At 51.9% G+C, this 44,779-nt stretch carries 37 protein-coding genes and 2 pseudogenes; 17 read left to right on the forward strand and 22 right to left on the reverse strand.

All coding sequences use genetic code 11. The features are described from left to right. Positions 1 to 148: 148 nt before the first annotated feature. A complete protein-coding gene (locus tag H6G13_RS26440; protein ID WP_190488549.1) occupies positions 149 to 340 on the forward strand; it encodes a DUF2949 domain-containing protein in 192 nt (63 codons plus the stop codon). Between the two features lie 250 nt (positions 341 to 590). Here H6G13_RS26440 and H6G13_RS26445 read toward each other — a convergent pair whose 3' ends face one another. The 3 genes and pseudogenes from H6G13_RS26445 to H6G13_RS26455 form a co-directional block, all read right to left on the reverse strand. Next, positions 591 to 1,070, reverse strand: coding sequence for a hypothetical protein (locus H6G13_RS26445; RefSeq protein WP_190488550.1), 480 nt, complete (start codon positions 1,068 to 1,070; stop codon positions 591 to 593). Next, a pseudogene (locus tag H6G13_RS26450) lies at positions 1,057 to 1,247 on the reverse strand (nuclease-related domain-containing protein); the annotation flags it as partial. The gene H6G13_RS26445 and the pseudogene H6G13_RS26450, both read right to left, overlap by 14 nt. A gap of 119 nt (positions 1,248 to 1,366) precedes the next feature. Then, entirely contained in the window at positions 1,367 to 2,110 is a 744-nt protein-coding gene (locus tag H6G13_RS26455; protein WP_190488552.1) for a helix-turn-helix transcriptional regulator, read from the reverse strand. A gap of 278 nt (positions 2,111 to 2,388) precedes the next feature. Between H6G13_RS26455 and H6G13_RS26460 the strand changes: the two genes are divergently transcribed. Continuing rightward, entirely contained in the window at positions 2,389 to 3,111 is a 723-nt protein-coding gene (locus tag H6G13_RS26460; protein WP_190488553.1) for a ParA family protein, read from the forward strand. Then, a complete protein-coding gene (locus H6G13_RS26465) occupies positions 3,108 to 3,551 on the forward strand; it encodes a hypothetical protein (protein WP_190488554.1) in 444 nt (147 codons plus the stop codon). Before H6G13_RS26460 ends, H6G13_RS26465 begins: the two co-directional genes overlap by 4 nt. Before the next feature lie 134 nt (positions 3,552 to 3,685). Here the strand turns inward: H6G13_RS26465 and H6G13_RS26470 are convergent, their stop codons facing one another. The 3 genes from H6G13_RS26470 to H6G13_RS26480 form a co-directional block, all read right to left on the reverse strand. Then, positions 3,686 to 6,901, reverse strand: a complete 3,216-nt coding sequence (locus tag H6G13_RS26470) for a plasmid replication protein, CyRepA1 family (protein ID WP_190488555.1) — start codon at positions 6,899 to 6,901, stop codon at positions 3,686 to 3,688. Between the two features lie 415 nt (positions 6,902 to 7,316). Continuing rightward, positions 7,317 to 7,661, reverse strand: coding sequence for a hypothetical protein (locus tag H6G13_RS26475; protein ID WP_190488556.1), 345 nt, complete (start codon positions 7,659 to 7,661; stop codon positions 7,317 to 7,319). 12 nt (positions 7,662 to 7,673) lie between these two features. Further along, complete coding sequence (locus tag H6G13_RS26480; RefSeq protein ID WP_190488557.1) at positions 7,674 to 8,156, reverse strand: hypothetical protein; 483 nt, start codon at positions 8,154 to 8,156, stop codon at positions 7,674 to 7,676. 253 nt (positions 8,157 to 8,409) lie between these two features. Between H6G13_RS26480 and H6G13_RS26485 the strand changes: the two genes are divergently transcribed. The 5 genes from H6G13_RS26485 to H6G13_RS26505 all read left to right on the forward strand — a co-directional run bounded on the left by H6G13_RS26485 (position 8,410) and on the right by H6G13_RS26505 (position 11,588). Continuing rightward, complete coding sequence (locus H6G13_RS26485) at positions 8,410 to 8,970, forward strand: hypothetical protein (RefSeq protein ID WP_190488559.1); 561 nt, start codon at positions 8,410 to 8,412, stop codon at positions 8,968 to 8,970. 51 nt (positions 8,971 to 9,021) lie between these two features. After that, positions 9,022 to 9,207, forward strand: coding sequence for a hypothetical protein (locus H6G13_RS26490; RefSeq protein ID WP_190488561.1), 186 nt, complete (start codon positions 9,022 to 9,024; stop codon positions 9,205 to 9,207). 74 nt (positions 9,208 to 9,281) lie between these two features. Beyond that, positions 9,282 to 9,764: a hypothetical protein gene (locus H6G13_RS26495; RefSeq protein WP_190488562.1), complete on the forward strand. Its 483-nt coding sequence runs from the start codon at positions 9,282 to 9,284 to the stop codon at positions 9,762 to 9,764. A gap of 33 nt (positions 9,765 to 9,797) precedes the next feature. Beyond that, positions 9,798 to 10,514 carry a hypothetical protein gene (locus tag H6G13_RS26500; RefSeq protein WP_190488563.1) on the forward strand — a complete coding sequence of 239 codons (717 nt, stop codon included), beginning with the start codon at positions 9,798 to 9,800 and terminating at the stop codon, positions 10,512 to 10,514. Between the two features lie 66 nt (positions 10,515 to 10,580). Next, entirely contained in the window at positions 10,581 to 11,588 is a 1,008-nt protein-coding gene (locus H6G13_RS26505) for a hypothetical protein (RefSeq protein ID WP_190488564.1), read from the forward strand. A gap of 774 nt (positions 11,589 to 12,362) precedes the next feature. Here H6G13_RS26505 and H6G13_RS26510 read toward each other — a convergent pair. The 3 genes from H6G13_RS26510 to H6G13_RS26520 all read right to left on the reverse strand — a co-directional run bounded on the left by H6G13_RS26510 (position 12,363) and on the right by H6G13_RS26520 (position 15,771). Beyond that, positions 12,363 to 13,667 carry a hypothetical protein gene (locus H6G13_RS26510; protein WP_190488565.1) on the reverse strand — a complete coding sequence of 435 codons (1,305 nt, stop codon included), beginning with the start codon at positions 13,665 to 13,667 and terminating at the stop codon, positions 12,363 to 12,365. Positions 13,668 to 13,707: 40 nt separating this feature from the next. Then, positions 13,708 to 15,447, reverse strand: a complete 1,740-nt coding sequence (locus H6G13_RS26515; protein ID WP_190488566.1) for a site-specific integrase — start codon at positions 15,445 to 15,447, stop codon at positions 13,708 to 13,710. Between the two features lie 69 nt (positions 15,448 to 15,516). After that, positions 15,517 to 15,771, reverse strand: a complete 255-nt coding sequence (locus tag H6G13_RS26520; protein WP_190488567.1) for a hypothetical protein — start codon at positions 15,769 to 15,771, stop codon at positions 15,517 to 15,519. Between the two features lie 722 nt (positions 15,772 to 16,493). On the opposite strand from H6G13_RS26520, the gene H6G13_RS26525 reads away from it, so the two are divergent. Next, complete coding sequence (locus tag H6G13_RS26525; RefSeq protein WP_190488569.1) at positions 16,494 to 18,548, forward strand: pentapeptide repeat-containing protein; 2,055 nt, start codon at positions 16,494 to 16,496, stop codon at positions 18,546 to 18,548. 725 nt (positions 18,549 to 19,273) lie between these two features. Here the strand turns inward: H6G13_RS26525 and H6G13_RS26530 are convergent. The 10 genes from H6G13_RS26530 to H6G13_RS26585 form a co-directional block, all read right to left on the reverse strand. Next, a complete protein-coding gene (locus tag H6G13_RS26530; protein ID WP_190488571.1) occupies positions 19,274 to 22,714 on the reverse strand; it encodes a pentapeptide repeat-containing protein in 3,441 nt (1,146 codons plus the stop codon). Positions 22,715 to 23,570: 856 nt separating this feature from the next. Beyond that, complete coding sequence (locus H6G13_RS26545) at positions 23,571 to 24,137, reverse strand: site-specific integrase (protein ID WP_190488578.1); 567 nt, start codon at positions 24,135 to 24,137, stop codon at positions 23,571 to 23,573. Positions 24,138 to 24,155: 18 nt separating this feature from the next. Continuing rightward, complete coding sequence (locus H6G13_RS26550) at positions 24,156 to 24,671, reverse strand: tyrosine-type recombinase/integrase (RefSeq protein ID WP_190488580.1); 516 nt, start codon at positions 24,669 to 24,671, stop codon at positions 24,156 to 24,158. Positions 24,672 to 24,970: 299 nt separating this feature from the next. Further along, a complete protein-coding gene (locus H6G13_RS26555) occupies positions 24,971 to 26,815 on the reverse strand; it encodes a DUF4268 domain-containing protein (RefSeq protein WP_190488582.1) in 1,845 nt (614 codons plus the stop codon). A gap of 58 nt (positions 26,816 to 26,873) precedes the next feature. Further along, a complete protein-coding gene (locus tag H6G13_RS26560; RefSeq protein WP_190488584.1) occupies positions 26,874 to 27,914 on the reverse strand; it encodes a protein kinase in 1,041 nt (346 codons plus the stop codon). Between the two features lie 15 nt (positions 27,915 to 27,929). Next, positions 27,930 to 31,325: a DEAD/DEAH box helicase family protein gene (locus tag H6G13_RS26565; protein ID WP_190488586.1), complete on the reverse strand. Its 3,396-nt coding sequence runs from the start codon at positions 31,323 to 31,325 to the stop codon at positions 27,930 to 27,932. Between the two features lie 147 nt (positions 31,326 to 31,472). Further along, on the reverse strand, positions 31,473 to 32,051 hold the full coding sequence (locus H6G13_RS26570) for a Uma2 family endonuclease (RefSeq protein WP_190488588.1): 579 nt from the start codon (positions 32,049 to 32,051) through the stop codon (positions 31,473 to 31,475). Between the two features lie 43 nt (positions 32,052 to 32,094). Continuing rightward, positions 32,095 to 32,319, reverse strand: coding sequence for a DUF433 domain-containing protein (locus H6G13_RS26575; protein ID WP_190488590.1), 225 nt, complete (start codon positions 32,317 to 32,319; stop codon positions 32,095 to 32,097). 44 nt (positions 32,320 to 32,363) lie between these two features. Beyond that, a complete protein-coding gene (locus H6G13_RS26580) occupies positions 32,364 to 32,747 on the reverse strand; it encodes a DUF4926 domain-containing protein (RefSeq protein WP_190488592.1) in 384 nt (127 codons plus the stop codon). Further along, positions 32,737 to 33,078, reverse strand: coding sequence for a DUF6883 domain-containing protein (locus tag H6G13_RS26585; RefSeq protein WP_190488594.1), 342 nt, complete (start codon positions 33,076 to 33,078; stop codon positions 32,737 to 32,739). Before H6G13_RS26585 ends, H6G13_RS26580 begins: the two co-directional genes overlap by 11 nt. A gap of 153 nt (positions 33,079 to 33,231) precedes the next feature. Here H6G13_RS26585 and H6G13_RS26590 point away from each other — a divergent pair, with 153 nt between their 5' ends. Beyond that, positions 33,232 to 33,936 (forward strand): isochorismatase family cysteine hydrolase, encoded by a 705-nt coding sequence (locus H6G13_RS26590; protein WP_190488596.1) that lies wholly within the window; start codon positions 33,232 to 33,234, stop codon positions 33,934 to 33,936. A gap of 4 nt (positions 33,937 to 33,940) precedes the next feature. Here the strand turns inward: H6G13_RS26590 and H6G13_RS26595 are convergent, their stop codons facing one another. Then, positions 33,941 to 35,107, reverse strand: a complete 1,167-nt coding sequence (locus H6G13_RS26595) for a restriction endonuclease subunit S (protein WP_190488598.1) — start codon at positions 35,105 to 35,107, stop codon at positions 33,941 to 33,943. Next, on the reverse strand, positions 35,104 to 36,606 hold the full coding sequence (locus tag H6G13_RS26600) for a class I SAM-dependent DNA methyltransferase (protein ID WP_190488601.1): 1,503 nt from the start codon (positions 36,604 to 36,606) through the stop codon (positions 35,104 to 35,106). Before H6G13_RS26600 ends, H6G13_RS26595 begins: the two co-directional genes overlap by 4 nt. Positions 36,607 to 36,994: 388 nt before the next feature. On the opposite strand from H6G13_RS26600, the gene H6G13_RS29590 reads away from it, so the two are divergent. From H6G13_RS29590 to H6G13_RS26620, 4 genes are all read left to right on the forward strand, one after another. Then, positions 36,995 to 38,254: a WYL domain-containing protein gene (locus tag H6G13_RS29590; RefSeq protein ID WP_190488603.1), complete on the forward strand. Its 1,260-nt coding sequence runs from the start codon at positions 36,995 to 36,997 to the stop codon at positions 38,252 to 38,254. A 197-nt stretch (positions 38,255 to 38,451) separates the two neighbouring features. After that, positions 38,452 to 39,504 (forward strand): type IV pilin-like G/H family protein, encoded by a 1,053-nt coding sequence (locus H6G13_RS26610; protein ID WP_190488605.1) that lies wholly within the window; start codon positions 38,452 to 38,454, stop codon positions 39,502 to 39,504. A gap of 118 nt (positions 39,505 to 39,622) precedes the next feature. Beyond that, positions 39,623 to 39,778 (forward strand): hypothetical protein, encoded by a 156-nt coding sequence (locus H6G13_RS26615; RefSeq protein WP_190488607.1) that lies wholly within the window; start codon positions 39,623 to 39,625, stop codon positions 39,776 to 39,778. A gap of 163 nt (positions 39,779 to 39,941) precedes the next feature. After that, a complete protein-coding gene (locus H6G13_RS26620) occupies positions 39,942 to 40,604 on the forward strand; it encodes a hypothetical protein (protein WP_190488608.1) in 663 nt (220 codons plus the stop codon). 277 nt (positions 40,605 to 40,881) lie between these two features. Here the strand turns inward: H6G13_RS26620 and H6G13_RS26625 are convergent. Further along, positions 40,882 to 41,974: pseudogene (locus H6G13_RS26625) on the reverse strand (transposase). 242 nt (positions 41,975 to 42,216) lie between these two features. Between H6G13_RS26625 and H6G13_RS26630 the strand changes: the two are divergent. From H6G13_RS26630 to H6G13_RS26640, 3 genes are all read left to right on the forward strand, one after another. Then, complete coding sequence (locus H6G13_RS26630; protein ID WP_190488609.1) at positions 42,217 to 42,777, forward strand: RNA polymerase subunit sigma-24; 561 nt, start codon at positions 42,217 to 42,219, stop codon at positions 42,775 to 42,777. Between the two features lie 213 nt (positions 42,778 to 42,990). Beyond that, entirely contained in the window at positions 42,991 to 43,581 is a 591-nt protein-coding gene (locus tag H6G13_RS26635) for a hypothetical protein (RefSeq protein ID WP_190488611.1), read from the forward strand. A gap of 39 nt (positions 43,582 to 43,620) precedes the next feature. Continuing rightward, the gene (locus tag H6G13_RS26640) at positions 43,621 to 44,250 is read left to right on the forward strand and encodes a hypothetical protein (protein ID WP_190488613.1); all 630 of its coding nucleotides are present in this window, start codon (positions 43,621 to 43,623) and stop codon (positions 44,248 to 44,250) included. Positions 44,251 to 44,779 lie beyond the last annotated feature (529 nt).

Here is a 44,779-nt window from a genome sequence, read left to right on the forward strand (position 1 = left end):
GCCTCAACTCAAAAGGCTAACGTTGTCATTTTCTACTGGCTACTTCTGCTGGAATGCCTGCATAGCCTCACGCCTAGCTTTACAAATTGAATCTCGTTGCGCATCTCGTGGGCTGATGTACTAATTGTCGTCCCCCTGCCATCAGATCATGCCCGCCTCAAAACTCAACCGACTCATTGAATACCTGCGCGAGACGCTGGCAGTGCCGGCGGAGGGGATCTCATTGGGACTACGGCAAGCGGGCCAGACGACTAACTTGCTGCCGATGGTGCTGTGGCAGTACGGGCTGATCAACACGCAGCAGCTTAACCAAGTCTTTGACTGGATGGAAGGAGCGTAAGCTAGCGCACCTCAAAGTCACGAGGCCGCTGCTCGATAAGGAGTCGTTCTACCTTCAGAGGGTGAAATCCTCTTGCTTCAAGAAAAATCGTTCTCGTTTGAGCGGCCACTCGTTGCCCCTACGTCCTACGTCGGTTCTCACCCTTCTTTTCCTTCATCTTCGTTCGTGGCCTTAGAGAACCAGTTCATACCTTCACTGCTGGCCTATGGTTTACCTGCTCCAGGCGTGCGATCTCACTCAGGGGGCTACTTCATGCCTTTTTAATGGTAGCTTTAGTGGTTGGAATATTATTCATTAAGGTATAGCCCATCTTGCCAAATGCGTCTTTCTGCCAAATGCAAACGGGAAGCCAGATGACAGTCGCATAATTGTCGAACTGCTCTCCAAGATCTCTAGGCGCAATCCCCAGTTCTCTAGCCTGTTGAATAAGCGGCCGACCAAACTTGAAACTGAATCTACGCATTTCGGTCTCTTCATCTACATCATCTGAGTTAAAGAGAAGATCGTTGTATATATCAAGTAGGTTTGAGAGAAAAATTTCCAGGGGTTTGTCATACAAGAAGAAATCAGCAGTGTGCCAATATCTCACACCATTTGCTTCACGCTGATAGCGTTCCAGGTTTTCGTCAGTGGGTTCAAGCATATATTGAGAGTCCATAAGCAGAGTTGAGCATAGTAACCACTTGGGCTTGCCATCAGAAATAATCTCAACCTGGTCGGTTGACGTCATTGATCGTTTCTAGCTTCCAGTCTTTGACCTCTAAGATGAACAGGCCCCGCCCTGGATGCAGAAGGAGAAATCGGGGTGGAGGTGCTCGGGTTCCACCGGCATGTCATACCAGAGGAGATAATCGTCTTCTAGCTTCTTCTCTAAGCGCTGGGCGAGTCGTCTTGCGCCTAGAGTCATACAGGAGGCACAGACGCTGTAAGAGGGGATGAGCGTTGCCATTAATACAGAGGATGCTTGATGAACTCAGCATGCCCGTCGAGTAGGAAATAGGTGATGGGAGTGAGCGTCTTTCCGGCTTAACCAGGGATCTGCATCAACTGCTCAGCCACATACTCCTGAAAAGCCTCTAACCCTCCCTTCTTATTCCACGCTTCTTGGAAAGATTCGAAGGAGGAGAATTCGTATGGCATGCTTTTCTGAATAGAGACATCGAACCCAAGGACCTCTTTGCGATGAGGGAGCTCTGCCCAATCGATCTCTGGCTTCCACCAAACGATCTTGACATAGCGGTGAAACCACCCTCCCTCTTCATAAGGCTCGTCGTCTAGAAACTCAACAACATGGGTGACCTTGGCGTGCTGAGTAAGGACCATCAAGTCGTTGGCTGCTGGCAATTCTGCCTTTTTATGTTTGAATCCTAATGGAAGAATGGTTAACCCATTTTTTTGAATTATGGGTTCCTTACAATCAGCAATTTCATTCAGTGAAACTGCCCAGTGGTGCGGCCAGCCCTTCTCTGGAGTGACGACTTTAATCCATTTCAGACGTGACAAGTCCATCTTTAGCTCCTTGTTAAAGTTGAAGTCTGAAGCGTCAGAAAAGTCCACCCTTAAATCCAGTGACAAGATATCCTCAATTCTTTTCAGCAAATCGTAGTTAACTGTACTGGCCTCCCCTTTTTCCAGCTTGTACCAGTAAGTAGGAGTGATATCTAGGCGTCTACATATCTCCAGCAAACTATGCCTAGAGGCTTTACGCGCTGCTAGTAGCCTATCTGAAAGGTCTGGAATATTTAGCTCTTGAACTCTTCTGACTCTCATTTAGCGTTGATTCCTGAAGCACCTTAAACCTCTAACTGAGACAACTATAAACAAATAGTTTATAGTTGTCAACAACTAGTAGTTTATAGTTTGGAGTGTATCCTTGAACTTGGATTTGCGATCGCAACGTCACCTTTCTCCAGAACACCCCAGCCAGTAGTCAGCAGAATTTCTCGATAACTGTTAATTCTATAAAGGTATTAAACCTTTATAGAATTAACAGTTATTTTTAGAAGACCTTAATCGTTGTATGGTTCATCCATTCGTGCGGGGTAGCCATGCTGAAAATTGCGATATGGAATTTGAAGGGTGGAACCGGGAAAAGCTGCACCACTCAAAACTTAGGGGCAGAACTTGCGGCTGCAAAGCTGAAGACAGCGCTGGTAGACCTTGACGGTCAGAGAACCCTTAGCTTCAGCCTCGGTATGGATGGGGCAGAACCGACCGTTTTGGATTGGTTACAGGGCAAAGCTGAACCGTTACCAACAGATCTTAAGAACTTGGCCCTAGTTCCCGGTGACATTGGCATGTTTCAGCTATCAGCTGATAAAGACTTAATAGCATCATCTCTTAAAGGTTTAATAGGTTTTGATGTTTGTTTAATGGACTGCCCACCTAGCCTAGGACTGGCGTCGGTACAAGCAGTTCTGAACGCTGATAGGGTACTCATGCCCACTTTGACTGAGCCAGCCTCACTCAAAGGCATCTCTGAGGCCGTTCAACTCATCCGTAACGAGCGTCCTGATATTCCCATCGAAGTTCTAAGGACACGGTACAAGTCGCGCCTAGTACTGAGCAGGGAGGCCGATGATTTACTCATAGAGGGAGCCGAAGATTTTGGGTACCGGCTGCTGCACACCACCATTCCAGAGAACATCGCGATCGCCGAGTCTGTAGCCCAGCAAGTACCAGTTAAGGAATACGACGGCAAATCTATCGGGGCTAATGCCTATAAATCGTTGGCCAGAGAAGTCAAAAAGATTTGGGGGTTAGGAAAATGAGCACAAAACCGAGACTCGGTGGCATGAAGCTAGGGCAATTTGGGGGAGTGCGATCGCAGTCTGCCCAAGAGGAGGGACAGGAAACCCAGCCAGCAGCAGAGCCAAAGCTAGAGGAGAGGCAGGAGATTCTCCCGCCGCCAATCGAGCCAGTAACACCTGCCGCAGCGGTGGCAACACCAGTGAAGCCAAAGGCAAAGGCTAAGCATAAGCCCCCAGACAAGCTAACCAACGTGAACATCAAGATTAACCGGAATCAGCAACGGTGGCTTCAAGATACGGCTCAGCAGATTAGGGACAACAACAGCAAGCCTGTACCTCCGGATCAGCGTGTCTACCCACAACACTTAATAGGGATTGCGATCGACCTGCTAAAAGCTCAAGACGTTGATTGGTCCGAAGTGCGCAATGCCGATGAGTTGCGAAATAGGTTAAATATTTAAAGGTATTAAACCTTTAAACTATTGTCATTGTTGTTGCCGCAGTTTGTCACGTTCTAGAAAGGCACAACCAGGCAAACTGTTACAGTTACTGCCAGAGGAACCGCCGCCACCGGTGCTTTTCTCAATCCGTTCAACTACATCACCGGAGCGACCTGCACCGTTCTCGCTAGCTCTGGCAAACTCGACCCAGAAGCCTCCCATGCCTTCCGCAGCGGACACAACATGGCACGGGGTTGAGCCACCTTGTTCACCTGCCCTGCTGATTCCACCAACCTTTCGTTGGGGGGCTCTGTTTGAGTCGTGTCCATGATTTGATCAGGGATCTCAGAGTCCTTATTACAAATCGTGGACACCGAGCCGGAAAACTTACGGCGCAATGCTTCTAGCAGTTTGACTCTAGTGGGATTTTGAGCGTCCTCAATACTCCAAAGCCGATTCCTCGATTGGGAGCGCTTACCGGGGCGAGCCGTGGCCACCGCCTTGAGCCCGAGCTTGCGAATCAGCTTGTTGGCAATCTCACAAGGGGTTTGCTCCGGCTTAACCTGCAGCTTCAGCCAGTAGTAGATTTCTTTTGCCCAGTAGAGCGCTGCCTTCTTGACGGCGATCGCTCTCGCATCGACGTTGCTCCATGAGGATCCATCGAGCAACGCCAGAACTCCCGTTTTGGCAATTAGGGTGGCCTTGATAAAGTTCTTCGGCAGCCGGTGGGGAGCCCTGATAGAGGCAGAGAGCACATTCGTGGCTGCCTGCCGGTCTTGCTCCTTAGCTGCATTGAGGTTCTCGGCGCGGGCCTGCATCAAAACGCCGCGTCGCATTGCGCCAAAGTCCTTAGTCAGGGCCTGGTAGACATCCTCGGGATCATCAAAGGTGACACCTGGGAACTCATCACGCCAGAGCACTTTATGGGCCATCATGCGCACGTCGTAGCTCGTGTCGTTGCCACCCAGGGCTTTGAATGCCCACTCGACATCCTGCTGGTCACTAGGCTGAAGCGCCGCGATTTCTTCGGCGTCAGAGCGCCACAGCTGCTCATCGATGGCTTTCCATAAGTCACAGGCCCTCTGGTCCTTGAGCACCTGCACAGTACGCACGGTGTGGCCGTCTGCCTCTAGCCTGGCAGCTAGGGCCTGCTGAGCAATCGACTTCTGCGCGCCGGTGACCGTTTTTGCGGCTGCCAGGTAATCAAGCACCGCGCTCTCAATGGTCAGCAGATGCTCTGATCTCTCACCACCTTGGGTCAGTTCCTGCAGGCCAAATACCCCAGAGATGCCCTCCAGGTTAGCCATCAGCCGCCGCTTAACTGCGCGGGGATTGGCCAGGCCTTCGTCGCCACCAGCCAGGATAAAGGGTGGGCAGAAAATGAACCGGGGCACTGAGGGCCGAAAGCGCCCCAGCATCTGCAGGTGAGTATCGGTACCAAGTGTGGGGAAGTAGGCCCACACCTGGCTGAAATAAGCATCCTCGGTCAATATGCCCCCTTGAATGCTGACCCCTGATTTTGCCGACGGCGAGAGAATCAGCACATCTGGCCTATGAACCTGCAGCCACTCGTCAGGGGCCTCGAAGAAGCTGTTGAACGCGCCCTGCTCATTAGTTTCGGAATCAACCCGCACCACCTTTTTGTGGGCGTGCTCTTTAGAGATCGCCGCCTGCAACCGCCGCCCTTCCCGCTGCGAGCTGGTAACAAACAGGATGAGTTCACCCCGGGCGATGCTGGCCAGCACCTGAGCCCGGAACCCGCTCGCCTGGCCAGAAAACAGAGTGCACTCCCAGGGGATGCCCTGCTTGCGATGCCGGAAGACGCGCACCTGCTGAGCGCCAGAGAGGGCCTGGACAAACTTCACGGCGCGATCAGGAATGCCCGCTTCAGACAACACAATGGCACCGGTGGCGATCGCATGTTGAGCTGCAGCGGATAGACGTTCCAAAATATCGGCGTAGCGCTGGCCGAGCGTATCGCCCTGAGCCGTGTGCTCAACGACCTGATTCGCCTCATCTAGCACTAACAGTACAGGCTTTGACCAGAACCAGTCAGGGATGCGGTGCAGCGAGTCTGGGCACATCACGACGCCACCGTCATGGCTAACGGAGGCCCACAGTGCCTGCTGCTCTTCTGGCTTGGTGCCGAAGTGGTGGATGTGGGGCAGGCCCCAGTCTTTGGCAGTCTGCTGGCCCAGCGAGTTCAAAGGTGAAAGCACCAGCACCCTCCATCCGCGCGAGATCGCAGCTTTGACCCAGTCCTTGCCGATGCGCGTAGTCTTGCCAGAGTTGACTGGGGCATCGAGCACGTGGATTGCACCCTGCTGCAGCTCTGGCAGCGCCGGCATATACTCACCTTCTGTTTCCCGCTCAATGGGAAAGGATAGGCTGTTGTGCCGCCGAATAGTTGCGATCGCAGCGGCTACCTGGCCCTGACGTTTGTAGTCGTTGAGCGTGGGGCAATCCCTGATCAGCTCGTCAAACCAGGATTGGGCTTCATTTCCTTTGGCGTAGAGCACATCATCAACGCCCTTGCCTTGTTCGTAGTCCCACATCGGGGCAAACACCTTACATCCGTGTTGCTCCAGTACAGAGCCCAGCCGCAGCACCTGCCGGCGGATGTCATGGATCACCTGGGGGCGCTCATCCGCATCGAAAACGATGTAGAGCGCTCTGCCCTGACTGGCAAAATGGGCGACGACCTGGTGCAGCTCGTCGCTGCCTTTGAGGTGCCACTGGGTAATGCCTCGCAGTGCGACCGCGGGCACGCCGTGGGCCATCAGGGCCAGCGCCTTTTTGAGGCCCTCAGTAATGGCCACTGGCAAGTCGCACCGCCAGACCACGTCCCAAAAGCCTTCACCTTCCTGCGGTCGCACACCGTAGCGGGCATAGATAGTCTGAGCCGTCTCCTCATCAACAAAGGGCAGCAGCGGCAGTGCTGGCAGCCTGGCTGGGGTTTCATACTTGATGACCCGTAGCTTGCCGTCTCGGGGCTCCTGCCGGGGTTCAATGGGCTTGAAGTAGGGTACCTCCGCTGACTCACCATCTAAAGTGCAACCGTAGGCGATCCAACCGCCAGCAGCTGCAAAGCGGTAATGCTCCAGAATGCGAGCAGCTGGGCGGGTGATGTACTCAGTGACCTTCTGTACGGTCGCGATCTTGTGCTCTGCCAGGGCTTGAACTGCTGCGTCTCCGTCAATCCAAGAGACGTTGGCCTCAGTTAGAGAATCTGGAACTGCGCTTTTGCGGAAGTCTTGAAGCAGCCAGGAAGGCTCGCTTTGGGTCTTGAATGCTTTGGGGATGGAGCTGCTCTTAGTGCCAACAAACTCGTCTCTAAAGCACTTCCTATTAGGGGAAGAAATTAATTTCATTTCCAAGTTAGGGGCTACCGCCCCTGGTTTATTTGTACGGGGGCATCGTTCCCGCAACGAGATTTCAAGGCTTTTCTGCTCAGCTAGCTTGGCTAAGCGACCATAGAACAGCTGTCCCCATTGCAGAAGTGGATCTGCTGGGGTAGGATGTGAGCAGAAAATTTAAAAAACGAATCCCTCCCGCGTTGCGGGTGTGGTTGTCAGCAGGGCGTTAGCTTACTTTCTTGGCGGAGAGGGCTAACGTTTTTGCTTTGTATGGGGGGTATTCGCTTCAGATCTAGCTCTCAGTAACTCATCACCTCCTTGTATTGCGCTAATTGGACAAACTTTAGGTCATATCATCTGGGCGATCAAGACTAGCCTTGCATTAAGTGCCAGCTTGCTCATGGATTAACCCTGAATCTTGCGGCAGCCACTAGGCTCCCACTCCAGTAACCACGGTGCTTTGGCTCAACGCCCCCTCGATCGCTTGCCCTAACTCAGCCAAAGTCCGCTCTTTAGTAAAGTCAGCAGCAGACCTCGCAGCCTCAGCTAGGATGACAGGCGTGGTAGGCAGAAGTTTTGGGGCCGAGATCAGGTAGCCAAGTGATTTGCAGTAGTTGTCTGCCAAGTTGACAGCTGCTAGATACCTGATTGTCTTCTCATCACCATCTTTGAAAGCTTTGAGTGCTTCGGCATGGAGCCCAGATGTTGGATCCCCGAGCACCTTCAGGATTGCGTCAATAGCTTGCTGTACGGATTCTGCAGTTAGCTCTGGCATTAGTCTGAACTCCTAAACTCTGAATCTACAAGCTTTATCTGCCGCAATTTGAGGCAGATAGTTTTTCTCCCAGTAGCCGGAATCTTCAAAGTGGTAGCGAACAATTCTCGACACCACTTGAGTCAGCGGCCCTGTATCCACGATTCGGCAAACCTTGAGCAGGCAATAGTTGTAGCTGCTCAAGCTAATCGTGTTGTATTTTTGCCTAAACTCTGGACCTGTTGGCACTGGCTCTACGGGGTCGAGTGGTGCTGGCCCAAAACCAGGGCGGCCGGCAACATATCTAGCCAAATCATCTTCTGACCCATCCCGGAGAACTTTGTAATAGTCCTCTTCGGGCATTCCCCTGGCAGCGGCATCTTTAAGCGCGGCTTCAATATAGAAATCCTTGTGCTTGGCAAAAAAGCCGTGTATCACCTGCTGGGCTAATGACCGATAGGCCCACCCTAAAGACTCAGAAGCGGCATTGAAGCGCTCCATTGTTATAGGGGTCATGTAGATGAAGTTGATCCTTATCGTCGCTGGCATGTCATGTTTGTGCGCCTTATGCAACCAATTTTGTCATAGCTGAACACTTTTAGATCTAACACCATAAATTTAGCATTCAATCCATTTTTTTGTATACACTGGCATTATGTGAGCAACGCCCCAACGCCAGCCCGTAACTTGGTTCAACGAACTTCAACGGCTGGCAACGGGCAAAAAGGCTTCAAAACCAGTTACCGCAATAGTTGCAAAGGTGTTGCAGATGAATATTTCTCTTGGAGAATTTGAGCGCCGTCACGGCATCAACAAAGGCACTGTGAGCAAAAAAGCCCGCGAGCTAGGCTTTGATACCACAAGTGGTCTATCCCCTGAAGCCTATAAATCGCTAAAGCAAGCCCTAAATGTGCAGGGGCCCGTTACCGTCCCCCAGGTCACGGTCGAGTCGGGTAATCACTGCACCTCTCTAGCTGTACCTGAGTTTGGCGGAATGCAAATTGACCTCACCCAATTTCGCGACAGCAGTTCTTTAGTAATCGACGACCCCCTCGCAGTCGCTCAACAGTTCTTGGCAGTCGCTGACACCGTCATCACCGCCCTCGATCAGGATGCTGCCGCCCGCGAGGCCCGCCTCCAACAAACCCGCCAAGCCCGCGAAGCGGTCACTGCCAAAGCCCAGGAAATGCAGCTGGAGCAGCGCCTATACCGGGAGCGAGCCCGTGCTGCTGATGTGGCTACCACCGCTGAATCGCAGACTCTCGCCAATGCCCTGGCTCAATTGCAGAGCCTGGGAAAGCCAGCTGCCCCTGGTGCTGGGCAGCTGTAGGCGTAGCCGCCGGGGTTGCGATCGCACTACTCACCCTCTATGGAGCCTTCGATGACACAAGCTACCTTAAGCAACCGCACCATGTGCCTGGCGCTGCGGATTCGCGAAGCTAGCGATAAACCCCTGACGCTGCGCCAAAGCATACGCCGAGCCATCTGGTTTCAAGAGCAAAGCCAGGTGCCGGCTGAAGCATACGAGGAGTTACGGCAGGAGGAACCCCAGCAACCCAATGAATAACCCCCGAAACAGTTTCTCAGGCCGATTTCGGGGGCTGCCCTTCAATCTCGCTCGACTAAAGGAACAACCCAATTATGAACCTCAAAACCCCTCACCTACTGTTTGCAGGGCTAGTTGCCCTGACCGCGATCCCCTCCCTTGGCAACCTAAAAAGCTTCTCGGGTGAAGTTGCCCGGGCCCGCGCCGAAGCAGATCGCATCGGCCAAGACATGACCGAGCTGCAGCTGGCCCAGCAGGAAGCAGAGCAAAAAGCTGCGATCGCAGATGAGCGCTACCGCACGGGAGTAGTCCCCGTCGTGGACCTGGCGACGCAGGGTCACTACGTCACCCTCTCCAAGAATCAGCCGGTGCTCGACAGCTTGACCCGCCAGCCACTGCCCGCAGGCACCGTGGTGGCCGATGCCAACGGCAACACCGGGGTCCTGGTGGATGACGACAACGACCCGACGACTCCGGCTGTGGTCCAAAAGATGGCATTCACCGGCAATCGGCAGCTGGTGCAGGATGCCCTTGCCCAATATGGGGGGGCCAGCTACGGCCTGCCTACTGCCTACTAAATCGCTTCAGACAACCCTTTTGAGGACTTCCCTATGAGATACGCACAACGCAATCGCTACACCCGCCACCCGCGCCAGGAGGAGCAGCCCAAGTCTCGCACCCGCTGGGGTAATAGTCCGCGCTCCGGCCTCATGACCGCGCGGCAGCTGCTCTACTGGCTGGCCGTCCTGGTGGCTGTTATCGTTGCCTGCTGGAACGCCACACCTTACGTCAAAGTGAGCTTCTTTGTCCTGACCGAGGTTTTCAGCCTCAACGGTATCGCCGGGTTCTTTGCCAATCGCCTGCTCGGTATGGTCAGCATCTTCACCGGGGTCATTCTCTGGGGCCTGATTCAGACCGCAGAGACCTACCCGATTCTGCTCAAGCACGACCGCAGGCTGATGCGGTTAATCGCTGCCGAGGCCGACGCTGCCGATTACCTGGAGATCCGCGATGAGGACGACCCCGCCCTGGTGCAGCTAAAGCTCTGGTATAACCACTTCCCGCTGCTCTCTATCAGAGCTGCAAACCGCGCCAGCCTGTTTGCCTACATCGTTGACACCGCTATTTGCCTAAGCGTCTTCCCGCCGGTGGAAGGGGGCTTTGGGCGTCTGGTGTTTGTCATCTTCACTGGGCAATGGAATCTCATCAGCTGGGCCAATGTGGCGCTCATTCTGGTAATGCTCTTTGTCTTTGAGCTGATGGTGCGCTTTGTCCTGTTCCTGGGGATGCAGGCCTACTACCTACGCCGCGCTCACGCTACTGCCTAACACCTAACCATCAATGCACATGGGGAGGCTCTAGCAGGCCTCCCTGCTTAGTCAAAGGGGAACTCAATGAACGGACAAATCGTAAGGTCACACCTATGGCTTGATGCTGCAGAGGATAGGGCTGAAGCAGTCCACAATCCCAAGCTCTACATCGGCGCTGGCCTTGGGGCTGCCCTGGTGCTCGGCAGCCTGCTGAACCCGATCACAGCGCTAGCCGCCCTCACCTGGGGGCTTTACTCTGCCTGGCTAGCCAATGAGGCCAACAGCGACCAGATCGAAGCGGTAGAAGATGGCATCATTGCCCACCTGCTCAATGAACGGCAGCTTCGGGAGTACATCGCCGAAGCTGGCCTTGAGCAGGTGAAGTGGGAGCTGCAGATAGCCAAAGCCCGCGAGCTACAGCTGAGTGATGCAGCCCAGGCGCTACTCAGTGGCAAAAGCCGCCTCCCCCTGGCACTGCCCCCACGCCCACAGCCGCAGGCAGAGACCGAGGCAGAGACCCAGCGCGGCAACATCGGTGCCGCTACCAGATTGGGTGCGATCTCAACTGAAGCAGAGCCCGCCACCCCGCAAGATGAGGGGCCGCAATTCGAGCGATCTCCATTTCTGCCCGAGGCATTGCAGCAGCAGATTAGAGCCGAGGCCGAGGCAGCAGCCCGCGAGCAATCGCTCAAGTCAATGATGCAGGGGATGCACTTTGCCCAGCGCATCTACCCCCGCCGGCAGCGCACTGGGGCAGCCGTGAGTGACACGCCTGAAGGCCAGATAGGACCAGCGGTCCAGGCGGTCCAGGGACCAGTCCAAGGGCATTTCTCTGGACCAGTCCAGGGAGCGGTCCAAGGAGCCGCTGAGGTTGACCCTGCCGAGGTGGCGCTGTTTGAGGAGACCGTGCAGGCCTTCACCCCATTACCCCTTGATGCCTCCGAAGGCGTCACCCAGGAGGCCATCAGGGAAGCGCTGCGATTGGGGAAGTCGCAGAACTGGATCGTTGGCAATCTGTTTGGCATTCGCAGCAAAAGCAGCCGCGATTACCAGGAAGCCGTAGAAATCATCAAGGCGATTAGAGGGGCGTAGAACCATGTCTCTGTCTAGCTTATGTCCCCACCTGCACCGGTAGGGGCTTTCTATTGCTCCGCAGTCTACCCTGTACCAGAGCGACCACCCCTAAATCGAGCCGTCCATACTTCGCCCTACGGCTCCCTCTAAGGTGCCTGCCGCTGGCCAGAAGTGCGATCTCTTCTAAATCCGAAACGCGTTTCTCTTTTTGAGCTAAGCAGCAGAAAAAATCCGCTGCCAAGGACGGCTAGCGGGGCTTACCAAAATATCAGTCAGTATCAGGATGCCCGCTCGGGTTGGGCGAAGAGCGATCGCCCCCGTCTCCGAGCTCTGGCATAGCCTTAAGAGCTAATGTCTAGCTCAGTAAAAGTGCTGCCCCTGGCAAGTTGCCAGGGGCTTTTTCTTGCCAACACGCCTCAAAACCCAAACCACCGCCATGGGATTGCCAGCACATCGTTTGTAATTCTGTTGATAGCCGCGCGAGCTGGCACCGTCTAGCCGAGCTTACGTAGGCTCTCCGCCGGGATTCGGCTGAGGCTTTGGAGTCGCTATTTTTGTGAGACACGGCGGGGATGTATGGAAGTGAGGTCCCGCCTCTCGTTTAGAGCTAGCGTTCCTCACCGTTCTGGTACAGGCATTGGGCAATAGGCTTGGCAAAGCATAGTTAGCAGATGTAAACAGAGGTGAGCCCTGCGCCGATCGCAGTTAATTGCCACCTTCTGAGCAAAGGCTGCGTTCTGCTTAGCACTGGCACAAACGACTGTACATGGCTGCCTTCTAGGCCCAGTTGCTCTATGAGTTGTTCCAGTCCTCCCGTACAAACTTCACTCGCCCGGACCGCACAAACACATTTGACTCCACAGCTTCCAAGTCGTTCCGCAAGAGATGCTGAAATAGCTCTCGCATTGCAACGACTTCACTAGGCTTAAGTGACTGAAGCAGGCTCAGAGGCAGCAAGTGTTCCAACTTCGACCGCTTACCCCAGTGATCAGGATCCGCAGCAACCATATGTTCGCCGTTCACTATACGACCGTAATGCAAAAATTTCTCTTGCTGACTTGCTAAACACCACCACTCGTCCTTCTTGGGTGGAGGCGGAGTATTCGGGGTGAAGCCTACTTCGATAGCCTTTTTGAGAAAGTCAGCAGGATACTGGACCCGCCCCTCAGCAATTGCTTCTGCCGTAGCAAAAGCAGCTGATTGCACTTGTCTCTTATCCTGCGGCTTTAGCCCCTTCAAGCACTCGTCTAGCTCTTTAAGCTTAAATGCCCGTAAGCGTGACAGAGCCTCTAGAAGAGTTGGATCAGTAACCTCAAACTGCTGGAGTTGATGTTTAATGTCCTCAAAATGATGAGCCTGCTTGGCTTGCCTGCCGCGGAAAGGTTTCTCCCTGGCAAGGTCCTCTGCTGTTGACAGAGACTGGTTACTTTGGTCATCAACGTAGCCGGGGGACAAAACAGCTGTTGAATCATGCCTGCTAACAGTGTCCCCTGTTGAGGTTTCAGGTACCGATGGAGTTGAAAAATCAAAATCCTCAGAAACAACAACCGGTTCCGATTTTTCTGAGCTACTGTTCTCTGTTGTTTTCTCTAAATTCTTCTCTGAATTCTTCTCTGTATAAGAGGACGGCGGTTCAAGGGTTTGAGGGCTGTTTTCTGGACTTTCTTGTCCTGCAGCGGACTTTTCTGTCCCCTCGGGGACTTTTTTGTCCTTACCTTGAAACTCGGGCCAGGTTCGCCTACCAGGGTGCCAGGCAATGACGCGATAGGCTCTTTTACCTGGATAAGCCCTACAAATCTCGACTAGTTCATACTCGACCAACTGATCAAGAGCTCTCCTCTTCTGGCGAAGGCTGTACGCTTTTTGGTGGTGCTTAAGCTCGATCTTATCGAGCCAGATCTCCTGCTCGCTGCCTGCTGGAAGACGGCGTATTAGCTCCCGCCAGAGCTTCTCAGCAGCTGGCATCAGGTCTAACTCATGCTCCTCAGTAATGGGAGCAAAACTTTTTCGTTTTGGGTGCATTGTTCCAAATCTTGTTTCTAGTGGTTGCTGAGGGTGGAGCCGAGGGGATGGCTCCACCCTTGGGGTCAGCGCCATAACGGTGTTTGGCGCTGACGATTGGATGAGGAAGGGGCTTCTAAGCGCTCTTCGGAAACGGATCATTTCCGGCTGGCTTGTCGGGGTCTAGATGGAGGTGCTTCGCGCGTCCCCACCAGTTCTTGACCTTCTTCGTGATCTGCCTTGACAACAGCTTCTTGTAATAGCGATTGGCTGTTTCTTTGGAATGCCCCATCGCCTCTGCTAAGGGCTCTTCCTGAGCTGGATCGCCATTGGTACGGTGATGGGTCACGGCAATATCACGAAACCGGTGAGGACCTATCCAGAGCCCTTTGCCAAAGACAGCGGAGGTTGCCCTGTACATGGCAGTGGTAACCAGGTTGTAGATACCGCAATCTCTTAGCGGTTGACCAATCGCTTCAGGGTTGGAGTTGGACCCTAAGCAACAAAAAACAAGGTTGGGATTATGAGCTTGGTCTGGGTATCGCTCGGCTGCCATCGCGGCAATCTTAGGCCGCCAAACCTGCAACCACTCATCCAGGTCCTCGGTCAAATGCTCTGGGAGAGGGTATTCCCGATCTCGGCCTGTCTTAGACCCGTGTTTGTGATCATCGGGGCCAAGCACTATCCAGTAGCCATCTTCTCGGCGAAATAAGGTGCGCTCCCACTCCAGTTCCCGAATTTCCCGTTGACGCATAGCGCAGTACAGCAGGAGTGCGCAGATCATGTACCGCTGCCAGGAGCGAGAAATGGCAATGTCTTTACGACGGCGGGTGCCATAGCGGGCACCACGTCTATTCCGATGACGGGGAGCGCAGCTGTCGCGCAACCACTCAACCGCTACTGCGATCGTCCAAAAGTCCGGGGGCATCTCCTCGGGCTTTTCGGGCTCTATCTCAGCCCGTCGCCGCAGTCGCTTCAGGATGCGGTTAATCTGAATAACCTGCTCTACTTCGTCGTAGTCTTCTGCCTTACGGTGCATCTGCTGGGCAATCTTCTTACCCGTCGTCGCCATGCGTATGGCCCAGGAGTAACCGTTAGGAGACTTGCCAGTATCCACCCAGCGCTCATTCAAGCCCCACTCTATAAACCGATTTAGAAGAACCGGTTCAGCCATTAGTTCAAAGGTCAGATCGGCCTCTGTTAGCTGCAGGCTGCTCGGGGGAGTGTGTAAGTCTTCCAGCGTTACCCCAAGAGCTTTTAAATCGCCGCCCTGGACGTTTATCAGCCAGCCAAAGTACATGGCTATGTTCTGAATATGAGCCTTGACTGTGATGGGTCTTAAGGGGGGTGTTAAGCGGTCGGGCACCTCGCGTTTCGACCAATATTCTCCAAGCTGGGCTTCTTGTCCTAAAAGGTATTCTGGCCATAGGCGGATGGGATAGGCGTACTGATTATTTTTCAGGTCCTTACCCTTGCCCCGGCGAACACCATGAAACGATGCGCCGCTGCGAGCAGGGGGAGCGTACTTCCCGCCCCACTTGCCAGCTTCCACCAGGAAGTATTCTTTTGAGGAGATGCAGCTTAGAAAGCGATTGAGGTCCGATTTGACGTTACCTGCCGTTCCGGTAGATAGGCGTCCAGCATCCACTTCCGTCTCTAAATACTGGGCCAAAATGGCTTGGCTCTCCTTGAGATCTGACAGCTTGATGGAGTCAAGGCAATCTTCAAAACAGTCTTTAATCTTGGACCTTGGAATTCCTTTCGCTTTCAAATAGTGTTTGATTGAGCTGTTGAAGTTAGCAATTCGTTTCGCCTTACCTTGGATTGAGGGATCCTCAAGGTAATCGTCATAAGCAAGCTTGAGTGTCAGTGTCATTTGTTTTTCCTTAAATACTGTGTTTTGAGCAAAATGTTCATGCCAACAACTTTGATGAAGCGTCTGTTTTCAGGGGTTTTGGGCTTGGAAAGCCTCGTTTTTGACACAAAATGCAAAAATAAGCCAAATTGCTGAAAAGCTTTGACTGCAACGGTTTTGCAATTTCTGGGATAGCTTCTGGAGCTTTAAATAGGCTCTCAGGATTTCCTTTTCCTGATTCAGGAAGCAAAAATCCTGAAGGTTTTGAGCCATAGCAGCGGCTTTACGACCTGTCCAAACAGGCAAGGTCTTACCAGTAAGGAGTTGCGGGAATAACTTATGCATGGAGCTTGATCTCCTTGAACGTGAGGGTTCAAGAGACAACCACTGCATCACTGAGGAAAAATAGGCACTAAAAAACCAGGCAAGCCCGATCCACAGTTGGATGCGAGAGGCTTTCCTGGTTTAGGTTGAAGACTCTATTAAAGTCGATATTCTCTTGTTGCCAATATTTTAGTTCAAAGGGTCTATGAATGCCAACAGATCTCCAGAGCACACTAAAGATCTCACATTGGCGAAGCTACACCAAGCAACTGCGAGCTCAGCTTTAAAGCGACCTTTTAACAGCGTGACCGGAGCCCGAGACTCTCTCAGGCTTAGTTCTAACAACGGAAAATTTTGGTCGTTAAGGCTGAAAAGCTTAAGAATATAAGCCCTAGCCACCATATCAAACCAGACTGCCTCATTTTCCGACTGTCTCACCTTCAGCAGTAAATGGGACAGTCGGAAAGACAGACAACGAATTTAGACCATTTCAAACTCGCTGTTAGAGGACTATCGACTCTCGTGCATAGGCCAGTTTGTGCTGTCAGGTCACTAGCGACCAAAATTTTCCCTTTGCTATAACTAGGCTCAAAACAACACGGTTACCTAGTGGGGCGGCATCACTGGCAGATAGAAGGCTTTTTCAGCGTTCTGAAGAAGCATAGCTTTTACCTCTAAGTTACTAGGTGCAAGACCTAAGTATAACCACGTAAAGCATAAGGGATATAGAGAATATTTATCCTATGAAGATAAATACAATACTGTTTCTGGTTTTCAATCTATGGGCAACATGTGATGTATGGCTTTCCTATGCTTCTATGGCACTAGACTACTCCAACAGTAATTGTCGAGGCTTTAATTTCCGAGGTCAAGACCTAAGAGATGCAAACTTCAGCGAATCTGATATTCGTGGAGCTAATTTCAGGAATGCCGAGCTGCAGGGAGCAAATTTCACTGGAGCAAAATCAGGACTCCAGAGGAGATGGGCTTTTAGCATAATAGTTGCAATGATGATGATAGCAGCCACTATAAGCACATTCGTGACTTCTGCTGGATTACTTGCCTCATTAAGAATCAGGATCAACCACATAGAGACAATTGTATTTGCAAGTCTAATCATTCTAGGAATGTTAAGTGCCTATATAGCAGTAAGCATGAATCAAAGAAGGACTCAAACTATTTCACAAGCACTATCAAGAACCGCGGTTTTATTATCAGAAGCTTTTGGACTACTGCTTGGAATTGCGGCGGGCACATCAATAGCACTTGGATCTGGGATTATAACCATTGCCATAACAGGTTTTTTAATGGGGGGGCTAATCACTTTCCTCACCTTGACACTACAAATAACAATAATTTCAACAAGAATCATTTCAGGTTTCAAGTTGAGTCTATTACCGCCACTACTTGCTATTGCTGCAGGCATGGCAAGCACAAAAATAATTACAGCCAGTTCAGGTACTTTAATTTATATAGTATTTCTTATTTTAATATCTGTTTCCATAGATGCTCTTTGGGGCGGCCATCGAGCAATGCAAGGGGATCAAATTATTGCTCTCACAAAGAAAATTTCAATTCTGATTTCTTCCATAGGTGGAACAACATTCAAAGATGCTACTTTGACATATGCCAACTTTAGCCATGCTGAATTAAAATGCACAGATTTTCGAGTTAAGGATCTTTCATATGCTTGCTATCGTCATACAAAAAATATTGACAATTCGAGACTAAACGAACATTCTATATTATCGAGCTCTACTGTTCTCGATCTCTTAGTTAATGGTTCTGGCCGTGGAAAATCTTATATGGACAAGAATTTAGAAAGTTCTAATTTAAGCGAATTTGATTTACGCGGAGCGAATTTAACTAGAGCCAATCTGAGTAAAGCATTGCTAAAAAAAGCTGATTTAAGAGGGGCTATCCTGCGTGAGACTTTAGCGACTGGCAGTGATTTTACATCAGCTAAGCTAACTGGAACCTGCTTGCAAAATTGGAATATAGATGCAGCAACAAATTTAAAGAATGTTGAGTGTCAGTACTACTTCGAGCTAGAAAAGGAAGATGATAATGGCACTAGGGAGCGCCGTCCCCATGATCCTGATAAAATTTTTGAACCTGGCGATTTCGAGGCATACCATAGAAGGAGCTTTGATATTCTTCGTCTAATGACTAGGAAAGGTATTCATCCCGAGTCATTTTATGCTGCCTTTGAAAAGCTAATTCATGAGTTTCCAGGTATAGCCGGAGATTCTATCCAAGGAATTTGGAAGACTGGAAACGGCATTGCAATAGATGTGCAGGTTCCAGCTGGAACTGACAAGGGTAAGGCAGAGCATACTTTTGATGAAGCTTATAGAACTTCCCTCAAAGCAAGCGTAGATCCAGTTCTGTTGGATAATCCTGGCAGCATAGTCCTTTATTTAAACGTTAATGCAACTGCTATTAGTGAGAATAAAAGTATGAGTGGTGATCGCATTATCAACATGGGTAATGGTAATTATATTGAGTCTAATCCTGGAACCTATGTACAAGGTAACTATATCAACATGAATCAAGACTTAGCTCAATCAGCATTGCAGATCCAGGATCTGCTTGAGCAGCTACAAAAGCAAGGGATGACTGTTGATGTTGCACAAAATCAGGTAGCCAATGAGATGGCAGACGAAGCTAAAAAAGATCAAAAAATGAAGGATAAACTTGTAAGGTGGGGGCAGGCTCTGGGAGATGCAACAGTGAATGACGTTGTTAAAAGTGTTGTCAAACTTGCTATTCGCTCAGCGGGTATTCCGTTACCATAAAAGGGCATTTGAGAAATATTCAGGTTAGGCCAAGCACTTGAGCATGATCTGGAGTATTACTAGATAAATGAAGGTAGGAGTCTCGGACACAACCTCATAGTTCTTCCTCAACCAACATATCGCAACCGAGAGTAACTCACCCTGAATGAGGTAAATCGGCTGATTGATGCAGCAGAGCTGCGACCTGGTCGTCATCAAGTTAGGGTGTCGAAGCATCTCGGACTACGGCAGAGACCAAGATTTCTCACTTTGCTCGGAATGACATATTTGTCATCCCTCAATAAGGCCCTAAAGTAGCGAAGCTGCATTTTGGGGCAACTTACCGAGTAAGCCCTTACGGGACAGGGGTTTCCGCTAGTACACCTTATGGACTAAAGTCGGCTTAAATTTTCTCAAAATTGAGTAGTACAAAGGCCATCTTTGCTCGTTTTGTCGGCTGAAAAGCCCATTCTCTCGTTGAGTAGTTGCCTGTAACGCAGCTAACCAAGCAATACAACCGAACTAAATTGCCCCAAAATGCAGCTTCGCTACTTTGGGGCCAAAAAACGATGAAACGCCCCTAATCCATAGGTTTCGGTGATTTCTTTTTGAAATGGCTGAAATTCTTTCGTATTAGGAGTTTCAGGCTGTTTATCCCATACGGCGGAACCAGTGCCCCGTTGCCGTCTCGCAGAGAATCGCCCAATCAAACCCTCAAAACCCTCAAAACCCAAACCCCATCCGCTTCATCCGTTCTCCTCTACTGCCTCACCGTTGCCCCATCGTTTCCAAGTCTCGCTTCTTTCCCTCAACGCCTCCAATACCTCTGGTGTAAAGGGACTCTGTCCCAATCGCAGCGCTTCTAACCAAACTTGCCGTTGCTGTTCATCTGCTCCTTGATGCAAAAAGCGATGGTTACTTCCATAGCCGCTCTTGGACAGTTTTTTCGTTACGAACTCAAAATCATCAATTGCCCCTTGTAAATCTCCTGTCAAAGCTCTCACCAGTCCTCGTGTATCACGGTAAATTGGCCAATCAGGAGCTGAATGAGTGGCTTTTTCACTTGCAAATAGAATTTCTGCTGCTTGATTGTGCAGGACACCAACCCAACAGAGCAGATCCCAGATTTCGGCATCAATTTCTAAGCCAGTGTCGATGGTTTGAGCTTCTTGGTAAGCCTGACTTGCCACCAACACGTTGCCCTGCTTGACCCCATCTATCCCCTGGCTCAAAACCACCGCCGCCTTGAACCGGGGAGTTTGAGCCAACGATTCGGGCACGTTGAGCGCTGCATGTAGACCCTGGGCACCTGCCCAATGGATTGCCCCATCCCACCGAATTTCATTCAAGTTGGCGCGGCGGAGGTCGGCGCTGCTGAGGTCGGCGCTGCGGAGGTCGGCGCGACGGAGGTCGGCGCTGCGGAGGTCGGCGCGGCGGAGGTTGGTGCCGATGAGGTCAGCGTGGCTGATGTTGGCGCTGCTGAGGTCGGCGCTGCTGAGGCTGGCGCTGCTGAGGTCGGCGCTGCTGAGGCTGGCGCTGCGGAGGTTGGTGCCGATGAGGTCGGCGCTGCTGAGGTCGGCGCTGCTGAGGTCGGCGCTGCTGAGGTCGGCGTGGCTGAGGTCGGCGCTGCTGAGGCTGGCGCTGCTGAGGTCGGCGCTGCGGAGGTCGGCGCTGCGGAGGTCGGCGCGGCTGAGGTCGGCGCGGCGGAGGTCGGCGCGGCGGAGAAATTTGCCCACGCTTTGGTTAAAAGTGCCCGGTTGCAAACAATCGCTGTAATGGATCATGCGGAGCCAGCGCATATGGTCATGACCGTCCGTATCCGGTTGACCGCAGGGATAGAAATGGATAGCCGCTTTTAGCGCCTCCACCGACTGAGCATACCGATGAATTTCCAGCAGCAAAATCAGCACATTCAACCCCGTAGAAATATCGACCTGGCGCTGTCCAACGGCAACCTGATACTTTTGCAGTTGGCGGGCTTTGCGCTGGGGCAGGGTTTCTTCAGTCGCATCGATAAACCTGCCATCACCCCAGTCCAGATAAAAAACCTCCAGCCGTTGGAACAGTTCCCCCCAATCCAGCTTGGCTTTTTTCAGCAAGCCGATCAGGTATTCCACAATTTCTTGGGTCAAAGCGCCAAAGCCAAACAGATCGTAGATTTCCCGGCACAGCATCTCTTCACGAACGAGATAGGGTTTACCCCGACTATCCTCCTTTTTCGTCCAGCGCACGAGCGATTCAACCATCCGCTCGGCACACAAAAACTCACCAAAACTCTTGTGAAAAAACTCGATCTGATTCTCGCTGCCCTCCGTCGATTTGAGATAAAACGCCGCCAGGGCATTCTTGAGGGGGTTTTGCTCGGCGTTTTGCTTTGCCTGGGCCAATAGCTGTTTTGCGCCCTCATCTTCTTTCAGCCGTTCTTCAATCAGGGCAATGGCGGCAGACTCGCCTCCCGACTGCACCACACACAACCCCGCCTCCGCCAAAATGCTGCGCAGGTCTTCCGGGTCAAGTCCGGTAATTTTAGGGTTGAGATCAGCCCCGTTTTCACTGCGCTGCCGAGTCAACACCCACTCTAGTGCCGCCTCATAAATTTGAATCCGCACGGCGACCGGGTCATCGCCAGTGAGCTGAGATTCCTGGAGTTTGCCATCGCGGTGCAGCGCCGCCAGCAGGTAAAGCAGCAGGGGTTCCCTTGCCAGGGTTTTAACCTGCTCCGGGCACTGCTGGTTTTGCAAAAATGCCTGAAACTGCTGGGTTTTTTCGCTGCCCGCCAGCTTTTCCCAGTTCACAAACCACTGCTGCTGAATCTCCGCCGCCATCGGCGCAATCTCGACCCGCTCCAGATTCAGGGGCATCAGCCGTTCCACGCCATACAGCGCTAGGGGTCTGCCGGTAATTACCACCCGGTGGCTCCGTTCACTATTCTCAGCACAGCGTTTTTGAAACAAGCTCACCTGTTCCAAAAATTGCTGGAGTCCTCCCGTGGTGCCCCGTTCCAGCAACAGTTCATCAAAGCCATCCAAAAAGAACAGAAAGCGCGTGTTGCGATCAGTCAACCAGCCCGCATCTTTAGTGAAATCCGTGGCAATGGCATCCTCCAGGGTTTTGTCAAAATCCTGAGCGAAATTTTGGACAGCGCGCAACCGAATCAACAGGGGAATCCAGATCGGCGACCACTCGCGCCGCACCTTGTCAGCAAACATCCGACAAAACACGCTCTTGCCCCGTCCAGGGCCACCCTGAATAAACAACACCTGCCCCTGTTTCTGGGCATCCTGCAATAGCGTTTCCGCCCAGGTTTCAATGCTTTGGGGTGTAGCCCTGTAATCTACCTGACCTTCCCTATCAACGGGTTGCACTTGCAGCGGCACATACAAATCTGCAAAGGTGAACGGCTCGTCAAACACTGTCTCCTGGGGCTTGCGGGCAATCACCTCCTCTAGGTAGAGATCGACACTGGCATAGCGTTCCTGGTCTTGAAACCAACCCTCCCCATAGACCGCCGCCAGCCGCTTCACTTGGTCGCGCACCTCCGCCACAATCTCCTTCAGGTAGCGGTGGGTGCTGCGGGCAATTCGTTCCGTGGTGCGATCGCCCTCTTCCGGCGATAACCCCGCCTCCTGCAACCGCTGGCTCAGCAGCCCATTAAAAATCCGCGCCAGTTGCGACTCATGGAAACAAATCAGCGTCTTTCGGGCTTCCTGCTCGGTTAGCTCCACCTCCTTGCCGTCTAGCTCCAGCTTCTTGCCCACCTGTTGAATCTGGTTTGTCAACGCTTCCGATGCAGGTTGGTCAGACAACCGCTGCACCAGATCTGGATGCTGCTCTAGAAAAACCTGGACACTTTTCAGGTAGGCAGTCTGGGCGGCGATCGCCACCCCCACCTCCAACGTCGGCTCCTGCCGCGTTGCCTCCACAATGTATTTCAGCAGCCCCGTCGCCAACGGCACAAACGGCAAAGCCGCCGTCGCTACCTGCCCCAATGGTGAACTCAACACATCCAGCAACGATGAAAAATGGTTGACCAGGGGTGCCAGTTCTTGCGCGCTCTTGTTTTCCTGAATCGCTTTTGCCAGTTCGGCGATCGTCTTCAGGCTATCCACACTTCCTTTAACCGTATCCTCCCAGGAAATCGGCGTATTCAAACCTCGCCAGACATCGCGCCAGAGTTGTTTCACCATTGATTTATTTTGGAGCAGCAATTTAGGGATAGTGTAGCCGACCTGGATTCGATGAACTTTTAGACAGTGAGGGTGGCGATCGCACCAGCAGTCAATGAGGCAGGGTCAATCATTGGGGAAACTCCAAGGCTAGGGCTGTATCTTTTCTATCAAAGAAATTCCGAATTCTGCCGGAAACGTCTACTTAATTTGGTAAAAACCTCCTCTGAGGCTAAAATAGCTTCACTTGCAGCCTGATCCTTGCAGCTTGAAACATGAGTATTTTTCAAACTGCTTGCAGGGGGAATTAGGTGAGGGTTTATGAACGGTTTGATGTCTCTAGCCGCCAGCTAACAAGTCGTTGGAGCGGCGATTTGAAGGTTTTTGCTTCGTTCCAGTCTTCTCGTCGCCGCTCAACTTGGTCGTTAGGCAGTTGATTGTTCGGATAGGGCTTGGTTTGAGGTGTATCTATCGACTTCGACCGCGTCAGCACCATGGACCGGACCAGCGTCCCCGACCGAGCTCTCGCCCACGCCCTCAGTTATGCTCAAGAGTTAATTGAAGGCAGTTTTTTTACAACTGCTAGCTTTAATCAAATACCGGAGCATCTACTCCAACTTAAAGCATCAACTCCAGGAAACCGTGCAACTTCTATGGAATGGAAGCAGTGGGCTGCTAATTTCCAATTCGCACGGTTTAAGGCTTTAGAGCTTAACCCAGAACAGGTGTTGTTCTCAACAGAAGAATTGAGAGCTTTCGGCAACTCCCTCTACGCTACGGAGATTCTAGTCCGCTGTAAGGAGTCCGCTGTCCGAATCTCTCAATCTTCTTGGGAAGAAATTGAAGCCCGACTTCTAACTCTCGACGAGATACCCGCTTAACCAGCCGCAGGAAATAGCTTATCCAGCATCTCTTGATGTTGGCTGAATGCCTCAGCACTGCCAATATCAAGGTACCGCTCAAGCGACGCCAGGGTAAAGTGTCCAGTAACGCGCTGAATTGATCGCAGTGGCACCCCGGCCAGGTGCAGGTGTGTCGCCATCGACCGCCGGAAGCTGTGAGAGCTAACACCATCGACTCCGATCAACCCAGCCGCCCGCTTCAGCGCCTTTTCAAACGCGACTGGCGTTAAGTGCCCACTCTGCCCGCTGCTGGGAAACAGAAATCCGCTACGGGGCAAGTCGGCAGCGTCCAAAGCTTCCTTTAGCTGCCGCGTGATCTCTACAGTGCGAGTTTTCTTCGTCTTCGTGTTGCTGGCCCGATAAACGATACGGCCGGCTTTGACGTCCTCGGCCCGCAGCTGCAGCACCTCACCGATCCGGGCAGCAGTGTAATAACAGATTTGACTAATGACTAGATGAGGCTGGCCTAGCTCCCCCCACAAATCCTGTAGCTGGTCGGGAGAAAAAACTGCCGCCTGCCCAAAGCGATTCACTTTAGCCATTGCTCGGTCCGTCTAAACCTACCTCCATGCTAGTATGTCTTTTGGTAAAAAGACATACCGCTTTTCGGCGTTTGATGCGGCTAAAGGCAGTATGGGCCGCCACCAGAACTTGAGACGGGGGTGAGACAGAGCTGAAACCCGCATTCTTTCGTTTTTTCGTCTTACGATTAGACGATTGAGACAAAAGGGGAAGCTTTTGAGTCTCCTGGTGAAAGTCGCGCTTACTTGGTGCCGGGCATGGGTAGGTTGAGATGAACCTGGCGACCCTTGACTTCGTAAAGCTCGGCGCTGCTGTAGCTGCGGGGGAATTTGAGTTGTCCTGGTCGTTCTCGTTTTGGTCTTGGCCGCTCGGTAGACAATCGCATCGCCGCGCAGATCCTGCCGCTCCAGGCTGACCACCTCTCCACACCGAGCAGCGGTGAAGTAGGCGATCTGCGTCACCAACCGGTAGGGCTGATCCAACTCGCCCCAAATCTCCCTCAACTGATCCGGCGTCAACACCGTGGCTTGACCATTCCGATTTGACTTAGCCATCCGGCCACCTTTGCCTAAAATCTTTCAGCGTTCTTCTTTTTGATAAATCAGGAACGAACTTGCTTGATTCCAGCGGCTTGGGCGGGGGGGCGCTAAATTTTTTCGTGCTTAATGAGAATTATTGCAGGCAGGGTTTACAGGAAAGCCTTTTTGAGATTCATTGAACTACTCACAAAATGGCTTGGAAGCCTTTAACAAGAACGGGCAGTCTCATGTCTTGAGCCTAAGCTGAGAGGATTCCTTGGCTCTATAGTCTGGCTTTGGGGCAATGGCCATTAAGGTCTCGCCGATAAGCATACTTATAGAGAGGTTGTCTCGGAACTTGCTTCTCTAGCTGCATGTAGCTTCTCTGCGATCGCAAAATAGAGGCGCGGCAACATCTCAACCAACCAAGCCTGCATTTTCTCTAATTCTTCTGGAGAAGCAGTGATTGATGAGTTACTGCGATCAAGCGCAATACGAGCACCTCGCTTCAAGTTAAGCCGCTCCCAAGTCAAAGGACATCCTAAATCAGATTCTATTTTTTCCTTTTGAGCAAAGAGTTGGTCAAAAATTCGCTTATTGTGTTCACGATCGCCAGTTTCGATATACGTTTCAAGGCGTAATCGGGAGCGTCTTGCAAAGGAAAAACCTATCCATGTCGAAAATGGGTGCTCAGGAGTCTTAACTTCAACACCAAACCAGTGACGCCCTTGCGGGTTTGCGAAGTTTACAATTGATAAATTCTTTATCTCCTTAAGCTTTAACTGCAGAGTATTGAAGAAATCAATATAAACCGTTTGTCTATCATTGATGCGTGAGAAGACAGCTCTCTCCTCTGAAATATTGACGTTTGAAACGCGCCATCCTGCTTCAAGCCATTGCTGAGACTGAGTATGACTCACAGCATCATTAGCCCACCAATTGCGGTGCTGGCGTGCAGAGGGAGGGAGTTCATCCTGAATAATCTGCTCAATGTCTTGAAAAGTCAAAGACACTTTGGACGTATCTTGATCTTGGCTTTGAAGCCAAACAGCTAAGGGCGCATAACGGCTCTCAGTAGAGCTTATCTCCTCATCCTCAGGATTAAAATCTATCTGGTTACTAAAGCCTATTTGTTCATTGACTTGAGAGCCGGTGGCTTTGAAGGCATTTTCAATAGTTTGATGAGATACTTTTGAGATTAAGCCCCAGTACTTTTGAATTGTATCGGGGTTGAGATCGCTAAGGAGATTGTTAATTACTGTTTGACCTATGGAATTAGGTAAGGATTCCGGCTCTGTTTCTTCAATGGATGGACGATGATGATTGAGAAGGTCTGAACAGTATTTAAGTTGTTTTCGTTGCTGAGGCGTGATTTCTCTAAAGTGAGCAATAGCGTTTCTGGTTTGCCGAACAGCATTAAGTAGCGCGTCCATAGCTTCCCAAGAAAGCCCCTTAAAGTCAGCACTATACTTCGGCCATAAATTTTTGAAGAGACTAATGTAGTCTACAAGAGTTAACTCCTCAAACGATTTGGTTGACGTAGGTTGATGAAGATGTTTATTACAAACCTCTCCAAAGAGTTTCTCATCAAAATCAGGTTTTTGACCTAGAACTTTGGCCAAGTAATGCAGCAAGGCCTTCTTAAATTTCTTCTCAACACCGTTACTAGAAGGTAAGATGGCTTGGACAGACTTTCCTAACTCATCAACATCAATTTCACCGTTCCCATTTTTATGGGCAATCTCAATTAAGTCACGAATAGTCGTCTCAACATCCTCAGCCAACATGATATCCTCGGCACGGTACCGGAAGTATTCAGTAGTGTCGAAGCTGGTGAGTAACCCTGTTAAATAGCCTTGCTTGTCTATAATGGGAATCGCATTAATGTCTCTAAGCCCCTTGAGTAATTCGGAAAGATCCTCATCGGAGCGGTAGGGTTTAACTTTAACTAGAGCATGAGACACCGTTAAGTTATCTGGAGTAGCATTGAGGTTGCTGACGGCTCTCAAAATTGAGTCGCTAGTCACCATTCCTTGAAGTTTATTATGCTGGTCAACAACTGGAAGCTGGCTGAAGTCATGCTCAAACATGAGATCTAGAGCTGCTTGAGCCGATACATCTTCAGTAACTGTGACTAAGTTCTGATTGTCTGGGATGAGATGTTGAACGACTACAGGCATAGCAAAAGGAGTTAAAAGTATGTAAACAGTTGCTTTAGAATCACAGGTGGATTTCTTGCTAAGACTTAGCCTTTCCAGGCAGCTTTAATAAGGACTTTGTCACTAAGCCTGCTCCTGACTGCAGTAAAGTTAAAGGAGTTGGAAGCGCTACGATCGCAGCTATTTTTGCAGCTGTAGCCATAACCTGTTCCATAGAGCTGTCGGTAGAAGCAGTGAGGTCAGTTAGGGCATTTTTTGCACTCACATATCGGTTAAGGGCTGACGGGGCAGTCATCTGGTCAACGACTTGCTGTAACTGCTTGCTGATTAGATTCTCTGTAAGATATGCCTTGTAAGCCCAACTAGAATCGTGCAGGCCCATCAAATCGATGGGCTTCATAGCTGTTAGCGCTTGCAAGCAAACAACACCCAGACTGTAAACATCGCTTGTGGGTGCAGCTTGTCCATTCACCTGCTCAGGAGAAGAATAACTAGGGTCTCCCACCATATATTCACCCGTGGAGGGGACATCTTCTCTTAGGCACTCAGCCACTAGCTGAGGGATACCGAAGTTGGTTAGCAGGAATTGCCCTAGATGATGTGAGTAGACGATGTTTTCTGGTCTGATGTCTCTATGGATGAACTTGCTGTCATGCAGTTCCTGTAGGGAGGGGAGCAGGTCATTTAAAAGTTGGCGAATCTGCTTCTCCTTAAACTGCCCCTGCTTTTCAAGCAATTGGGCAACTGTTTCACCGGCTACGGCTTCTTCGATGAGGTATAGCCCGTTTCCCATAACAGAGTAATCAAGCGGGGTATGGAGGTTGACTACCTTAGTAAGGCCCTGGAGTTTCTGGGCGGCTTCGTTGAAGAGATTGATGATTCTCTGCTGCTTCGCCCTGTTTCGCAAGATTTCTGTGGGGAGGAGAATCTGTTTGATGATGATTTTTTGAGCTGTCTGGAGATCGAGGCCTTGAAAGGTGCGAACGAATTCCCCCTCTAGGCTCAGACGTGTTGCCCGGTAGCGAGATTTCAGCAGCAGCTTTGTGCCGCAAGTGCGGCAGACCTTTTGATCATCTGGGTTTTGAGGACTAGGGCAAGTGGGGTGGAGGCAGTAGCTCACGGTTGGTTTTCCTGATTAGGCTGCGCTGAACTGAAAGCCGACGGTGTCGTTGAAGGAGCGGATGATGGTGATAATCTGGTCGGCATCGGCGTCTTTGAAGACGCCATCGAGACCATCGCTGTGGAAGTCGGAGAAGGGGGCTTCGTAGAGTTGGCCAAGATCCATTACTCCTTTTTGGGTGAGGTAGTCGATGATGGTTTCGACGAAGCGGATCTGGTTGGCGCTGAGATTACCTCCTTCTAGGTAGCGGGAAAAGGCTTGTTTGGCGGCGTTGCGATCGCAACCCACCAGTTGCCGGATAAATAGCTTGAGGCTGAGGTCTTTGCCGTAGACTTCTTCGAAGCGATCGCGACTCTCGATCTCTTCAGAGCCAAAGAGCATAGTTTCCAAGGATGCTAGATCAGCTTCGGTGAGTGAGATATTGCGCTTGAGCTTGGCGATCGCAACGTGGTTCTCGTTCTCTTTGATGTAAGCTTCGACTTTTTTGCGGTACTGGTAGGGGCTAAAGCCGGGCTGCCGCAGGGGGATGTCGATCTCTTCGATTTCGCCAAGTTCGTCGATAAAGTCGGTGTAGATGATGGGCTGCTCAGTACGCTCGACGAAGCGAATTAGATCGCGCAGTTTGAGGCGCAGCTGCTCGATCATGGGCAGGGTGATGTCTGTCCAATAGCTCTCGTTTTGGGCCTCTTCGATGAGCGTGAGCTGGGCTTTGACCATGGGGATATCGCGCTTTTCCTCGAGCTGGGTGAGGACATCACGCACTTTGTCCCGAAGCCGGATGAAGTCGGGGGATTGCCTAAGCAGGGTAATCTGCAGGTTGAAGCAGAGGAGGTCGAAGCGCTTGGCTAGGGCGTTCTCGGAGGGGAGAGTATTGGGCAGGGGGGCCAGGGTTTCGGTGATGGCTTCGATGTCATTTTCATCGAGGCGCTCCCAGCGTTCGCGATCGGCGAACTCTTCGACCTGGCGCAGATGGCGGCGTACTAAGAAGTTTTCGCGCTCCATGCTGGTAACGTGCTGGTGCAGGTCGTTGAGCAGGCCGTCGCGGAGAGCGGCTTGGTCAGGATCGTTTTGGCGGTCGGGCTGGCTCAGGGTTTGGGCCAGGGTGAGGCGGGCCTTGACTAGGCGAGAGGTAATGCTTTCAGCGGGGCGCTGGTTAGCTTCTGCGACTTCCTGGGCAAAGAACTCGAAGTTGCTGCACAGGTCAAAGACGAGAAAAGCCTGTTTGTGTTCGCCAGGGCCAAAGAGGTTGTGGCACAGGCGAGTGCCGCGCCCGATCATCTGGTTGAACTTGACCTGGGAATACACCGGCTTGAAAAAGACCAGGTTCACCACTTCAGGCACGTCTACGCCGGTGTCGAGCATGTCTACGGAGACGGCGATGGTGGGCTGTTTGGCGGGGTCAGAGAAGGCATCGAGCAGGCTTTGAGCGTAGCTGTCGTGACTGTCAATGATCTGGGCGAACTGGCCTTTGAGGTGGGGGTAGTTGTGGTCGAAGCGCTCGACGATGTATTCGGCGTGTTTGTGGCTGCGGGCAAAGATAATGGTCTTGCCCAGGCGATCGCCGCCGTCTACCTTGAGCCCTCGCTCCATTAGAATTTCTAGGGCCTGATCTACGGTACTTTCGTTGAAGAGCCAGCGGTAGAGGGCAGCGGCATTGACCCGATCGGGAATTTCGCCGGTTTCTTCGTCGCGGAATTTCTCCTCGTACTCTTCCTGCTCTGCGGGAGTGAGGTCGGCATATCTGACGCCCTTACGCATAAATTTGAAGGGCACTTTGACGCCTTTGGGCGGCACCAGGTAGCGGTCGTCAATGGCGTCTGAGAGTTCGTAGGCAAAGGTAGGGTTGCCCTGCTCTAGCTCAAAGATGCGGTAGGTATCGCGGTGGACTTCGGTACGGGGGGTAGCGGTGAGGCCCACCAACAGGGAGTCGAAGTACTGGAAGAGGGCGCTGTATTTTTTGTAAATGGAGCGGTGGGCTTCATCCACGATCACCAGGTCGAAGTAGCCGGGGCCGAAGAGCCGCTGGGTGCCCTGGTTGCGGTTGATGCGGTTGAGCATGGTGGGGTAGGTAGACAGCACCACGTTGGCGCTCTCGGCATCAGGGTCTTTGGTCAGGTCGATGACGGTGGCATCGGGCAGTTGGGACTTAAAGACGCGCAGGGTCTGGGTTAGCAGGGCGGTGCGATCAGCCAGGAAGAGGACTCGCTTGACCCAGTTGGCCTGCATCAGCAGGTCTACCAGGGCAATGGCAGTGCGGGTTTTGCCGGTGCCAGTGGCCATCACCAGCAAGGTTTTGCGGGCGTTTTTCTGGAAGGTTTCAGCGATGCGGCGGATGGCCTCTTGCTGGTAGCTGCGGTTGACGATGCCAGCGTTGATCGGCACCAGGTGGAGCGGTTTGCGGTGGGCGCGGCGAAAGATGGCGCGCTCTAGTTCGAGCTTTTTCAAGAAGCCGTCGATGCGGCGAGGTGGGTACTGGGCATCGTCCCAGATCCAGGTTTCGTAGCCGTTGGTGTAAAAAATGATGGGCCGCTGGCCAAACTTGGCTTCGAGGCAGTCGGCGTAGAGTTTGGCCTGCTGTTTGCCAGCGGTGGGGCTGTTGCGGGTGCGCTTGGCTTCGACCAGGGCCAGGGGTTTGCCGTTGTCGCCCCAGAGCACGTAGTCTACGTAGCCGGTGCCGGTGTCGGTAGGCATGCCCTGGACTTCGACTTCTGTCCAGCCGGGTTGCTCGATGGGCCAGCCTGCTTCTTTGAGCAGAACGTCGATCAGGTAGCGGCGGGTGTCGGCTTCGTTGTAGTCATGGGTATCGGGAACGGTCTCGTTCTGGGCTTTGAGGGCGTCGATTTGGGCTTTGAGTTCGGCCAGTTGGGCTTCGCTCTGCTGTCTGCGCTCTTCGGCAATGCGGCGCATCTCGTCGGCTTGGGAGAGCTGGGCCTGTAGCTCCTGCACCTGCTTGAAGGAGATGTCTTGGCGGGTGCTGTCGGCCTGGGGCAGCAGGTCGCGGTCAAACTCTAGTTTGGGCAGGTTGCGCCCATCGGGCGCGTAGAAGCGGCAGAGCCAGTAGAGGAAGTGGAAGAGTTCTTGGGCGACGCGAAAGGCGTCTCGCTGAGTGATGGGGCTAGCTTCGTGGGCAGATCGGTTGCCGGTCGTATGGATGATGCGGATCTTCTGGAAGAGGCCGGGCTTGAGGTTGTCTTTGAAGCTTTGCTCGTGGATGAGGGCGGCCAGGTTATTGTCGTAGGGCAGCTGCAAGCCGGGGTCGTTGTCGTAGAGCCAGTGGACAGTCTGCTCTAGGGTAAAGCGGGCATAGAAGCAGCTGGCGCGGGGTGCAGAAAAGACCAGGCGCTCGGCCTGGGAGGCATGCTCAAAGAGGGAGGGAAAGCGCTGTTGGAGAAAGTCAAAGTTGGATGGCATGGAATAGTTCCAACTACTGGGGAGCGAGTAGCAGACACCTCAAGGATGCCCAATCTTTCTGTGAAGGGGCCGAAAATCCGGATAAAGCTTTCGTGTAAGTTGTTTTGGGAGAGTTTTACGCGTCTGTGACGACTCTGAAACTTGCGGTTACTGGGCTGTCTCTTCTAGGGTCACATCTTCGTAGAGGGCGGCGAGGGTATCGGTGAAGTCGAGGCTGTCGAGGTGAAAGGTACCTGTGTCGGGGGTGTAGTATTGCAACACCCAGAGGCCCGCTTCGTTGCGGCGAAAGCATTCGACGCGCTGGTGGCGGGTGTTGATCAAGACGTATTCTTGCAGGCTCTCTAGGGTCTGGTAGTCGGCAAATTTGTCGCCTCGGTCAAAGGCTTCTGTGGAGCCGGAGAGCACTTCAACAATGAGCTTGGGGAAGCGTTTGTAGTCTGAGGTTTCTTGGTCGCGGGGGTCGCAGGTGACCAGGATGTCGGGGTAGAAAAAGCGGTTGCGGGCTTCGATGCGAGCTTTCATGTCGGAGATGTAGACCCGGCAGCCGGTGCCGCGAACGTGGTTGCGGAGGAGGCTAGCGAGATTGAGCGAGATGGTGACATGGGTATCACTAGCCCCGGCCATGGCGTAGACTTCGCCGTTGATGTACTCGTGCTTGGTGAGGCTATGGGCTTCTAGCTGGAGGTATTCGTCGGGAGTGAGGGGGGAGTGGGGGGAGGCAATCATGGGACCAAACTTGGGGAGAGATTTTGGTCAAACAGAAGGAGTCTCATGGCTGAACTGTAACGGTTAGGCGCTCATGCTGAGCGGTGAACCAGAGGCAGGCAAGGATATCTGTCTGAGTCAGGTAGGGAAAGTCTTCTAGGATTTCGGTTTGGCTCATGCCGGAGGCTAAATACTCCAGCACATCGTAAACGGTGATTCGCATTCCCCGAATGCAAGACTTTCCGCCTCGTTTTCCAGACTCTAGGGTAATTGTGGTTCGGTAATCCATTGCGGGAAACAAGTTCAGTTGCTTTCTTGGGGTTCCGACGATTATTAATGAGTTTTCTTATTGGCCTTCTTGAACCTAAAAACAATTCGATTTCTAGGGTTCGCCCGTACCGCCCAGCCTGAATGAGGTAGGCCTCGTTGGTGAGCCGGAGGAAGGGAGGAGCGCCCAGAAGTTTTTTGTGGTGAGGGTTCGGAGGCAGACCGCACGCTTAACATATCGCTGGAGCTTAAGGGCTTGATGGCAGATCTCGGCACGGCCACAACCGCGATCGCTTCTCCGATGGCGTTGAAAACTTCTAAGACACAGCCCTCTTCACCACTACAAGGGTGAGGGACAAAATCGACTAGCGTGGCAATGTCGCCCTCTCTCAAGGCGTGGTCAGGCAGGTCTTGGGTTAGCGCTACTTCTTTGTAGAGTTCAAGCGTCATCACGCGCCTCCCGGTAGGGTTTTAGGGTAACGAACTGGAATTTGCCGTCTGCTTGCCGCTTTAGCCAGATTGTAGCAACCGCGAGATTCACACCATTGACTCCTATCAGCTGGCCAATCACTTGGTAGAAGGTGCCGTATTCATTGGTAGAGTCTTCTACTGCATCGGCGGAGGCTGCTAGCACTCGAATCGCTGCTAATAGAGCCTCCGGATTTGCTTGGGTAAACCCAGCTTGGGCCAAAAACTGAGATTTGTCATTTCTGGGTTTGAGAACGAGCAGGTATTGGGTTAGTTTTTCATCAGGGATAACAGCTTCGGCTGGTATTTTCACACGAACTCACCCATAACTCAGTACTTACTGCCCGCCCACTAACTCCAGGTATCTGATCAAACTCCATTTAGAGAATGTTAGGGAAGAACGGATGGGATTTGGGCAGCACTCTAGACTGGGGTCGAGTTTGGCTGTTGAGTGGGGGTTCATGGGATGGCGACTGAGGTTTCGATTTCGGCTTTGCCCTATCCGCTGACGCTGACGCTGGAGCAGACGGCGCTGCTGGTGATTGATATGCAGAACGACTTCTGCTCTGTGGGCGGTTGGGTGAACCAGATGGGATTTGATGTGAAACCGACGCGGCAGCCGATTGAGCCGCTGCAAAGGCTATTGATGGGGCTGCGGCAGACGCCTGTAACCATCATTCATACCCGCGAGGGGCATCGCCCTGACTTGAGCGATTGCCCGCCGCATAAGCTGGAGCGCTCTCGGTGGCGGGGCGCGGAGATCGGCAGCGAGGGGCTGATGGGTCGTTTTTTGACCCGTGGCTCGAAGAGCCATGACTTTGTGGATGAGCTGCAGCCGTTGCCGGATGAAATTGTGCTGGATAAGCCAGGGAAAGGGGCCTTTGTGGCAACGGATCTGGACTTGATTTTGCGGCAGCGGGGCATTCGCCACCTGATTTTTACGGGAGTGACGACGGAGTGCTGTGTGCACACGACGCTGCGCGATGCGAATGATCTGGGTTATGAGTGCCTGCTATTAGAGGACTGCTGCGCCTCGCTAGACCCGGAGTTTCACCGCGCCTCGGTGGAGATGGTGCATTACGTGTTTGGCTGGGTGGCTAACTCAAAGATGCTATTGGAGGCGTTGGGGATGGAGGCACAGCAGCCCTTGGTAGAAGGGGTTTGGGCTTAAGGTTTCAAAGTTCGCCGCGAAAGGCTTGTTGAAGTAGGGAGTTGAAGAAGCCTTCAGATTTAGCATAGGCTTGGCTCAACTTGCTTCGACATTCCCAAGTTTTGGTCGCTTGCTGAAGAAATAAGTCTTGCTTGTCTTGCGACGGCAAAATAATAGGAAGGCGCTTAATATCAACTAAATGTAAATGCTTAACAGCTACTCCTTTAATATCTCCTGAGTAGTGAGAGCGAACACAAGGTTCATTAAGAAGCGTAGCCAGGAAAATCGGGTGAATAGAAGAATCTTTTAGCTTTATTAGAGCCACGCTTTCAAACAAGCTAAACTCCATGTCTCGATCAACCACTGCTGCTTCCCCAATAGTTCCACTCTTGGTTAGCAATACATCACCTTTCTGGGGATGGCATCGACGGGTAAGACTTTCGTGCTCAGCTTGTGAGATAAATCGCGTATCTTGCCAGTCGATCTTGTGTGACCTTACATTCCTTGCAGATAAGAATGGAACACCAAAATCAAGGTAGGTCGGCGTTTTGTGAGTTCCATCTGTAACCTTTGCTAAATGCTCTAACTCAACAGATCTCCAACCTTTAGGATTAGAGATAGGGTCGCCGAACATTTCTAGGAATTGCGATCGCAACAACTCCTCAGTCAGACGAATCGCCTCTCTCCGCTTCCGCCGCACCTCATCAGCCTTATCCAAAATCGCTGCAATCCGCCGCTGCTCCTCCAAAGGCGGAAGCGGAATTGGAGTATTACGGATAATTTGTTGACTTATATTAGGCTGTGCTCCGCCAACACGCTGTTCTAGCCACTTAGGTACTTGTTGTTGAAGCGCATGAAACATATAACGCTGATCAGCAATTTTCTCGTCAGGGACAATATGACAAACTGCTTGGTTACTAGTTGCTTCTATTCCTAAGATAGCAATGCGTCCAACAGTGGCTCCATACATGGCAACCAATAAGGCTCCTGAAGGAATCATTTTTACACTTGTTTCCTTCAAAGCTACTTCCGTAATTTTCTCCTCAGTATCAAAGACAATAGACTCTCTTAATTCCCCAGACTTAACCCAAGGAATCGTACCACTATAGTATTTTGCTTCTTGCTCTCTTGAGGGTGTTCCGCCACTTCCTGTACGACAAAACTCCCCAATAGGTTTTGTTTGCCAAATCATCCCAACAACCCCTCAAGCACATCCAAATCAGCTTGAATTTCCGCTTCGAGATCTCGCAGCTTCTGCAAAATCACTTTCGGTGGCTCATACTGCACTTCCTCATAAGCAACCTCTTTGTACCGATTGATCGAGAGGTCATACCCATTCGCCGCAATCTCATCCTTCGGCACAAAAAACGCCTTCCCTGCCCGATTCATATCCGTCTGCGGGTCTTTGTTCCGCCAACACTTCAGCAAGTCAGGAATATCGTTCTCCGCCACCGGCTGCCGCTTGTCATCGAGCGAGTAGCCATCCGCCTCCATGTCGTAAAACCACACATGGTCAGTGCCCCCCACCCCCGTCTTCGTGAAGATCAGCACCGCCGTAGACACCCCCGCATAGGGCTTAAACACCCCCGACGGCATCGAAATCACCCCGTCGAGCTTGTGCTCCTCCACCAGCGATTGGCGAATCGTCTTGTGCGCCTTTGACGAGCCAAACAGCACCCCATCCGGCACAATTACCGCACCGCGACCGCCCAGCTTCAGCAGCCGCAAAAACAGCGCCACAAACAGCAGCTCCGTCTTCGCCGTCGAGACGATCTTGGTCAGGTCTTTGGCAATGGTGGACTTGTCAATCGACCCCTTGAATGGCGGATTCGCCAGGATCAGCGTAAACTGCTCCTCCACCCCGGCATGGTCTTCCGAGAGCGAGTCTCGCGCCTCAATCTTCGGGTTCTCTACCCCGTGCAGCATCATGTTCATGCTGCCAATCCGCAGCATGGTGCCGTCAAAGTCAAACCCGTGAAACATTTCCCGGTCAAAATGCTCCCGGTTCCCCGGCGCATTTAGCAGCCAGTTGCCCTCAGAATCCTTCTGCTCGCGCAGGTACTCTGCCGACGCCACCAAAAAGCCCGCCGTGCCGCAGGCCGGATCACAAATCACTTCTCTCGGCCCTGGTGCCATCAGCTCCACCATCATCCGAATGATGTGGCGCGGTGTGCGAAACTGCCCGTTTTGCCCTGCCTGCGACAGCTTCGAGAGCATGTACTCATAGAGGTCGCCCATCAGATCCACATAGGATCTGTCTTCAGAGGCATCGGCCTGCCGCTTCAGCATCTCCAGCATTTCATCCACGCGATCCACCGCATCCCGCAGCAGCGCTGCACTAGCGATGAGAAACACTGCATCCTTCATGTAGTGGGCGTAGGTATTGCCCCCGCCCAGCGTCTTGATAAAAGGAAACGCCTCATCCCGCACCGCCACCAGCCGCTCTTGGTCGGGCAGGTTCTTAAAGTGTGACCAACGGCAGCGCTGCTGATCCTCGGGGAAAATCGGGTCTTTAACAGGTCGCCCGGTGCGGTTAGCCTGCTTCTCCTTGCGCAACTGCTCGTCATCCAGCCGCCGCATAAACAGCAGGTAAGAGATCTGCTCAATCACCGACAGCGGATTGCTGATGCCGTTGCTCCAGAAGGTCTCCCACAGCTTATCGACCTTCGATCTCAATTCACCTGTGATCATGCGCTAACTCCGGACTCTGAAAAAAAGCTTTAAGCGGCCTGCCTGCAAGCAAATCAGTATAGCCGTCGCCATTCAACACCGAGCAGAGGTCAGTCAGAAAGCGACCCAGTCTCGGCGTTTGACCGCTTAGCCCTGCCCTAGGCGTTCTGACCCAAGCTACAGATAGGGTGCCCACGCCAGCACAGGCAACCCTTTTCCTTGCAGACTGAAAAACTTGACTAGACCAACCGCACCTTGGCACAAAAACCATCCCTTAAGCCAGAAATTCACAGGATTACATAAAACCCTCGCCAGCCTGCAAAATTCTTTTAACCGCCCAGTCTCCTAGTGCTAGCCTTGCCGTAACAGAATCTTTTCTTTCTAAGCCCACTACTCAGCCAGCTCAGTAGTGCAAACTCAGCCCATGCCGCCCCAAAGCCTCATGAACCCCCCAACCACCCCTCCACCCTCCCACCCATCTACCTCTCTACCCTCCCCTCAATTGCCAGAGAAGTACTTCAGCCGCAACGCCTTCGAGCGGCTCATGACGCTGATCGCCACGCTGGTTCGCTTTCCGGGCGTGGGCTACCTAGAAAAAGACAAGACTGAGGACAGCCACCACAACGCCCTAGAAGAAGTTCACAGGTACGTTTTAGAAACCGCTGAGCAGCAGGGCATTACCCTCAAGAAATGCACCCCTCACTCTCTCCACAAAGATCTCAAAACTCTTAGAACCTACGGCATTCTCGATGAGCGGATGTACCGCTGGGGCTACTTCCTGGGCACCGGAGCCCTAAGCCAGGAGGACGTTGCCAAAGTGCTCAACGTCCTCCACTCCCAGGCCCAGTACCAGCGAGACACTCAAATCAAGCAGCTCTACGAACGCCTAGCCAAACGTCTCAAGGGGGCCGCCGCCAAAGAAACCCTGTTCTACCCCGTCAGAGCCCAGTGGAACCGCTCCATCATCGAGACCGACCCCATCGAGCGCATGAGCCACGGCAGCGGTCCTCGCAGCCTGTTCGACGCTATCGAGATCGTTGAAGCGGCCATCCTCAATGGACAAGCCTTGGAACTGTGCCGCCGCGCTAATCCCTATGGCGACAAGGTGCAGTCCCGCTTTCAGGTCTGGCCTCTCCAGCTGCTGCATTACGATATCGCCTGGTACCTAATCCATCAAGACTGCGACAACAAGCACCTAGCCATCTCACGGATTGATCGCCTGTCGGATGAGTGCTTTGTCTCCAAAGACCAGCGGCGGAGCCTAGACGAACAGCGCCGCAGCCTTCAGCAGGCTCACAGTTTACTAGAGAATGGCTGGGGCCTGTTCCTAGGCAAACCTCAAGACCAATCTCAGGAGCTACGGGGCAAGCTTGAGCCTGTTGAAATTAGAGTGCGCTTCTACCCCAGAGTCATGGCATTTATTGCAGAGGGCGCACTGCGGCACCCCACCCAGGAACTTGAGGAAGGCCCGATTGACCCTACAACCCGCAGACCAGCCTTTGTAGACTACCTCGTCAAACTGCCCAAACGCTCAGTTTCAGAGTTTAGCCTGTGGGTCCATCGTTTTATGGGCAATGCTCAAGTCATCTCACCGGGCTGGCTGGTTCAAGAACACTTAGAAGCTGCCTCTAGGCAAGTCGCGTATTACACCAGCAATCTAGACACTTAAAAAAGAAAGTATTTACTGTTCAGACTCTAGTCGCATAGAAACCCTATCAATAAATACTCAAAAGCGTACAACTTCAGCACTATTCACTCTTCGCTTTTTTGAGCCCTGGCCCAGTGGTTTGACTAAGGTAGAAACATCAGTTGGCCCCGCCAGCTCCCAAATGCCCCCACTACCTCATCCACAGGAGCCAAGGATTCATGTCCTCATCTACCCTCGTCGAGCAGGCGAAGCAGGGCGATCCAGATGCGATCGCATCTTTGATCAACCAGTCCCTGCAGCCTAAAGGCATCACTGTTAATGCAACTCTTAACCGAAATTTCCTAACGATCCTGGCCGAGTCAGAAACGACGCCCGATCAAAAGTCAGTCACACAATCTATTGAAAAAGGTATTGGTGCGCTTAAGCCCCAAGGCATTGAGCGCATTGTGATCAAGGGCAAAGCCAGCGGTCAAAAAAGCCCCGCTTGGCGCAGCCTCGTTGAACTTGCCCAGCCTGCGGCTGAGGGCATTGCTGCTGATGCAAAGGTGCGGCAATGGCGAGGCAGCGGCAGAGCAAGACAAGCCCTAACCTGGCTCAAAGGTACCCGAGATTTACTCAACACAGCCCTGTTGGCAGGTATTCTCCTAGCCCTGCTGGCGGGTAGCCGTAATCTTGGCCCGAGCCGCGAGTACTGGGAATATACGGTGGAGGGCGTCGAAGACGGCCTCTTTGAACTCACTATGCAGGAGTTGGGGGCTCAGGGCTGGGAGCTGGCCTCTGCGCGGCGGGCCGTCTCTGGCGAGGGCGAATACAGCGAAGGGCTCTATGAGGTCATCTTCAGAAGGCCCGTGACTGCAGCCCAAGCTCGCCGCAACCTAAAAGAGGCTCAGGCAAGCCAGGCGACGCTAGCTATCGAGGGCAGTGAACGATTGGCTCGTTTGAGGCTGAGCAGCGCGTTACGAGCACAGCAGTTTTATCGCATTACTGAAGACAGGCTGGCTAGCAGCTTTAGAGAGCTTGAGCTGAGCTCGTTGGAGAACGACGAAGACTACACCTACAGCCTCACAGTGATAAACGACAGAGCCGCACAGGTTACTGCCGTAGGCAAACAGCCAGGCCTCAGGAGCTACGTCGGTGCGGTATTCGTCGTGGGCAGCAGCACAGAAATCATCATCTGCAGCAGCGAGCAACCCTCGCAGACAGCACCCCCTACCCCAACCTTGTCTGGCAGCACGCCTCAATGCGCCGAAGGTTCTCAAGTAGCCGATTAAAGCTTCCTGAACCATCGCCTGCTTGATCTCAAGCAAGCACAGCCCGCTCCCTCAGACCCCCCGGTTTCGAGAGGGCACAGAGTCCCTTTGTCCTTGTTCCTGCATCTACTAAAATCCCATGATCGAAGCACTCATCACAGCCAGCCTCATCCTGTACTTCTTTACCAAGGCCATCTTTGCCAAACCCCCCGCCAAGTCTGTCGAAGAACAGTTAGGGGAGTCCATCACCAAATATCTCTCTAAGAGCATCAAGGTGAAGCTCGAGAAGGACTAGTTGAAATGCTCAACGCCGCTCTCCCAGCTAGTCAATGCATCTAATGCTCGTACAGCTTTGGACTGTAAAGGCTTGGTGGAGGCTCACCCAAGCCTCCGGAATAAATCAAGACTGCTGGAGCAATCGTTAAAAGCACTTTGATGTAGCCAGGCTCAATATTGCCATGCGCGAATTCTACGAAGTTGTTCAAGCTACCACCCAAGAGCAACGCCATAACCTTGGGGAGCTTACTGGCTCAAGTTTTGGCAGTTCCCCTGAAACGCTGTGTAACCATATCCGCTACCTACGAGCAGGCACGATTGGCCAAATCTTTTGGGATAAATCTTGGAAGCAGGTCGTCACCGATGTGGCAGATCACATCGGCATTGACTGGCTCGCAGTCTTAAAGGGTAGAAAATGGCGCGACCTAGAGGCCAAGGAAATTGAAGTGGCTGTTGTTGCCAAACTCTTTCAGGACATACTGGACAAACTATCCTCTGAGCAACGCCAGCAGCTGGTTATGGAGATGAAACAGGACAACGACGACCCCCGAGTTGAGGCACTGCTCACTGGAGGAGGTGCTATGGCCCTGGCAAAGATGAGCGGCTTTGGGGTCTACTTGATGGCAAGCACCGTACTGGGCGGACTCACTGGTGCTCTGGGCATCACCCTGCCGTTTGCCATCTACATGGGCATGAGCCAAACCATTGCCCTGATACTGGGTCCAATCGGTTGGGCAGCCTTAGCTGGAGGCGTTGTCTTTGCCCTCAACCAGCCTAACTGGAACCGCTTAACCTTGGCCGTTGTATATATCTCAACTATCCGGCACTCAAGGCCGCAAAGATAGCTTCAACTGCTGAGGGAGGGTCTAAAACATCAGGGTTGGCCAAACTAAAACTTCTAATGTTTTGTTCAAAGCTCAGGATCCACACAAAAACTTGATGTTCTCCGTTGAATTCATCTGAAGCATTTTAGAAGAAGTCACAGCGAATCTTGGCACTCGCCTGTTGTAGGCCCCAAAGTAGCCCTGAAAAAGTGAAATTGTATTTAGGACAACTTGATCAGTGGTACGACCTACTTCATCTAGATGTTTACGAAGTAGTAGCAAGGCTCATATCTTGCACCTAGAGATATGGACCTGAAATCCATGGCTCTGTAGTAAGTGCTGCTTGCGCTCAATTTCCTGCAAGAGCAGGACTACAACGAGATCTGACAAAGCGGCTTCGAGGATAACAGTGGCGGCTTGAGCCCAATCAGGCAGAGCCCTAGTGCCTATCGAGAGGTAGCCCCAGTGGGCCAAGATAAAGGCCACTAAAGAGAGCACCAGCCAGCGATACACCCCAAGCAAGCTCTGTTGACCAAAGCGGTGCAGGCCAAAGCGGTGCTTGGCAGTTTTGAAGAAGCCCTCTATCTGCCAGCGATGCCGCCCCCACCAGACAAGGGTGCTCGCTTTGAGGGGTTTGGTGGAGAGCACGTAACGCTTGAGCTTTTTGCCGTCGCGTTTGAGATAGAACCAGGCTATCGTCACCGGGAAGGGTAGACCTTGCAGATAGACCTGCTGCCCGGGCTTATGCAGATGGACCAGTTGCCTGCCATCGCTCAGCCTGCGGTCACACCGTACTCCCGTAATGGCAGCTTGAGCCGTCTAATGCCCTTGAGAAAGGTCACGGTACCAAAGGCAGCATCGGCTAGGACCATGAGCTTGAAGCTCGCTTTGAGCCAACGGGGTAACTGGCGCACCAACCGCAGGCCCAGTTGGACAGGGGAGGGGCTCTCCTTGCCACGGTAGAGGCGGAAGCTCCACGGGATGCGCCAGGGACCAACTACCAGGTACATCACCACCAGATGCACGCCTCGCTTGCCGTTCAAGACACTTACCAAGGGCTTGAATGTCTTAAACTTGCCTCGTTTCTCTAGCGTGGTCAAATCCAGGATGACCTGCAGATGAGGACGACGGCCTCGGGGCCGATACCGTTGCAATTGCTCTCGAAGCGCCCCTCGCACTTGGCGAATCACCCCTCGCACTGACCAAGCGTAGTGATTGAGGAAACGGCTCAGGGCGCTGGCTGACTTCAACCTACTGTGCTGGGGCAGAGGTGAGCCTTGAGCCCTGAGGAACAGTTCCAGAAAGGCATTGAGGCTCTCTCTTTGGTAGGGGCTCGGCATCTCCTCCAACAGTTGGTAAATTAGCTCTTGGGCGTGGGCAAGAATTTCCATTGTTCTTGCAGAGTATTGGTTTCACGCCCTTTCTCTCACCCCCTTGCCCCTGCTGCAAGATCTGAGAAGGTATATTTCATCCAGATTTCGTAAACCTCTAGATTCAAAAAAACTTACTAGAGCTTTATAAAAATGCTGCTGCATTGTAGGGTTTACGAATTTTTACTGTTTTCAACCGGTCGGGTTCCTCTTTAGGGTGTTAATTATCATTAACAGCTTTACCACTAAAGGAAGACTTATACATGGACACAAAAGACGCTGCTCAAAAGGCTGCCAAGATTAATGAAATTCGCAGCAGTGCAAAGACAGTGAAGGCCGTTGTCGAAACCGGTGCAGCAGCTAGTGCAGCTGTAAGTGCTGCAACAGGTTTATCCGTCGCAGCAACATCAGGGGCTGGCATTACTTCTGGTCTTGCTGCAGCTGGTGGTGTAGTAGGCGGTGGCATGGCTGCAGGGCCAGCAGTCTTAGCAGCAGGTCCTGCATACGCTGGTGCAAAGATTATCAACAATACTCTCTTCAAGGATGAAGGGGGGTTAGGTGAGGAGGAACGTGCTGCTCGAGCAGTCGCCCGAAAGGCTACAGGTCTGGGTGCCGCTGCGGGTGTAGCTGGGGCTGGGGCTGTCACAGTAGCTGGCGGAGCATCTGGCGCTGCAATTATGAGCACTCTTGCTGGTATTGGAGGTGTCGTTGGTGGTGGAGCTATTGCAGGTACAGCAGTTGTCGCTCTAGCTCCTGTTGCTGCCGCTGGAGCCCTTGGGTATGGAGTTTATAAGCTCTTTGGGGGTAGGAGAAGACGTAAATAATCCAGACTTAGCTGTCTATTTATTTAACGCTTAGTGAGCGAAGAATAAATCCTTCAAACTTGTACAAACAAGTCATCGTAAGGGCTCTATCTTTTCCTTCTATCGCAAAGCTGTACTCACTTTCTTCTACAACAAGCTAGCAAATAATCTGCAACTCGGATTAATTTCGTTTTTGTCTAAGCTTCTATCAGCCAGTTATTCTCAGAGCAAACTATGGACACTTCAACGCTTTCGCCATCTCAAGCAAGACTAAAGCTTACAATTATCAATAAGCAAGCTGAAGCAAAAAATAGTTACGAGCTCCATGCTGACATGAAAGATATGGGCTTGCCTGATGAAGTCATAGAAATATTAGAACAAATTTTGAGGGTCACATCCAAGGTTGCAGGCAAGGCGATTTCTATTGGGAAAATAATTGTCGTTAGTCTATTAGAGTATGCTAAAAAGCACCCGCTGCAAGTAGCAGGTCTCGCACTTGGTCTTGGTGCAACCTATGCTATCGGGCTTGCAGTTCATAGTTTATTTGCTGTAGCTCCAGCAGTATCTCACTGGTTCGGAATTGGACCTTTGCTGGCAAAATTAGTAGGAGTTATAGCAGGCTTATTTAAAACCGTTGCCATGCCGGTTATGGTTGCAGCACCTCTAGTTGGTGTTGTCGCTGGTGAGATGCTCGACAGAAAGTTCCCTATCGTTAGTCAAAGTGTTAAAGAAATAGCAGAAGGCTTTTTTGAGCTCTTCAGCCAAATTATTAACTCTCTGAAAGATGAATTTGACTTTGGTCAGACCAATCAAGCCTACAACTAGGCAATCAGTAAATCGAACCTCTAGAGATTAACAGTAGACATGTCTTACAGAAAACTCAGCAAAGAAGAAATTCTTAAGCTTATTGCTCAGCTTAAAAAAGATCCTGGTGCTAAATATCGCCTTCTAGCAGATTTAGGTATTACAACTGCTGGAATGGCGGGAGCAGGAGCTGTTGCTGCGCTAGCAGGAGCGAGCACTGTACCTGTTGGTTTCGGTATCACAGCATTGACAGGTGCTACTATAGCTGTCGCCGCTCCTGTTGCGTTAGTTGCAGGTGTAGCTGTAGCGGGTGGTGTGGCGGCTTTTGGTGTGACACAAGCAGTTAGATTCAAAGCTCGTCAACGTGGTCAACGCGAGCAAATGATCCGGCAACTAGAAGAGATGCTACGTGATGTAAATTACGCAGAAACTAAAGCAAAAGCAACTGAATCAGACAAAACTAAGTTTATTCTAATTTTAGAGGAACCTGTCAAGCTTAATTTAATCAGTCCTGAAGATGCTTCTGACTTGATTCAACTTGTCGAGCATGGCCAAATTACTCTCTTTGAAGCTTACCGGCTTGTAAAAGATATTCTCAAGGATTTCAACATAGATAAAGCAGAGAAGGCAAAAATCCTGTTGCCTAAATTATTAGGAGGAAGTACGGGTTCTGACCGTAAAGTCGTTTAAACGCCTCGTAGATTCCAAATTACCAGTGCTGCATTTGGGCGCAACTTAGTGTGATAACATTGCCCGAATAGTTGCATCTCGCACAACTAATCAACGACAGAATAAGCCTTTCAGGCGACGAAAGGGGCAAAAATCGGCTCTGTACTACTGATTTCTGAGAAGTTTTAGCCCGATTTTAGCCCAGGAGTGTACTAGTCAAACCCCTGATCCACGAGCGAGGTGCTCAAGATTTAGGCTAAGTTCATGCGGCTTTACAGGTGTTTTACGGCTGAGCTAGCTGAGAAAGTTTACATTAGAGCTGAAGCAAGCTAGCTCTCCTATAGCAAGCCTTTATGGATAACCGCCCTGGCATTGCTGCCGAGCTTATAAAGTCTTTCTAAAGCCCAAGCCAGATTTCAACCCGACCTCTATACTGACCCACGAGATGCGCAACGAGATTCAAATTATTACAGCAGGTCTGGGTTTCAAGCTCCTGAGCCAATCCAGCACGGTTGAGTAGATTCCAAACAATTTGACCTGCCAATGAGGG

Origin of the sequence: Pseudanabaena sp. FACHB-2040 (assembly GCF_014696715.1) — a bacterium.
Taxonomy (GTDB): Bacteria; Cyanobacteriota; Cyanobacteriia; order Phormidesmidales; family Phormidesmidaceae; genus JACVSF01.

Excerpts from the sequence above, each read along its gene's own strand:
- H6G13_RS26440 (WP_190488549.1), top strand. The coding sequence starts at position 149 with ATGCCCGCCTCAAAACTCAACCGACTCATTGAATACCTGCGCGAGACG.
- H6G13_RS26445 (WP_190488550.1), bottom strand. The coding sequence starts at position 1,070 with ATGACGTCAACCGACCAGGTTGAGATTATTTCTGATGGCAAGCCCAAG.
- H6G13_RS26455 (WP_190488552.1), bottom strand. The coding sequence starts at position 2,110 with ATGAGAGTCAGAAGAGTTCAAGAGCTAAATATTCCAGACCTTTCAGAT.
- H6G13_RS26460 (WP_190488553.1), top strand. The coding sequence starts at position 2,389 with ATGCTGAAAATTGCGATATGGAATTTGAAGGGTGGAACCGGGAAAAGC.
- H6G13_RS26465 (WP_190488554.1), top strand. The coding sequence starts at position 3,108 with ATGAGCACAAAACCGAGACTCGGTGGCATGAAGCTAGGGCAATTTGGG.
- H6G13_RS26470 (WP_190488555.1), bottom strand. The coding sequence starts at position 6,901 with ATGAAATTAATTTCTTCCCCTAATAGGAAGTGCTTTAGAGACGAGTTT.
- H6G13_RS26475 (WP_190488556.1), bottom strand. The coding sequence starts at position 7,661 with ATGCCAGAGCTAACTGCAGAATCCGTACAGCAAGCTATTGACGCAATC.
- H6G13_RS26480 (WP_190488557.1), bottom strand. The coding sequence starts at position 8,156 with ATGACCCCTATAACAATGGAGCGCTTCAATGCCGCTTCTGAGTCTTTA.
- H6G13_RS26485 (WP_190488559.1), top strand. The coding sequence starts at position 8,410 with ATGAATATTTCTCTTGGAGAATTTGAGCGCCGTCACGGCATCAACAAA.
- H6G13_RS26490 (WP_190488561.1), top strand. The coding sequence starts at position 9,022 with ATGACACAAGCTACCTTAAGCAACCGCACCATGTGCCTGGCGCTGCGG.
- H6G13_RS26495 (WP_190488562.1), top strand. The coding sequence starts at position 9,282 with ATGAACCTCAAAACCCCTCACCTACTGTTTGCAGGGCTAGTTGCCCTG.
- H6G13_RS26500 (WP_190488563.1), top strand. The coding sequence starts at position 9,798 with ATGAGATACGCACAACGCAATCGCTACACCCGCCACCCGCGCCAGGAG.
- H6G13_RS26505 (WP_190488564.1), top strand. The coding sequence starts at position 10,581 with ATGAACGGACAAATCGTAAGGTCACACCTATGGCTTGATGCTGCAGAG.
- H6G13_RS26510 (WP_190488565.1), bottom strand. The coding sequence starts at position 13,667 with ATGGCGCTGACCCCAAGGGTGGAGCCATCCCCTCGGCTCCACCCTCAG.
- H6G13_RS26515 (WP_190488566.1), bottom strand. The coding sequence starts at position 15,447 with ATGACACTGACACTCAAGCTTGCTTATGACGATTACCTTGAGGATCCC.
- H6G13_RS26520 (WP_190488567.1), bottom strand. The coding sequence starts at position 15,771 with ATGCATAAGTTATTCCCGCAACTCCTTACTGGTAAGACCTTGCCTGTT.
- H6G13_RS26525 (WP_190488569.1), top strand. The coding sequence starts at position 16,494 with ATGAAGATAAATACAATACTGTTTCTGGTTTTCAATCTATGGGCAACA.
- H6G13_RS26530 (WP_190488571.1), bottom strand. The coding sequence starts at position 22,714 with ATGGTGAAACAACTCTGGCGCGATGTCTGGCGAGGTTTGAATACGCCG.
- H6G13_RS26545 (WP_190488578.1), bottom strand. The coding sequence starts at position 24,137 with ATGGCTAAAGTGAATCGCTTTGGGCAGGCGGCAGTTTTTTCTCCCGAC.
- H6G13_RS26550 (WP_190488580.1), bottom strand. The coding sequence starts at position 24,671 with ATGGCTAAGTCAAATCGGAATGGTCAAGCCACGGTGTTGACGCCGGAT.
- H6G13_RS26555 (WP_190488582.1), bottom strand. The coding sequence starts at position 26,815 with ATGCCTGTAGTCGTTCAACATCTCATCCCAGACAATCAGAACTTAGTC.
- H6G13_RS26565 (WP_190488586.1), bottom strand. The coding sequence starts at position 31,325 with ATGCCATCCAACTTTGACTTTCTCCAACAGCGCTTTCCCTCCCTCTTT.
- H6G13_RS26570 (WP_190488588.1), bottom strand. The coding sequence starts at position 32,051 with ATGATTGCCTCCCCCCACTCCCCCCTCACTCCCGACGAATACCTCCAG.
- H6G13_RS26575 (WP_190488590.1), bottom strand. The coding sequence starts at position 32,319 with ATGGATTACCGAACCACAATTACCCTAGAGTCTGGAAAACGAGGCGGA.
- H6G13_RS26580 (WP_190488592.1), bottom strand. The coding sequence starts at position 32,747 with ATGACGCTTGAACTCTACAAAGAAGTAGCGCTAACCCAAGACCTGCCT.
- H6G13_RS26590 (WP_190488596.1), top strand. The coding sequence starts at position 33,232 with ATGGCGACTGAGGTTTCGATTTCGGCTTTGCCCTATCCGCTGACGCTG.
- H6G13_RS26595 (WP_190488598.1), bottom strand. The coding sequence starts at position 35,107 with ATGATTTGGCAAACAAAACCTATTGGGGAGTTTTGTCGTACAGGAAGT.
- H6G13_RS26600 (WP_190488601.1), bottom strand. The coding sequence starts at position 36,606 with ATGATCACAGGTGAATTGAGATCGAAGGTCGATAAGCTGTGGGAGACC.
- H6G13_RS26610 (WP_190488605.1), top strand. The coding sequence starts at position 38,452 with ATGTCCTCATCTACCCTCGTCGAGCAGGCGAAGCAGGGCGATCCAGAT.
- H6G13_RS26615 (WP_190488607.1), top strand. The coding sequence starts at position 39,623 with ATGATCGAAGCACTCATCACAGCCAGCCTCATCCTGTACTTCTTTACC.
- H6G13_RS26620 (WP_190488608.1), top strand. The coding sequence starts at position 39,942 with ATGCGCGAATTCTACGAAGTTGTTCAAGCTACCACCCAAGAGCAACGC.
- H6G13_RS26630 (WP_190488609.1), top strand. The coding sequence starts at position 42,217 with ATGGACACAAAAGACGCTGCTCAAAAGGCTGCCAAGATTAATGAAATT.
- H6G13_RS26635 (WP_190488611.1), top strand. The coding sequence starts at position 42,991 with ATGGACACTTCAACGCTTTCGCCATCTCAAGCAAGACTAAAGCTTACA.
- H6G13_RS26640 (WP_190488613.1), top strand. The coding sequence starts at position 43,621 with ATGTCTTACAGAAAACTCAGCAAAGAAGAAATTCTTAAGCTTATTGCT.